The following is a 57,671-nucleotide window of genomic DNA, read 5'->3' as shown; positions in this document are numbered from 1 at the left end:
CTCTCGGGCGTGTCGAGCTACAAGGCGCAGTTCCTTTCCGCCTTGTTGCCGAGCGGGCTTTATGACGTGACGAGCAGGCTGCCGGTGCCGAGCACGCTCGAAGGCGATGTGGCGGTCTACGGCGGCGCGCAGATCACGGCGGATTCGGGCGGCATGGTCGTGCTGGCCGGCCCGACGGTGGTGAACGCCGGCGTCATCAATGCATCCGATGGCCAGGTCAGCCTCCAGGGCGGCCGGCTGATCGGCGCCACCACTTCGACCGGCGCTGCGGGATCGGCCGATCAGAACGTGCGCGGGCTGATTTTCTCCACCCAGACCCCTTCCGCCCCCTCGGCGCCGAGCGACTCGCAGCCCGATCAGGGCAGCGTGGTCAATTTCGGCCTGATTTCATCGCGGCGCGGCTATCTCTCGCTCGGCGCCGGGGTGTTCGGCACAGTCGAGAACACGGGCCTGCTCAGCGCAACGACCAGCGTCTCGCGCAATGGCAAGATCGCGCTGATCGCGGGGTCGGTCACCCTGACGGGTTCGGACGACCTCAACCACGCGAGCGGCATAACGATCACTCCGGACGACAACGGGGAGACGATTCCGCAAGGCAGCCCGGGCAGCCCGCCCAACTTCAAGACCTCGCAGCTGACGGTCGGGGCGTCGATCTCGAGCTACCTCGCAGCCGATGGATCGGGCGACGTAGCCCTGCTGCCCTCGATCTTCCACATGGAACGCAATGCCTTCGTCTTCGCGCCCGGTGCGAAGGTGGTCATCGGGCACGATGCGGCGCTGGGCAATTTCGCGATCAATTCCGCGGTGCGCGCTTCGGTCACGATCGACGAAGGCGCGATCATCGACGTTTCCGGCCTCAAGGATGTTTCTGTAGACGCCTCGCGCAATGCGGTGACGATCAACCCGGCCAAGCGTAACGAACTGCGCGACACGCCGAACTACCGCGAACTTTCCGCAGACGGCCGCTTCACGCTCAATGGCGAGAAGCTGGTGGTCGATCCGCGCATTTCCGGCGTCCGGAGCGACGGCGTTGCCTGGGTTGGCTCGCCGCTGCTCGAAGCGGCTTCGGCAACCAGCCAGATCCCGGTCACGGCCGCGGAACTGCTGACCAAGGGCGGCACCATCAGCATCGATATCGGTGCGGTAACGGCCTCCAACAACCTCGACGCCAGCACGCTCGGTGCGATCAATATCGCGCGCGGCGCGCTCTTTGACATCTCCGGCGGCTGGACGAGCTACAAGGCGGGGTTCCTCGCCACGACCCGGCTGATCACCAGCGACGGGCGTATCGTCGCCATTGCCGATGCGGACCCCAACGATTCCTACGTCGGCGTGGCGGACGGGTTCACCGTCAGCCAGCCGCGAACCGGCACCACCGACTCATTCGGCAGCGCGGTGATCGCAGGCGGCCGGTTCGAGGCCGCTTACGATGAGGGCCGCGACGCTGGCGCGCTGATGGTCGTGGGCAGCCAGATTGCCTTTGACGGCACAGTCAAGGGCGATGCCTTTGCCGGGGCCAACCAGATCGCCGCGGCGACCGAGCCGACCGGAACCTCGTCCATCGACGGCGATCCGCGCAAATTGCAAAAGGGCGCGGCGCAGTTGCCTGCGGGCGGCCTTTTCCGCATCGGCGCGTTCAGTGGCAGCTCGGATATCGGACTCGGGCAGGATATCGCGGTCAATCGGGGCGGCCTTGGCGGCGGCATAGCGACGCTTGCGCTCGATGCCGACATGCTGCGCGGGGCAGGTCTTTCCGCGCTGATGCTTCAGACGAGCGGACGGGTTTCGCTTGATGCGACCCTGCGCGGTGATGCTGCCCTGACGCTGGTCGATGGCGGTATTCTTGCAATCGACGCGGGCCGCTCGATCACGCTTGATGGCGATGTGCGGATCGCGGGCGGGCGGATCGCCGCGCGCACTTATGCCCTCTCCTCGGTGTTTGCCGCCGGCATCGGCACCGTGGGCAACCCCTTCCGCAGCGATGACGATATCTCGCTCATCTATGCGAGCGCCGATGATGCGCAGCGGCTGTTCGACCTTACCGTCACCGGCAAGCTTTCGACAGCCGGGCGGTGGGTCAACGACTTCGCCCAGAAGAACGCGCCGCTTGGCGCGGCATGGATCAACGGCGGCTCGATCAGCCTCACGGTCGCACCGCGCGTTTTCGTACCTGTAGGTGCGAGCGCGAGCGCGGCGACCCGCGCGGTCGATCTTTCGGGCAGCCTGACCATTGCCGGATCGGCCCTGCTTGATGTGAGCGCGGGCGGCTACGTTTCGGCGCAGCGCCGGTTCAGGCTCGATGCGGCGGGCGGCGATATCACCCTGCGCAACGAGACGACGTACGCCTCGGTCGTGCCGATCCTCGCCGATCCGGCAGACAGCGCCGGCGGCGTGGTGCAGGGCCAGGGCGTTTCCTTCACGCCGCTCGATGCGACACCATCGACGGTTGGCGTGACCCCGGCGCTGGTGCCCGCCGAGCAGCGCAGCGTGGTGTCGTTCTCGGCCTCGTCGCTGCGCGGCTTCGGGTTCTCGGGCGGCGGGGCGTTCAACCTCATCTCGCCCGATGTGGTCTTCGGGACTGCCAGCGGAAGCGCCACGGCCACCCGCATCGGTCTCGATTTCCTGCAGCAGACCGGGTTCGGCACGCTTGGCGTCACCACTTATCATTCGCGGCTGGTATCGAACCTGTTCGACAACGGCAGCACCGGCCTATCCGCCTTCTTCGACACGACCAGCCTCACGATCGGGAAGGGCGAGACACTCGACCTGACGCAAGTGACGCTGCCGACCGTGCTCGAAAGCAATGCGCAGCAGCGGCTGCTGACGCTGGCCAGCGGCGGGGACTTGTTCTCGGTGTTGCAGCCGGTGGTTCCGGTGGATGCCTGGTATCGCAAGGCCGCCAACCTCAAGCTAGGCGGGCTGATCGAGCTCGACGTGCTCGAAGGCGGCAGCATTACCGGCGCGGTCAAGGCGAGCATTGTTACGCCCAAGTTGTTCAATGCAGGCTCGATCGTGCTGCACGGCGGCTCGATCACGCAGGAGGCCAGGCTGCCCTCCGCGCTCGATGCGAGCGGCATCGGTCTGGTTGACAAGGCGCAAGGCGGCAGCGGGTTCGATGCGGTGTTCGGCGCGGCAGACGCGCAGGGCCGCTATCGCCTCGATGCGCTCAATACCGCCGGCCTCACCAACGCCGATGGTTCGGTGCAAACCAACAACCAGATCTTCACGACCCCGGGCGCCGAGCATTTCCTCTACTTCGTCGGCAAGCTGGGGGCGAGCGAGGGCGTGGAGCTGGGCAATGGCAGCGTTACCGACCTCTCTGGTGCGGTGCTGTACGATCCGACCGCGCCTCTGCGCAGCGACGGCAGCCAGTACCGCTTCGGCAAGCTCTTCGCGGGCGGTTCGCTGACCACGGCTGCCGCCTACCGGCCGCAGACCGACACCAGCTACGCCTTGTTCGAGAACCCGGCCTACGGCTTCCCGGCCTATCCCGATCCGACCAGCGCTTCGCCAAACCCGCCGCCGCAGCTGGCGAACGTTGCTGCGCGCACCCTTGTTGCGCGGCCGGGTGCCATGCTCGATATCAGCGGGATTTCGGCAACGCTCGATGTTGCCGTGAGCGCCATCGATTATGCCCCGTCGCTGCAGTGGAGCAACGGCGGCACTCTCGCGCTGCGCGGGGGCGGATCGCTCTCTGGCGCGATCGTGCGCGCAAATGGCGGCACCGCGCAGGCCACCGGCGGAACGCTGGCATGGCTGCGTCCCGTGATCCAGGCCGCCGACGACGGGCGAGGCCTTGCCAATGTCGCCTTTGCCGATGGCATCGAGCGCGCCGGGTTCTCCAGCCTGATCGCCTATGGCGGGCTGACGCTCGATGGCAAGTTCACGCTTTCGCTCGGCAAGTCGCTGCTGGTGCAGTCTGCGCCGCGCCTTAACGAGGATGCCGTGGGCACGAACGCCGCCGTCGCGATTTCGGCGACACGCGGGACCGACGCCACCATTTCTGCGCCCTACATCGCGTTTGCCAGCCGCAGCGGGGCCGTACAGGCCTCCACCGCCGCGACCGGGGACGGCAAGGTGCGGTTCTCCGCCGGGGCATCGGGCATCGATGTCCTCGGCAGTGTACTGTTCGGGCCTTCTATCGCTTCCACCCGGCTCGACAGTGTGGGCGATGTCCGGCTCATCGGTGTCGACGACCGCAACGACCGGACCCAGCTGCCGGTGCTCAATGGCAGCGTGGTATCGGCGGGAGACCTGACGTTCGATGCGGCGCGCGTCTATACCGCGACGGGCGCGGGCAATCTGCAGCGCATCCTCGAAGGCGAAGCGGCCGGCACATCGACCGCCAAGCTGACCCCTTATCTGATCTCGGCGCTGGGTTCGTCCTCGATCACCTTCCTTGGCGATCATATCAACAAGCAGACGCCGCTTTCGGCGGGATCCTATCTCAGGATCACCGCGAACAAGGTGTTTCAGGACGGCTTTCTTGCCGCGCCGCTCGGGCGGATCGAATTTGGCACCTCCGCGGCACCGATCGACACGCTGGTGTTTGGCGCAGGCAGCATCACGACCGTTTCGGCGGGCGGACAGAAGATCCCCTACGGCACCACGACCGACCTCAAGGAATACTTCTTCACCGCGGGCAGTTCGTCGCCGATCACCGTGACGCCTTCGGGCGAATTGCGGCTGACCGGCAATGCGATCACGGTGCAGGCGGGCGGCCTCGTCGACGGATCGGGCGGCGGCGACATCTTCGCCTACGAATTCGTCTCGGGCACGGGCGGCTCACGCGATGTACTGAGCCGGTTCAATACCGATGCGTTCAGCTCGAACGACTACGACACCGCGACCGGCACCGGTTACCAATATGCCGACCACCGCCAGGTCTATGCTCTCGTGCCCGCCGATACGGCGGCGAAGATCGCGTTCTACGATCCGATCTATTCTGCGGACTATGTCGGCGGCTCCTCGCCGACCAATCTCTATGGTTCGGACGCGGGCCTCGCGGTGACGCTCGATGGCGGAAGCGGCATCGCTGCGGGCCAGTACGTGCTGATGCCCGCACACTACGCGCTGCTGCCGGGGGCCTACCGCATCGTCGAAAACACCGACACCTCTGCGCCAGCGGCCGGCGCCTCGCAAGTGCTGCGCGATGGCAGCATCGTCATGGGCGGCACCTACTCGACCGCCGGGACCGCGCTTGCGGAATCGGCGCGCCGGTCGTTCACCATCATGTCGCACGATACGGTGCTGACCTATTCGCGCATCGAGACGACCAGCGGCAGCACATCGATTTCCGATGCGGCGAATTCCGCCGGCAAGGCCGCCCCGCGCCTCGCGCTCGATGCTGCGCGCGTGGTGCTGGCGCCGCTTTCGTCGCTCAAGGTCGAAGGCACCTTCAACATGGCGCCGGGCACCAAGGGCCGCGGCGCCGAAGTCGACATTCTCGGCCGCGATATCATCATCAATCATTCGGGCGAGGGCGACGCGGGCTCGCTGGTGCTGAGCGACACCACGCTTGCCAAGCTCAATGCGGCGAGCCTGCTGATCGGCGCGACCCGGCAGGACAATACCGACGATACCACCACGCTCAATGTCTTCGCCAACCGGATCACCGTGGGCGCGAGCACCCGGCTAACCGTGCCCGAAGTGATCTTCGCGGTAGGCGGGCGGGGCGCGCGGCTGACGTTCGCCGACGGCGCGAAGATTACCGCGACGGGCACTTTGTCCGATACCCGCGCAGGCGATTACCTGATCAATTCCGGCACGGCGGTCGATCCCACTTACGATCAGACCGGGATCGGATCGATCCTGCGCCTTTCCGGCGGGCCCGAGCGCCTTGTCGCGCGGGTTGGCACCGTTGCAGCCGCCAACACCAACCGCCTGGCCACGCTCGACATCGGCGCAGCGTCGCTGACCGGTGCATCGCTGCTGATGGAGACGAGCCGCAATCTCACGGTGGATGATGGCGCGCAGCTTGAGGCTTCCCGCATTGCGCTGGTCGGCGATGCGCTGAGCTTCGGCACGGCGGGCGGGATCGGCGCGAAGCTCGAGGCCAAGCTGGCCGCCGCTGATTCGCTCACCTTGCGCTCATCGGCGCCGATCGCGTTTCTCCCGGGCAGCCGGCATGTTTTCCGCAGCCTGACGCTGGACACGCCCGCTGTCGCGCTGGCAGGCTACACCGGGGGCAGGGATACGCTGACGCTTGTCAGTGACAGCCTGCGGCTGACGAACTCTTCGGGCAAAGCGGCGACCTGCTCCACCATTTCGGGCGCGCTCTGCGGTTCGACGGGCAATGTCCTCACCATCGAGACCGGCACGCTGACGCTCGGTTCGGGCACGCTGCGGCCCTACAGCTTCGATGGCGGGCTGAATCTTACCGCCTCCAAGGGCATCTACTATTCCGGCAAGGGCAAGCTCGATCTCGGCAGTGCGTCGCTCACGCTGGTGACGCCGTTCATTGTCGACCGCGCCGCCGTGGTCGACCTGACCAAGGCTTCGGCCGCGGCGAGCGACACGGTCACGCCCGCGGGCAACTACACGATCCCGGTCACGCCCGACTATACCTTCGCGACGACCGGCGCGGTCGGCATTTCCGCGCCGGTGCCGGCTGCGGGAGCGGCTGTGCCCACGGCCACCGGCATCCGCGCACCGGGCGCTCATCTGACGTTCGGCGGCGCTGGCAGCCCGGTGGACAGCCTGACCGTCGATGGCACGCAGATCGCGGCCACGGCCGGTGTCATCGATGCGCAGACAAAGGGCGCGATCACGCTGTCAGGCTCGGCCTCGCTGGCAACGGTCGGGTTCAGCCGGACTTATGGCGACAGCACCACCACGACGACGGTTTCGGCGGGCGGAGGCACGGTCAATCTCGTTTCGCTGGGCGGCGGCATCGTGCTGGGCTCCGCTGCGTCGATCAGCATCGACAACGGCATCGGCAATGCCGGACGCCTGAACCTGCTTGCCAGCAACGGCGCAATCGCGTTCGGCGCCACGCTCAATCCGGGCGTGACGGGCAGCCGCCTTGCCTCGCTGACGTTCGACGCCGGCCAATCGGCGTTCGACCTCGACGGATTTGCCCAGCGCTACGGCACCCTGTTCGGCGGCGATATCGCCATCCGTGCGGGCAAGGGCGACATGACGCTGGCGGGCGGGCACCGCCTCAAGGCTGGTTCGATCTCGCTGACGGCCGATGGCGGCAGCATCGTGATCGGCGGAACGCTCGATACCTCGGGGGCAGATCTTTCCAAGCTGACCGCAGTCCAGGCGGCACAGGCCCGCGTGAACGGCGGCGACATCGCGCTCTGGGGCATGGCCGGGGTGACGCTCCAGACCGGGGCGCTGCTTGATACGCACAGCTCGGGCTATGCCGATACCGACAGCCGGCAGGCCAGCGCGGGTGACGTTACCATCGGCATCGGCAACACCGGCGGGGCGATCACCATCGCCGACGGCGCGAAGCTGGATCTTTCGGCGACCCGCACCGTGGCGGCAAATGCTGATGGCCGGACCGGAAACCGGCTGCTGCCGCGGACGGTCAAGGATCCCAGCACACTCGTCAGCACCACCGTCTATGATTTCGTTGCGGCAGATACCGGCGGCAACCTCACGCTGCGCGCACCGGTGTTCGGCGCCAATGACGACAAGATCGACTTGCGCCTGCACGGCCTCGTCAGCGGTGCGCAATCGGTCTCTGTCGAGGGCTACAAGACCTATAACCTCGACGAGATCGGCACCTCGGGGCTCTACAGCGGCGTCATCGCGACGCCCAATGCGGTGTTCCTCGACACCACGCCGGATGGCAACAACATCCTCTCCGATGTGTTCAAGGGCGCTGACGGCACGGCCTCGATCCCCTGGTTCATCCAGCATTTCGGGGTGAGTGCGGTCGACGGCAGCAGCCTTGCGGGCATGCGCCTGCGCCCCGGCGTGGACCTCGTTTCCGCGACCGACATTGCGCTGACGACCAACTGGAACCTTGCGGCTGGCACCGTCAACGTGGCCAAGGCCATAGCCGACGGGCTGATGACCGAAATCCCCGAACTGGGCCCGGGGCCGGGCAACAAGCCCTACTACGCGGTTGTCGCCGGGCAGGAAGGCAATCTGCTCGAGAACTATACCGCGTTCCTCTACCGCGTCGGCGCCAAGGCGAGCGGCGAGGCCGGGGTGATTTCGCTGCGCGCGGGCGGCGGCCTCGATATCGCGGCAAGCATCAGCGACGGCTTCTTCACATTTGCCGACAAGTCCGACCCCACGTGGATCAACTACCAGCTCGGCGGCGGAGACCGGACCTACAATCCGGCGCTGCTGCTTTCATGCGGGACCACGCTCGATTGCAAGTCGCTGGCCAATTTCACCGACGTTTCGGGCGGAAACACCGCGGCAAACGCTGACAACACGCTCGTCGTCGCCCTGGCGAAGTTCTATCAGGGCGCGCAGCAGGGCGATGTCGGCGTCGCGGCGCCTTATATCGGGCGCAACAACGACGTTACTGCGACGGGCTATGCGATCGATCCGAATACGGGCGAGCTTTCGGGCGACGCCCTCGGCTTTGCGCAGCTTTTCCCGCTGCTCTCGGATGGCTCGGCGATCCGTTCCACCAGCCTGCGCTTTGCCGCGGGTGCCGGGACTTCGGTCTCGGCCAATCCGCTTCATGTCGACCACGCGACCAACGCCAACATCATCGTCGAGGGCGAGAAGAGCTACGCGCTGACCGCCACGCAGGGCAGCGCCCGCATCGGCACCGGCGTGAACCTCACGCTTGCTGTCCCGACCAGCGCGGTCGGTGCGGGGCCTGTCTTCACGCTCGACAATCTCCTCGGCCAAGGCGGCACCGGCAGCGCTGCGGCGGCAGGGCTTGCCAGCGATACCTACACGACGATGACCTGGGGCACCGGCGCGGTTGGCGCAGCATCAGAACTGCGCAGCGCGGCACAGGCCTATTTCGGCAGCAGCAACGCTACCTTTGTGCGCAACAGCGCGGGCGTCATCACCGGGGTGGCCGCGCCGCTTGGCGCCATGCTCGGCTTCCTGAACCAGTCGCAGGGCCTGATCCTCGAAGGGATCAAGGCCGGCACGGGTGGCTATCCCACTGGCACGCTCAAGGCGCCGACGGTCGGGAATTACGGCTCGCAAGTGGCCTATACGCACAGCCTCGTGCGCACCGGCGATGGCAGCATCGATCTTGCCGCATCGGGCAACATCGATCTGCGCGGCGGGGCCGATGCGATCTATCGCACGGAAAAGGGCGTCACGTCCTCCGTCTCCCGTTCGACCAATGCGCAAGTTGGCGGGACGGCGATCTACACCGCAGGGCACCGCGTCGCAGCCTCGGCGCTGCTCGCCAATGTCATTGGCACCAATGCGCTGATGCGCGCGCCGGTGGCCAGTCCTTACCAGTCGATCGCGGCGCAGGACGGCGGCTTCATCCCGTCGCCGAAGGGCTTCGATGAGCAGGCCGCCGTGTTCGCGACTGGCGGCGGCCGGGTCACGCTTGATGCCGGCGGCAGCATTCTCGGGCGGCGAGACGTCTGGTCCGAGACGTTCCTCGGTTCGGGCGCTTCGCTCGGCAACAACCTCGTGTCGAGCTTCGACGTGACCCAGATCGGCGACAGTTCGCAGCGCTGGCGGCCCGGCGTGGTCGGCCAGGACACCGAAATCGCCATTGCGCCCAAGTATTTCACCAGCGGCGTGGGCGCGCTTGCGGGCGGGGACGTCACCTTGCGCGCAGGCGCCGATGTTTCGGATCTGACCGTTGCACTCGATTCGGCGGTCACCACCGCAACGGCGAGCACTGCGAGCGGCACTTCGACGGCACTCGTGCAGGTCAATCTCGGCAGCGGCGACCTTGACGCAACGATCGGCGGGAACCTCGCTGCCGGTCAGATCGACGTCGCGACTGGCCGCGCGACGATCTCGGTGGGCGGCAGCGTTACGGCCTTTGGCGAGGAGCGCATTTCGTCAACCAGCGACGATGCGCAATACCTGCGCCTGCGCACCAGTGGCAGCGCCGTCACGCTTAGCGCGCTGGGTGACATCGCGTTGGCCGGGGTTTCCGCGCTGGGCGCCTGGCGCGACGGGAACGCCCGGGGCAAGTACGATGCGGCAGGTTTCTTCACGCCCGAGGCCGCGTTCAGCGCGGTGGCAACGGGGAGCCTGCGCTATATCGGCAACCGCGTCGATCAGACCGTGCCTTTCCAGATCGGCGCAGGCAATGCCGGCATCTTCGCCGGCCACGTGCTGACGCCGCATCTGTCGCTCGCCGCGCTGGAAGGCGATCTCACGATGCCGGCGCTGCCGTTGCTGCTCTACCCGGCGCCGACGAGCAATCTGCAGCTGTTCAGCGCGGGCAACCTGTCCTCGCTCGTCATCGCCATGAGTGACAGCGATCCGTCGCTGCTCCCCGGCGCATTCTCCGCTGCGGAGATCAACCTCGATTCGCTGACGGCATCGGGTTCGGGCAACGTCACCGCGCTGGCAGGGCTTGGCTTCGGCCTCCCGGGTGTCGACATCACGACCAGCGACACACTGCTGCGGCTCTATCACAACGAGGCGAGCACGCATGCCGGCGACCACACGGCGGCCGAGATCTACGCCGGCGGCGATATTGCCAACTCGGTGATCAACCTTGCCAAGCAGGCGCGGATCACCGCTGGGCGCGATATCGTGAACCTCTACTTCACCGGCCAGAATACCTCCGCCGCCGATACCACCACGATCACTGCCGGACGCGATATCCTCGGTACGACGACATCGTCTGCCTCAGCGAACCTGCCCTACATCGTCAGCAGCAACTTCCTGCTGGGCGGGCCGGGTACGTTCCAGGTCCAGGCCGGGCGTGACATCGGGCCGTTCATCAACTCGGCAACAATCGACAACATCAGCTATGCGGGCGGCATCCAGACCGTCGGCAACGATGCCAACCCGTGGCTGGCCCCGGTCGGCGCGGATCTTTCCGTGCTGTTCGGCGTCGGCAAGGGCATCAACTACGACGGCCTGACCACTACCTACCTCAACCCCGCCAATGCCGCGAAGCTCGATGGCGCGCTGTTCGTGCAAGTGACGGACGAGCTGGGCAACGATCGGCCGGACTGGACTAAGCCGATCTATGCCCCGATCCTTGCGACCTGGCTCAGAAGCCATGCGCCGGATGCCTTCGCGGCGATCTTCGGCTCGACGTCCTATCCCGATACCACCGACGGCAATGCCGCGCTGGCGGCCGCTGCCTATGGCCGGATGACGGACCTCTATACCGCGTTCCAGGGGCTCGATCCGCTGCTTCAGCACGGCTTCCTCGTGAAGGAGCTGTTCTACAACGAACTCCAGCGGACCCCTTCGATCCGCGCCTATCGGGCCATCGACACGCTGTTCCCCGCCGCCTGGGGCTACACAGACAACCTCGCCCAGTTCACCACCGATCAGGCGACGGTGAACGCCGATCATCCGCTTGGTCAGCCGGTGCGCAAGCTTGCCGACGGCCAGCCGGTCAAGGCAAACCAAATCGTCACCGGCAGCATCGATCTCCGGCTTGCGACGCTCGAAACCACGCGCGGCGGTGACATCACGATCCTTGGGCCGGGCGGCAACTTCATCGGCGGTTCGGTCGTGCGTACGTCTGAACAGGCGGCGCGGCGCGTCAGCCGCTTCGGCGTCGGTCCGACCTCGAGCCTCGCCTACGGGCAGATCAACAACACCAACGTGCGCGCGATCGACAGCATCCCGATCGGCTACGAAGGCGTGCTGAGCCTGCGCGGCGGCAAGATCTACAGTTTCACGGACGGCAGTTTCCTGGTGAACCAGAGCCGCGTGTTCTCGGTTGGCGGCGGCAACATCGTGATGTTCTCGTCCAACGGCGATCTCAATGCGGGCCAAGGGCCGCGGAGCGCGTCCAACTTCCCGCCTGTCACCGTGCGCTTCAACCTCGACGGCTATGCCGAGGTCGATAGCGCGGGTTCGGTATCGGGCGCGGGTATCGGCGCATTCAAGCCTACCCCCGATTCGCCGGCCTCGTCGGTCAGCCTGATCGCGCCGGTCGGCACCGTTGACGCGGGTGACGCGGGCGTTCGTGCTTCGGGCGACGTTGTCGTCATCGCGGCGCGCGTTGCCAACGCCGATGCGATCAGTTCGTCGAGCGGTTCGATCTCGGGCGTACCCGCCTCCGCGCCGGCAGCGGTGGCAACGCCGGCAGGCGCCAACGCCGCAGCCACTGCGCAATCGAACGGACAGAACGGCAATGGCAATGCCGACAAGCGCTCGATCATTACCGTCGAAGTGCGCGGCTTTGCCGGGTCCGACCCGTGCGATGATCCGAACGATCCGAACTGCAAGACGAACTGACCGAGATTGACACATTCGATGACGAAAAAACCCCGGCTGTCATCGAAACACCGCCAATTCGACACAAATGTGCAACGCGTGCCGCATACTGCCGAACGGGGTTGAGGGGGCATATTGACCGCACATCGGCGTGGGGACGCCGGCGGTTGTTTCGCGCCTGAAACTGCGAACGAACACCTTCACCAGTTTGGCCGTGCGGGCGGCACATCGCGATTTTCGCGAGACGCTGCCGTGCGCGCTACGAAGTGCGAGAGAGGCCTTGTCAGCACGGCGCAGCACTACCAGCAAGGGCACGGCGCGGCGCAAGGCGAAAGCAGGCGCGGCGATCAACGATGTCGAACGCCTGCTGTGCTCCGCGTCGCCCGAGGGGCGGCTCGATGCCTTGCTGCCGCGCGCCGGCAAGGCCTGGGCGATGGAGTTGCCCGGGCTCGGGATGTTCGGGGAGTGGCCGGAAGGTACGCGGCCGACACGCATCTGCATTGCGACCGAGCAGGTCATGGGCCCGGTGCGCAACGGCGGCATCGGCAACACCTACGGCGCCCTTGCGATCATGCTGGCGGAAGCCGGGTTCGATACGACCGTGCTCTACTTGCGCGGCACCAAGGTCGAGACCGATACGATCGAGCACTGGATCGACCATTACGCAAAGCTCGGCGTCAAGCTGGTGCCATGCCCCGATTATGCGGCGGCGGACGGCTTTGCATCCAATGCCGATCGCTGGCTGCGCGTGCCCTACAACATGATGCGCCATCTGATCGAGCATCCGATGGATGTCGTGCATGTCTCGGAATGGCGGGGCGCGGGCTACCTTTCGCTGCTCGCCAAGCGGCAGGGCCTGGCGTTCAAGGACACGCTGTTCCTGGTCAAGACGTCGTCGCCGTGGATGTGGAACCGCCTCTATGGCTCGCACACGCTTGAGCGCGCGGACGATCTCGTGAAGATCCATGCCGAACGGCGCAGCGTTGAAATGGGCGATGTGGTGATTGGCGGAAGCCTCCACCTGCTGCGCTGGATGACGAGCCAGGGCTATGCCCTGCCCGAAGGGCGCTGCTTCGTGCAGCCCAACGTCGCCACTTTCGCCAAGCTTGAGACGCTGATGCACCGCCGCGCCTTGCCGCGCGGGCAGCGTACGCCGATCGACGAACTCGTGTTCTTCGGCAGGCTTGAGGCGCGCAAGGGCCTCTTCATCTTCTGCCAGGCGATCCGGCGGCTGATCCGCAAGGGCGTGGCGCTGCCGAAGCGGATCACGTTCATGGGCAAGCCGGGCGGCCGGATGCCCTCACATCCCGATCACGATACCGACGATTTCATTCGCGAAGTTTCGCGGAGCTGGCCGGTCGAAGTCCAGATCCTCACGGATTTTCAGCAGTACGATGCGGTCAAGTATCTGCTGGATGGCGCGCGGCTGGCGGTCATGCCTTCGATTATCGAAAACAGCTCGATGGCGGTCTACGAAGCGGCGATCTGCGGAATTCCCTGCGTCGCGACCGATGTTGGCGGCAATTCCGAACTTATCGCGGCCGGGGACCACGAGGCGGTGCTGTGCAAGCCGCACCCGGTCGCGCTCGGCGACAAGCTGGAAGAAGTGCTGCGCCTTGGCGGCATGGTGCCGCGCCCCAGTTTTGACAACCATGCCAATCTCGATGTGTGGCGCCGCTTTCACCGCCAGCTGGGTGGCCCGCTGCGCGAAGAACTGCTCGATAAGGCGCGGGGCAGCAGCGAGCCCGCCTTTGCGTCCACGGCAGCAGTCGGGATTTACTACACGGGCGATCTCGCCGCTTTAGAAGAGACGCTCGCGAGCCTCGCGCAACAAGATGGCACGCTGGCCGAAGTGCTTGTTGCGGTCGATGCCGAAGAGGCCGGGGCGCGCGATGCCGTTTGTGACGCGCTTTCGCGGCATGCTTTCGCGCACCGGGTGGTGGATGCCTTCGATCTGGATGCGGGTGCGGCTTTCAACAAGCTCGCGGGAGAGACCCAGGCGGCGCGGATGCTGTTTATGTGGGAAGGCGCATGGCTCGCACCCGGTGCGCTGGCGACGCTGGTCCGCTGCGCTGAGAACGCGCAGGCGCACGTGCTGACCTACCTCTACCGTGAGCGCTCCGAGACCGGCGGAGACAAGCCAGGAAAGCTGCGCGCGACCGTGATCAGCGGACCGACCGACAGCTTTCTGTGGAACGATCTCGTCGAACTGCCGCTGATGGTGGACCGCGCCGCCTTCCTCGATCTGGGCGGGTTCACCACCGATTACCGCGTGCTCGGCCACGAAAGCGAACTGATCGCCCGCGCGCAGCTTGCCGGCCTTGTCTGCCAGACAGTCATGGCCGAGCTCGGCACTATCCAGCCGCGCTCGCCGGCGTGGATGCAGCAGCGCGGCTATGATCTCTCGGCCAGCAGTTTCCGTCTGATCCGCCCCATGCTTGCGGCCACGCCGCTCGGCATGCGCGATCTGCTGCTGCTCTCGCGCGGGATGCACCTGCGCGCGGCAGCGGGTGAAGCCAAGGCGCGGGGCGGCGATGCCGGGGGGCCGGAAAACGTGCTGATCCGCATGATGGCCGGGCTCGCCCGCAATAGCGTGCGCCGCGTGAAGCCGGTGCAGCAGGACAGCAACAAGGATGGGGTATCGCTACCGTCAGGGGGAACGATGCCGAATGCAAAACCTGACCTTCGCGACAGGGTATGATGGGGCGGTCGATGAGCAAGAAGATACTGGTTACGGGCGGCTGCGGCTTCGTGGGTGCCAACCTTGTGCCCCGGCTCGAAAAGGCCGGACACTGGGTGCGTGTGCTCGATTCCGAGGCGCTCGGGCGGCGCGAATATCTCGGCAGCTTCGAGGGTGAATTCCTGCGCGGCGATATCCGCGACAGCGATGCGCTGGACACCGCGCTGCAGGGCATCGACGCGGTGATCCACCTTGCGGCCGATACGCGGGTGATCGATTCGATCGAGGATCCGCTGCACAACTTCGACGTCAACGTGGTCGGCTCGTTCCGCCTGCTGCAGGCCATGCGCGCGCGGGGCGTGCCGCGGCTGATCAATGCCTCGACCGGCGGCGCGATCATCGGCGACGTACCGCCGCCGGTGCACGAAGGCCTCCTGCCCCGGCCGCTCGCGCCCTATGGCGCTTCGAAGATGGCGGTCGAGGGGTATCTTTCGGCGTGGAGCGGCAGCTACGGGCTGCGCTCGCTCTCGCTGCGGTTCGCCAATGTCTATGGTCCGCGCTCGTTCCACAAGGGGAGCGTCATCGCGAGCTTCTTCAAGCAGATCCTGCGCGGCAAGCCGCTGGTCGTCTATGGCGATGGATCGCAGGTGCGGGACTTCATCTTCGTCGGAGATCTGTGCGATGGCATCATTCGCTCGCTGGATTGCGATGTCTCGACCGTGATCCAGCTGGGTTCGGGCGTGCCGGTTTCGATTAACCATCTGATTGACCTGATTCGGGACGTTGTCGATCCGCTGCCGGTGCGGGTGGAGTATCGCGACGCACGGCGCGGCGAGATCGTCGAGACCTGGTGCGACATCTCTCGGGCCCGCGGAATGCTGGGATTTGAGCCGTCTACCCCGCTTCACGAAGGCCTGAAGAAGACATGGGCATGGTTTCGGCGCAGGAACAAGCGAGCTATTGACCGACTGCTGGTCGCCAGCAGCGATGTAGCAACCCTGTCACAATGGCAGCCTATGGATTTTGCAAGGGGCGAAGAATCAGTAATCGATACTGATTTATCCATTTGAATATATTGGGTAAATTACGCAGTTGATTCTGATCATACTACAGTTCGCACGAGATCGATTGCAAGACTAACTCGATGGTATTCGTGCCGTGGAGTGTCTGGTTACTGTAATCCGGCGTCCAGCATGGACTGTCGGTCCGAAGTTTTGCGCCTTTTTGGGGGTAGTTAGAAATGCTTCTTTTCATTGACGATACCCGCACGCTCAAGCTCGTGCGCCAGCCCGACAATGGACCGCGTGAGGTTCTGGGCAAGGTGAAGAAGCATGATCTGCAGCTTCCCGAGGAAATTCTTGTCCAGCTCGATACCGGTGAGATCGAGGAAGTAGAAGCGGTGTTCGATCTGATGACCGAAGGCGAAGCACACCGCATGCGCGCCGCCGCCGCTGCCTTCCCCACCACCGTGCGTGAAGTGCTTGCCTACTATAAGGACGGTGCTTCGCCAGTTGAACAACGCTGGATCCTTGGTGCGCTGCTCGAAGGTCTCCGCGTCGTTCGCCGCCACGACCGGCAGGCCCTGGCCTGAAGTCAGGTTCGGCGGCGGCAGACCTATGCCCGCCGCTTCCTCCTCAATGGGGTGGCATCATGGAAACAGTCATCATTCTCGGCGGTGACGGCTTTTGCGGCTGGCCTACGGCGCTGCATCTGTCGCACATCGGCTACAACGTCATCATCGTCGACAACTTGTCGCGCCGGAAGATCGACATTGATCTGGGTGCCGATTCGCTCACGCCCATCCGTCCGATCGACGTGCGGATCGAGGCTTGGCGCGAAGTCAGCGGCCGCACCATCCGCTTCGAGCGGCTGACGGTCGGGCAGGACTATGACGCGCTGGTCGATCTTATCCGCCGCGAACGCCCGAAGGCCATCGTACACTTTGCCGAGCAGCGCGCCGCGCCCTATTCGATGAAGGGTTCGGCCGAGCGTCGCTACACCGTGCGCAACAATCTCAACGGCACGCATGATGTGCTCTCGGCAATCGTCGAGACCGGGCTCGATGTCCACCTCGTCCACCTCGGCACGATGGGGGTCTATGGCTACGGCACGGCGGGGATGACCATTCCGGAAGGCTATCTGCCCGTGCGGGTGGACACGCCGGCGGGTGAGCAGCAGATCGAGGTGCTCTACCCGGCGCATCCGGGCAGCGTGTACCACATGACCAAAGCGCAGGACGCGCTCTTCTTCTGGTACTACAACCGCAACTACCAGACCCGGATCACTGACCTGCACCAGGGTATTGTCTGGGGCACGCAGACCGCCGAGACTTCGGCCGATCCGCGCCTGATCAACCGTTTCGATTATGACGGCGATTACGGCACGGTGCTTAACCGCTTCCTCATGCAGGCGGCAGTCGATTATCCGCTCACCGTGCATGGCACCGGCGGGCAGACCCGCGCCTTCATCCATATCCGTGACAGCGTGCGCTGCATCGAGCTCGCCATCGCCAATCCGCCGGCCAAGGGCGAGCGCGTGGCGATCATGAACCAGATGACCGAAACGCACCGCTTGATCGACCTTGCCCGGATGATTTCGGACATGACCGGGGTTGGTTACCAGCACGTTCCGAACCCGCGCGTGGAAGCGAGCGAGAACGAGCTGAATGTGTGCAATGCCTCGTTCCTGAAGCTCGGCCTCAAGCCGACGCATCTGCGCGAGGGTCTTGCCGCAGAGGTCTCCGAGATCGCGCGCCGCTTTGCCGACCGCTGTGACCGGAGCAAGATTCCGTGCCACTCGCATTGGTCGACCGAGCGGTCTGAGCAACGCCCGGGGCCGACGCTGATGCTGGTGAACCGGAAGGACGACCTGCACTTGCCGATTGCCATGTAGGCCGGCTGCCGGGGGCACGACGCGACAATGCTGGGGGATTTCGAGACAATGGTTGGTGAACGCGAAGGCACGCCGCAGGCGGGGCCGGCGGCTGAAGGTGAAACTGCGCCGGAGAACACCGTAACCGGGGGCGATCTCGCTGCCCGGCTGCCGCGTGGCCGCACCGCTGTCCGCAGCGGAGAGGCTCCGCCGCCGCTGCGTTCGGCGCGCGAGTTCTGGAGTGCGGAAGCCACCCAGGCCGATCCCGCCGTGCTGCCGCCCGGCACCGAAGAGGTGCCCGACAAGGGTGTGTTCTTCACGCGGCCTGCCGTGATGAGCGGCATTCCCGCCGCCGAGGGCGGGGCGGGCGATCAGCAGATCGCGCTGCCGCGCCGCCGCACGCGCAAGTCGCTGGGCCGGCGCATCTGGTTTGGCGCGTCCTTCATCGCGCCGGTGGTGCTCGGTGCGATCTACCTCTTCCTGCTCGCGCCCGATCAGTACACGACCGAGTTTCGTTTCAGCGTGCGCGTGCCTGTGGGCCAGCCGGGGTCGATGGCCTCTGGCGGCGCTTCGCTTTCGGCGCTGTTCGGCGGCAACCCGACGCCCGGCACCGACCTGCTCGATAACTTCACCGTCGCCGATTATGTGCGCAGCCAGCAGGCTGCGGTCGACCTCGACAAGAAGGTCAACTTGAAGGTGATGTACAACAAGCCGTCCGATCCCTTCTCGCGGGTGGGTGATGGCGCCTCGGCCGAACGGCTCGCGCGGTATTGGAAGAACATGGTCTTCTCCGATTACGACGTGACCACCGGTCTCGCCGTGGTCCGCGTGAAGGCCTATTCCGCGCAGGACAGCTACGCGATCGCCAACACCTTGCTGCAGCAGTCGAACGATCTGGTGAACCAGATTGGCCAGCAGTCGCAGCAGGATACCGTCCGTTTCGCGCAGCAGCAGGTGCGCCGGGCGAGCCAGCAGGTGACCGATCTGCGCCGCCAGATTGCGGCCCTTTCGGCCCAGCGCAAGGGTATCGACTCCCCCTCCAGCGGCGTGTTCCGTGCCAACGGTGATCTGTCCACCAACACCCGCACCAATATCGCGCAGATCCAGGCGCAAATTCAGGTGCTGATGGCGCAGCTGCACAATCCCGATGCGCCGCAGATCCGCCTGCTGCGCGAACAGCTTGCCGCCAACGAGCGCGCGCTCGCGGCTTCGGTTGACGTGGTTAATTCCGAGCAATCGAACCAGTATGCCGATCTCGTAGGCCAGCTTCAGGCTTCGCTTACCGTGCTGTCCAACGCGCAGGCGGCGCTCAGCAATTCGCAGGCGATGGCCGATGCGCAGCGTGTCTACCTGACGACCTACGTGAAGCCCCGCGTGGGTGAGAGCCCGAGCGGTCCTGATCGCCTTGCCGAACTGATGCTGTTGGCGGTGATCGCCGCGATGGTCTGGATGATCGGCCTGCTCGTGAGCAATTCGGTCATGGAGCATGGCCGGTGACGTCGACTTCGTCTGGTTCAGTGGCCGGCCAACCGGGTTCCGAGGGCGCACTGTCGCCCTGGAATTCGGTGCGGGTGGCGCTGCGCAGCCAGATCAATGTCTTTACCGCGCTGCTCTACCGCGAGGCGGAAACGCGCCACGGCCAGAGCTTCGCGCTCGGCTATGCGGCGGCGGGCGTCGAGCCGCTGGTGATCGTCGCGACCATCGGCGTGCTGTTCTCCGCGCTCAGCCGCACGCCGCCTTATGGGCACAGCCTGCTGCTGTTCCTCGGCACTGGCGTGTTCCCGATCTACCTGTTCATCCACACCTCGCTGCGTATCCGCCAGCCGCTCAACACGTTGGCGCACCGCAACCGCTTCCCGATCGAGCGTCCGCTCGATCACCTTATGGTCCATGCTGTGCTGCATGTCGTGAGCAGCGCGGCGGTCGCGGCGCTGTTCTTCCTCGGCCTCTACTGGTTCGGCGGGGTGGAAGCGGCGATCCCGTATGACCCGTTGACGGCGGTTACGGCCCTGTCGACGCTGTTCCTGCTCGGTCTCGCCACCGGTATCTTCAATGCCGTGATCGCGCGGGTGGTGCCGGTGTGGGACATCGTGTGGCCGGCAATCGCGCGCGCCTCGCTGCACTTTTCCGGGCCCTACTTCGTTGCCGCTTACCTGACGCCTTCGCACCGTTTCTATTTCGGGCTCAACCCGGTGATGCACGGCGTGAACTGGTTCCGGCATGCATTCTATCCGTTCTATCCCCAGGCCCTGACAGACCATTTCTATGTGCTGATGGTCTCGCTGGTGCTGTTCACACTCGGCCTGCTGCTCGAGACGGGAACGCGCCGCTATCTTGAAGAGAAGGAATGACCCGATGATCCGCGTCGACGGACTGAGCCACGCCTACGCCAAGGGCCGGCCGATCTTTTCGGAGCTGGACCTCGTTATCCCGACGAACCGGCGCGTCGCCATCCTTGGCGGCACTGGCAGCGGCAAGACCACGCTGCTCAATCTGCTGGCCGGCATCGAAGCGCCGCAGAGCGGGCGCATCGAGCGCCACGCGCACCTGTCCTTCCCGGGCGGTTTCCAGCGCGGCTTCCGCCAGACCAGCACTATGCGCCAGAACGCGATGTTCGCCGCGCGCATCTACGGCGCCGATCCGGACGAGGTGGTGGAGTTTCTGAGCGACGTCTGCCTGATGCAGGATGAGCTCGAATTTCCCTTGCGCGAGCTTTCGGTGCAGACGCGCATCGCGTTCAGCTACCTGCTGACCTACACGCTGCCGTTCGATTGCTACCTGTTCGACAACGTGATCGGTCCGCCGCAGCCTGAAGTGCGCGAGCTCTGCGCGCGGCTCTATGCGGCGCGTGCAGCCGAAGCGGGCACGATCCTCGCCACGCGCCAGCCGCGCCTGGCAGAGCTCTATTGCGATTGCGGGATCGTGCTGGGGCAGGGCGGCGCCCGCTTCTTCGATACCATCGCCGATGCGCTGGCCGCCTTCGACGGCAGCGCGCAGCCGGCGGCAGCGCCAGCCGCTTCGACAGCACCTGTCGCCGATCCGATCGACGAGGCTGCTGCCCAGCCCGCAGTGCTCACCGAAGGTGCAACTTCGGCGTGAAGCGCAGGGCCGCCCGATCCTGGAGCGTATGCGCGGCACTTGCAGCACTTCTATGCTGCGAGCCTGCCGCTGCTGCGCGCCGCGGGGAGGGCGCACAATGCTTTGCTGCGACGGATCCGGCGGGCCTGCCGTTCCGGGTGTTTCAGCAGGCGCCCCCGCCGCAGCGCGGTGGTGCGGGCTATGACCACTATCCGCTGACCGATGCCGCCACGATGCAGCTGGGCAAGCTTGCCACAGCGAAGCGCGGCGTGGGGTTATGGTACTTCCAGTGGGGCAACCGCTCGACGGCGCCGCTCTATAACCGCGCCGGGGTCCTGCTGCCGCGCAAGCCGAACTTCCAGCCCGCTTCGGGTGCGCTGCGCCGCCAGCGGACCCCTTTCACCACCGTCGAGCGCGCCAATGCCTGCACGCTGGCGCAGACAGCCCGGCTGCTCGGCATCGATGCAAAGGGCGCAGCCATCGCGCGCGAGGCGGGGATCACGCTCGCCGCTGAGCGCGAGCGGCCCGATGTCGGCGCAGTTGGTCCGGCGGACCTGTGCGTGCTCGCGGCCAGCCGCTTGCCCCGCAGCGCTACCGGCATCTTTCTCGATTACGAGGTGGGCGACGGCCGCACGCCGGAACAATCGCTCGCGTTTTTGCGGCGCTTTGCCGAACTGGTGCGGGGCGCAGGCCGCAAGGCCGGGGTGATGATCAACCCGCTCGATGCGCCGAGTCAGGCGTGGACCGGGATCACCGGGCCGGTCGCGCGCGAACTGGTCTCGCAGTTCGATTACACCACGATCTGGCTTTGGGCCCGCAACGCACAGGGCGATCTTCCGGCGAGTTATGCCCGGCAGATGGAACTGCTGCGCCAGGGCGGCAAGATCGACGGGAAGCGGGTGCTGGCGCTGTTTGATCTCGCTGGAACGACCGAGGCCGATGCGCGCTTCGTCCACGAGGCGATCCGCCGCGATGGCCTTGCCGGTGCGATGTTGTGGCGCAACCGGGCAGTGCAGGGCGGGCCCTGCGACAGTCCGGTCAATCGCAAGACCGCCCTGCTGGTGTTCGGCCGGCTGTTTGGCGCTGAACCGGCGCGCCGGTCCGAAAAGTTGATGTAGGAGAGCGAGATGCCGCTGCTGGTCCTTTCCGGCGATCAAGCGATGGTCAATGTCAAAGCCAATTCGGCTTCGTCATGGCCGCAACGCGGAGAACTGGGCAATCGCCTCGAACCACTCGCGCGCCCGGGTTTCCGGCCGTCGTTCCGCTTTTCCGCGGGCGAGCGGATCTTCACGATCGGCTCGTGCTTTGCGCGCAACATCGAAAAGGTGCTCGAGAGCCAGGGTTTCCTTATCCCGACGCGTGACATCATCCGGGCCGATCCGGAATTCGGGCGGATCGGGCACAATATCCTCAACAACTATGGCGCGCCTGCGATTCTCAACGAAATCCGCTGGGCGCTCGATCCGGTGCACAGCTTCTCCGAAGAGCAGGCGTTCTTCGAGATCTATGATGACAAGTTCATCGACGTCCACCTGAACCACGCGCTCAAGCCGGCGCCGATCGAGGTGGTGCGCGCGCGTCGCCGTGCCATCCTCAATGCCTATCAGGCCCTGCGCGATTGCCGGGTGGTGATCATCACGCTGGGCCTCGCCGAATGCTGGTTCGATCAGCAGACCGGCATTTACCTCAACACCGCACCGCGCCGTTCGATGATCCGCTCGTTCCCGGAGCGCTTCCAGCTCCACGTGCTGAGCCATGACGAAGTGCAGTCCGCGATGCGCGAGACGCTGGCGCTGATCCGCCAACATGGCCATCCCGATGTGCGGGTGATCCTTACGGTCTCACCGGTCCCGCTCGGCGCGACGTTCCGTGAGGACGACGTGATGGTCGCCAACGCCTATTCCAAGGCGGTGCTGCGCACAGTGGCCGAGGCGATCACGCTGACGCACGACTTCGTCGATTACTATCCGAGCTACGAGAGCGTAACCCTGTCCGAACGCCAGCATGCGCTGGAACCGGATCAGGTCCACCCGACCAAGGCCGTGATCGAGCTCAACACGAGCCGCATGGTGCGCAGCTATGTCGGCGCCGAAACGCTGGACGTCGAGGCCATCCGCGAATCGATCGTCGAGAACCCGCAGGCAGTCATCGCCACGCTGGGCGAACGGCTCGACCTTATTGAACAGAACCCCGATCTTGCGGTGGCGCTGTTCACTGCGGCGGCCAAGCTCAACCGCATGGACCTGCTCGCCAAGACGCTGCCGTTCGTGCGCGGCCAGATCCCGGGCGACGAGATCACGCTGGCGCGCGCGCGGATTGCGATGGCGGCGGGCAATGCCAAGCGTGCGCTGCTGCTGCTCGAGCGTGAGCCGCAGCGGCGTGCGGTGAAGAACACCTACTGGTCGATGCGGCTTGATGCGCTGATCGCGGCGGATGACCTTGAAGGCGCGCGCAAGGCGGCGCGGGCGTGGTCTGAATTCAGCGTGCGCACGCCCGAACCCTATCGGCGGCTGGCGCTGGCCTGCGCTTCGCATGGCCTGAATGACGAGGCCGAAACCTTGTTCCAGATGGCGCTCTCATTGGCCGACGACGAGCCGCGCACCCTGCTCGACTATGCCGAGATCCTGCGCACACAGGATCGGCACGAGGAGGCGGAAAGCATTCTCGCCCGGGTCGAACCGGGCAATCCGGCGCAGACCGAGCGCCTGCAGAACCTCAGGCTGTGGAAGAAGCGCGCCGCTGCCCCGGCGGTCGGAGCCGCGCCGGCAGCAGGGGTAAGGCGCCTGCCGCTTCGCGCTGTGCCTCCGTCGGACGGCACGCCCGGCCCGCACGGCAAGTTGCAGCGCGCATGAACCGGCTCCGTAGCCCGTTGCGCCGCTCGAGTTTCGCCAAGGCCCCGCCTCTGCGCGCTGGGGTTACCTGCACATGTCCTGCACACATCGAGGTCAACCGTGAACAAGATTGAACCTGCCGCCCACCGCACGTCGCTGCTGCGCGGCTCGCTGATCGAGATCCCCTCTGAGCGGCTACCGCTGGCGATGGGCCGTGGAGGCCTTGCGCTGCGGATGGCCGCGGTTGCAGGCCTGGCCCTGTCGCTTGGAGCCTGCGCCACGATGCCGGCCCAAGGCCCCTCGGCACAGGCCATCTCCAAGGAATCGATCGACAACGCGCCGCCATTCCTGATGGTCCCGGTCGATCGCATCGTGCTGACCGCGCTCACGGGCAAGACCGGTGACGACCTATCGCCGCTGACCAGCGCGGAAGCGCCGCCGCAGGGCACGATCCACATCGGCGATACGGTGTCGGTCACGCTGTGGGAGTTTGGCAGCGGCCTGCTTGGGCCGATGCCCAGCGGCCAGGTTCCCGTGGGCCTCAGCGGTGCGCAATCGGCAACCGTTCCCAACCAGACTGTCGACCAGTCCGGCACGATCATTATCCCCTTCGTCGGCGAGGTCAAAGCCGCCGGCCGCACCCCGCGCCAGGTTCAGGCAGATATCGTGAAGGCCCTGCGCGGCAAGGCCAACGAAACACAGGCGCTGGTCCAGGTCGTGCAGACCGTGGACAACGCCGTCACCGTGACCGGCGACGTATCCAAGCCGGGCCGCTTTCCGCTGGCGCTCAGCGGCACGCGCCTGCTGGATGCTGTCGCCACCGCGGGCGGTACCACCGGCAAGGCGCGCGAGATGCTCGTCCAGCTGACGCGCGGCGGGCAGGTGCGTTCGCTGCGCATGTCCGCGGTGCTGCGCGATCCGACCCAGAACATCTTCCTCAAGCCCGGCGATCTCGTGACGCTCGATCACGAACCGCAGAGCGTGGTTGTCCTTGGTGCGACCAACAAGCAGAGCGAAGTGTTCTTCGGCAAAGCCCGCCTGACGCTTGCTGAAGCCATCGGCAACGGCGGCGGCCTCATCGACAAGCAGGCTGATCCTGCCGGCGTCTATGTGCTGCGCTATGAGCAGACCGATGTCGCCAAGCGCCTGCGCACCGAGGCGTTGCCGGACTACCTCACGCTCGGCGATACCGTGCCGGTGGTCTACCACGTGAACTTCAAGTCGGCCGAGGGGATGCTGCTGGCGCAGTCCTTCCAGATGCGCGATCAGGATCTGGTCTACGTCTCGACCTCGGATTCGGTGCAGGTTGGCAAGCTGGCCACCCTGATCAATTCGGTCACCCAGATCTTCAAGCGCAATACCTACAGCGCGTTCAGCTACTGACGATAGCGGGTCTCAGGCCACCGATCCTGGCTGAGCTCAGGTGATCGTGGCGGAGAGCGCTTCAGCCAGCGCCTCCGCCACAACCGCGTTCAGGCGCCGAAGCCGCCGTCGATGGTCTGGAGCGATCCGGTGATCATCGCGCCGTGGGGGCCGGCGAGATAGGCGGACAGTTCGGCAATCTCGTCCGGGCGGGCGTGGCGCTTGATCGCCATGAAGCTGTGCATCATGGCAGCCATGGGCCCATCGGCCGGGTTCATCTCGCTGTCGGTCGGTCCGGGCTGGATGCTGTTCACGGTGATGCCGCGATCCCCGAAATCGCGGGTGAGGCCGCGCACCATGCCCTGCACGGCGGACTTGGTCATCGCATAGGCCGCACCGCCCGCGAAAGGCATGCGATCACCGTTGACCGAGCCGATCACGATGATGCGCCCGTTGTCGTTCATGCGACGCGCGGCTTCCACGGCGGCGTGATAGGGCGCGCGGATGTTGACGTCGATCATGTGGTCCACGGCATCGGGATCGAGCGTCAGCGGATCGCCCATCACCAGCGTGCCGGCATTGATCACCAGCACATCGAGCGGCCCGCGGCTGGCAATCGTGGCGGCCAGCGCATCGCGGTCGGCGCTGTTGGCCTGAATCGCTTCCGAGCCGGTTTCGGCAGCGAGCGCTTCGGCTGCATCGCGCGATCCGGCATAAGTGAAGGCGGTGGCGGCACCGTCGGCGGCGAAGCGGCGCACGATCGCGGCGCCGATGCCCCGGCTCCCGCCGAGGATGAGGACGTTCTTTGCGGCAAGGTCAGTCATGGTCAGTTTCCTTATCTTGGGGGGTCCGTTCTGGCATTGGCCGAAAATGCGGTCTGCCCGGGCCCCTCTGCTGGACCTGAAGATGCCGATAATGCATCGTTCGCACTAGCCGCCCGATCCGGGTTCTTGCTGACGGAATAGCCGAACGATGATGAAGCTCGATGGCTTGGCCGCGTTCGTCACCACCGCCGATGCCGGCTCGATCAGCGCGGCGGCGCGGCGGCTGGGCCTCGCCAAGTCGGTGGTCAGCGAGCGGCTGGCCGAGCTTGAGCGCACGCTGGGGGCGACACTGATCCAGCGCTCGACGCGCCGCCTCACATTGACCAACAGCGGCGAGACGTTTCTGCCCCGCGCGCAGCGAATCCTGCGAGAGATGGAGGCCGCCGCTTCGGAGCTCGATGCGAGCAGTGGCAAGCTCGCCGGGCCGCTGCGCCTTTCGGCGCCGGTCGGCTTCGGGACCCTGCACCTGGGCCCGGCGCTCGCCCGGTTCCTCACGGACCATCCAGAAATCGAACTCTCGCTCGAACTGGACGATGCCTTCGTCGATGCGGCCACGGGCGGGTTCGATGCGGTGCTGCGCCATGGCGCTATCGGCGATGGGCGGCTCATCGCACGGCGGCTTGCCGCAAGCCGCCGCCTTTTGGTCGCCGCACCCGATTATCTGGCAGCGCACGGCGTGCCGCGGAGTCTCACCGATCTCGAGGCGCATCGCGGCATTCTCTATGCAAACCGCACCGGTGACTGGCGCTTTGCGACGGGGCAGGGCTGGACGGTGGTCCGCCCGCGGCCGGCGCTCAGGGTCAACAACGGGCTGGTGATGCGCGATGCGGCGCTGGCCGGTCTGGGCCTGGCGCTGCTCCCCACGTTCTTCGTGCATGAGGACGTCCGGCGCGGTGCGCTGGTGGAAGTGAACCCCGGCTGGCCTGCGGAAGGAGCCGAGCTGTTCCTCACCTATCCGCGCGATCACGGTGCCTCGGCCAAGATCCGCGCGCTCGGTGATTGCTTGCGCCGTACCTTCGGCGATCCGCCCTACTGGGAAGCGTTCTGAGCGTCTGATCGCGCTCCATTGCCTTCCCCACCTTTGCGAAGGTGGCGAGGGGTTTGAGAGGGGCACAAAAAAAGCCCCTCCGGTGAGGGAGGGGCTTCGAGGCATTGGTTATTCTTACCGGGTGATCAATGTCCGGCCTGCGCCGCCAGCGCTGCCAGCAGCAGCAGGGCGACGATGTTGGTGATCTTGATCATCGGGTTCACGGCCGGGCCCGCGGTATCCTTGTAGGGATCGCCTACCGTGTCACCGGTGACGGCGGCCTTGTGGGCTTCGCTGCCCTTGCCGCCGTGGTTGCCGTCTTCGATGTACTTCTTGGCGTTGTCCCATGCGCCGCCGCCCGAGGTCATCGAGATGGCGACGAACAGGCCCGAGACGATCACGCCGAGGAGCAGCGCGCCGAGGGCGGCGAAGCCGTTTTCCTGGCCCCCGACGGCGGAGATCACGAAGTACACCACGATCGGTGCAAGCACCGGCAGCAGCGACGGGATGATCATTTCCTTGATCGCGGCCTTGGTCACGAGATCGACGGTCCGCGCGTAATCAGGCTTCACTTCGTAGGTCATGATGCCCGGGTTTTCGCGGAACTGGTCGCGCACGTCCTTCACCACGTCACCCGCGGCGCGGCCCACCGCGGTCATGCCCATGGCTCCGAAGAGGTAGGGCAGGAGCGCGCCGAGCAGGAGGCCGACGATGACGTAGGGGTTTTCAAGGCTGAACGAGACGTTGAGGCCCGGGAAGAACTCCCGCAGGTCGGTCGTGTAGGCGGCGAAGAGCACCAGCGCGGCTAGGCCGGCCGAACCGATCGCGTAGCCCTTGGTGACGGCCTTGGTGGTGTTGCCCACCGCGTCGAGCGCGTCGGTCTTCTCGCGGACCGAATCATCGAGGCCGGCCATTTCGGCAATGCCGCCGGCGTTGTCGGTGACAGGGCCATAAGCGTCGAGCGCGACGACCATGCCGGCCAGCGCCAGCATTGCGGTGGCGGCATAGGCAATGCCCATGAGCCCGGCGAGCTTGAAGGCGATGATGATACCCGCGCAGATCACCAGCGTGGGCAGTGCAGTCGATTCAAGGCTGATGGCGAGGCCCTGGATCACGTTGGTGCCGTGGCCGGTTTCCGAAGCCTTGGCGATCGAGCGGACCGGGCGGTAGTTCGTGCCGGTGTAGTACTCGGTGATCCAGATGATCAGGCCGGTGATGACGAGGCCGACAAGCGCGCAATAGAACAGGATGCGGCCCGTGTAGGCTTCCCCGCCAATGTGCGCTTCCATATCGCCGCCGAGGCTGTGGGCGATGGCCCACCAGATCGCGGGGACGGAGAGGACGGCAGTGACAAGGAAGCCCTTGTACATCGCGCCCATGATGTTCGTGCCGCCTCCCAGGCGCACGAAGTAGGTGCCGATGATCGAGGTGACGATGCAGACGCCGCCGATAAGCAGCGGCATGGCCATCAGATCGAGCAGGTTGGGCGCGCCCTTGAGAAGCAGCGCAGTGAGCACCATCGTGGCGCCGACGGTGACGACATAAGTCTCGAACAAGTCGGCGGCCATGCCGGCGCAGTCACCCACGTTGTCGCCCACGTTGTCGGCGATCACGGCGGGGTTGCGTGGGTCATCTTCCGGGATTCCGGCCTCGACCTTGCCGACGAGGTCGGCGCCGACGTCAGCAGCCTTGGTGAAGATGCCGCCGCCCAGGCGCGCGAAGATCGAGATCAGCGAGGCGCCGAAGGCCAGCGCGGTAAGCGCCTGAACCACGGTGCGATCGCCGCTGCCGACGGTGTAGCCGGCAGGGCCGGTGAGGTACCAGAAGAACACCGCGATCGCGAGGAGCGCGAGGCCCGCCACGAGCATGCCGGTGATCGCGCCCGCGTTGAACGCAAGCGTCAGGCCCTGTTGCAGGCCCTTCTGCGCGGCGGCTGCGGTGCGCACGTTGGCGCGGACCGAGATGTTCATGCCGATGAAGCCGGCAACGCCGGAAAGGACGGCGCCGATCACGAAGCCGGCAGCCGAAATCGGCCCCAGCGCGACAGCGACGATCACGGCGACGACTACGCCGACAATGGCGATCGTGGTGTATTGCCGGCGGAGGTAGGCTTGGGCGCCTTCCTGGATTGCGGCGGCGATTTCCTGCATTTTGGCATTGCCGGCATCAGCGCCGAGCACCTGGCGGCTGGTGATGAAGCCATAGACGATGGCTAGCAGCCCCAATGCAATTGCGGTTACGGTTAAACTCACTTCAGACACCCCCTTATTCTGTCACCGGCCTGTTTCGGCCGGTACCCGTCGTTCGCGGGTCGGGGGCGGAGGCTAGTGCATAAATTTCACGCCGCAAGCCTTTACGTATGAATTTTCAGCGATGTTCGTAGCCGAGTGGGCCTTCGGGCGGAGTATCGCCGAGGAGCAGAGGCGCAGTGCCGCGCGGCAGGACGGTGCCGATGCGGTGTGCCGGGCAGGGCGGTGCGGTGCCGGAGGGAAGGGTAAACAGCAGCTCGTAATCATCGCCCCAGGCGAGCGCTTCGCGGGCGCGCTCGGCCGGCAGCTCGGCGGGAAGGGGGATCGCGGCTGGATCAAGCGCGAAACTCGCCGCGCTGGCCTCTGCCATGCGCCTCGCATCGAGGAGCAGGCCATCCGAGACGTCCATCATCGCGGTCACCAGCGGTGCCAGCGCGCGGCCCTCGGCGAGCCGGGGAACGGGGCGGCGGTACGCGGATGTGTCGGCAGAAGTGTTACCGGCAGAGAGCGCTTCGAAGCCCAGCATCGCCCTGCCGACGGGTCCGGTGATCCAGATATCGTCGCCCGCCCGCGCGCCGCTGCGCGAGGGGACGGGGCGGCAAGTGGCGCGGCCCAGCGCGGTGAGGCCAAGGGACTGCGGGCCGGGTGCGCGGACCGTATCCCCGCCCAGCAGGGGCACGCCGAAATGGGCGAGCGCTTCGCCGAGGCCTTCGATGAAACGGGCGTGGTCGCCCGCGAGAGTATAGCCGAGCAGAACGCCGACAGGTTCGGCGCCCTTGCTCGCAAGGTCCGAGAGATTGGTGGCGAGGAGCTTCCACGCGACGTCTGCCGGGTCTTGCGCCGGGAGCCAGTGGACGCCTTCGACCATCATGTCGTGGGTGAGGATCAGCGTCTCGCCGCCCACCTCCAGCACCGCGCAATCATCGGCAAGGCCGCGCGCCGCCGGGTGCGTTGCCAGCGCCTGCAGGGCGGTGATGAAGGCGGATTCGGGGGTCATGGGATTACGCCTGCCAGACCCCGCCCCGTCCCCATCCTCGTCATTGCGAGCGCAGTGAAGCAATCCAGAGCGTCACGCATGGCGGCTCTGGATTGCTTCGTCGCTGCGCTCCTCGCAATGACGAAGCTCGGGGGAGTAGGGTGGGGTCGCACCCCGCCTCAGTCCCCGGTAAACACCGGCGCGCGCTTTTCGAGGATCGCGTTGACGGCTTCCTTGTGGTCCGCCGTCTCATGCACGATCGCCTGGAACGCGGCCGAAAGCTCGAGCACGTCGCCCGCGCGGCCGTGCTGGGCCTCGCGCAGCAGGCGCTTGGTCAGGCGCAGCGCGCGGGGGCTGTTGGCGGCGATTTCCTCGGCGAGGGCCACGGCCTTGTCCAGCAACTGGTCCGCCGGGACGACATCGCCGACAAGGCCGATGCCTTGCGCATAAGTCGCATCGAACGTGCGGCCCGTGAGGAAGAGTTCCGCCGCCTTCGAATAGCCCACGATCTTCTGCAGCGTCCACGCGCCGCCATCGCCGGGGATGATGCCGACCTTGATGAAGCTGGCGGCCATCTTCGCCGTGTCCGCCGCAATGCGCAGATCGCACACGCAGGCCAGATCAAGGCCGAGGCCGATGGCATGGCCGTTGATCGCGGCGATCATCGGCACTTCGCAATCGAGCATCGCACGCGTCGCGCGCTGCACGCCGCGGCGGTAGTTCGCGGCAGTCGAATCGGGCTGGTCGAGCGGGCCGATGCCCTTGCGGTCGCGGATGCCCTTGATGTTGCCGCCGGTGCAGAACGCGCGGCCCGCACCGGTCAGCACGATCGCGCTGACCGAACGGTCGTTCGCGAGGCGGAAGAAGGTGTCGACGATGTTGTCGCAATCTTCCAGCGTGCCGATCGCATTCATCGATTCGGCGCGGTCCATGGTGAGGATGGCGACGCGCCCGCGGCGCTCTTCGTGCAGGAATGGGGTCATGACAGCGGCTCTCCCGATTTGCCCCTCTGGGCGGTTCCACTAGCAATCTTGCGATTGCGATGGCCTCGCCGCTGCCATAGGGATGCCGCCGATGCAAATATTCCCGCTCCATCCGTTCCTCCCCGAGGGGGACATTCCCGCCCTGCGCCAACAGGTCCGTGATCTCGTGGCGCAGCATGAAGCCCGCTGGCCGATCGAGCTGCGCGCCAATTGCTGGTTCAGCTTCGACGAGGAATTCTCGAAGGCGCTGGGCAAGGCCGGCCTGCTCGGCATGACCTGGCCCAAGCAGTATGGCGGGCACGAGCGCACGCTGCTCGAACGTTATGTCGTGCTGGAAGAGCTGCTGGCGGCGGGCGCGCCGGCGGGGCTGCACTGGATTGCTGACCGGCAGACGGGCCCGCTCCTGCTGCGCTACGGCACCGAAGCGCAGCGCGAGAAGTACCTGCCCGGCATGGCGCGCGGCGAAATCTACGCCTGCATCGGCCTCTCCGAACCCGGCTCGGGATCGGACCTCGCCAGCGTGCGCACCTCGGCGAAGAAGACCAACGAGGGCTGGCGCATCAACGGCCAGAAAGTGTGGACCAGCGGCGCGCACAAGAGCCACGCGGCGCTTACGCTGGTGCGCACCGAGGAAGGCAGCGAGCGCCACACCGGCCTGTCGCAGATGATGATCGACCTCGATACGCCGGGGATCACCATCCGCCCGATCATCGACATGACGGGCACGCACCATTTCAACGAGATCTGGTTCGAAGACGTTCTCCTGCCGCACGATGCGCTGGTGGGCGTCGAAGGCAATGGCTGGAAGCAGGTTGTTGCAGAGCTCGCGCTCGAGCGTTCGGGGCCGGAGCGCTATCTCTCCAGCCACATGCTGCTCGTCGCGTTGATCGACGCCATGGGGCCCGAACCCGATGCGCCGACCGCGCAGCTGATCGGGCGGCTCACGGCCGAAATGTGGACGCTGCGGCAGATGTCGATGTCGACCATCGCCAAGCTGGCGGCGGGCGAGGACCCGGTGGTCGAAGCGGCGATCGTCAAGGATCTGGGCAATGCCTATGAACAGGCCCTGCCCCGCGCGGTGCAGGCGGCGGTGAACGCGGATCTGGCGGGCAAGAGCGACCTTTCGCGCCTGCTCTCGTGGATCCTCGTCGCCAGCCCGAGCTTCTCGCTGCGCGGCGGCACGCCAGAAGTGCTGCGCGGGATCATTGCTAAAGGTTTGGGCCTCCGGTGACTCCGTCCCCCTATCCCCCAACCCCGTCCACCCTGAGCTTGTCGAAGGGCCGTCCTTTTCTTGAGATCGAGCACTGCGCCGCAAGGCAAAAGCAGTCCTTCGACAAGCTCAGGACAGACGGGATGGGTTTGAGCCCCTATTTTTCAGGACGAAGCCAATGAGCGACAATCGCACTTTGCTCACCGATATGGCCGCTGGCCTGTTCGCCGATCTTGCAGGCAAGACCTTTGCCGAAGCCTGGCCGCAAGTGGCCGAGGCCGGGTTCTCTACGCTGCTGGTGCCCGAGGATGCGGGCGGCTTTGGCGGGGACTGGGGCGATGTCCTGGCCGTGCTGCGCCTGGCCGGCCTCAACGCGCTGGCCGCGCCGCTGGCCGAGCCGGTGATCGCGCATTACCTGCTCGCGAAGGCAGGGATTAACGCGCCGGAGGGCCTGATTTCCATCGCCGCACCCGGAGCCCGCGTGCCCTATGGCCGCCATGCTGCGGCAGTGGTGCAGGTGGAGGGCGGCACGCTCTCGCTCTACCACGCCGATGCCTGCACGTTTGACGAAGGGCTTTCGCTTGCGGGTGAGCCTTGGGACGCCGTGAGCTTCACCGGCGCGGCGGCGGAGGCGGCTGCTTGCGACGTCGATCTGCTGGCGCTCGGCGCCTTCGCCCGCGTGGCGCAGGCGTCTGGCGCGCTGGAGGCGGCGTTTACGCTCGCCATCGATCACGTGAACACGCGCGTGCAGTTTGGCCGGGCGCTTGCGAAGTTCCAGGCGGTGCAGCAGGCGATGGCCGAGTTCTCCGAGGAAGCGGCGGCGGTCGATGCCTCAGCCGCAGCTTGCGCGGCTGCGCTGGATTACGGGCACGCGAGCTTCGAGATCGCGGCGGCCAAGCTGCGCATGGGGATCGCTGTGGACCGCGCCGTGCCCATCGCGCACCGCATGCACGGCGCAATCGGCTTCACCATCGAATACGCGCTCAACCACCTGACTCGCCGCCTGATGGGCTGGCGCAGCGAATTCGGCGGCGATGCCTTCTGGGCCGAACGGCTGGGCAAGCGCGTGGCTGGCCTCGGCGGCCACGGCCTGTGGCGCGAAATGGCGGCGCGGACGGACCGGTTGGTAGGGTGAAGGGGTCGTCCCTCAGATGGAGCGCAGAATGTCCTGCGCCGCGCCAACCTTCCTGTCGGTCTCGATCCGTTCGGAGTAGCGGTCGACGAGCTGAGCAGCATGCGGGCGCAGCAGAACGGTAAAGCGCACCAGTTCCTCCACCACATCGACAATGCGGTCGTAATAGGCCGAAGGCTTCATGCGGCCGGTTTCGTCGAACTCTTCATAGGCCTTGGCGACGCTCGACTGGTTGGGGATCGTGAACATGCGCATCCACCGCCCGAGCAGACGCAGCGTGTTGACCGAGTTGAACGATTGCGAGCCGGCACTGACTTGCATGACGGCAAGGGTGCGACCTTGCGTGGGGCGCAGGCCCTTGTAAGCGAGCGGGAGATGATCGATCTGGGTCTTCATGATCCCGGTGATCTGCCCGTGCCGCTCCGGGCTGCACCAGACCTGCCCTTCCGACCATAATGAATGCTCGCGCAGTTCATGAACCGCGGGATGATCGTCTGCCGCGATCTGGTCGGGCAGCGGCAGATCGGAGGGATCGAAGATCCGCGTCTCGCAGCCCAACAGCTGGAGCAGCCGTGCCGCTTCCTCGACGACGAGGCGCGAGTAGGAGCGTTCGCGCAGCGAACCATAGAGCAGCAGGATACGCGGAGGTGGATCTGCCGGACCGAGGCCAAACGCGGGCTGGCGGTGGAGGTAGTCCGGCTTCAGCGCGGGCAAATGCTGTGGATCAATGAGGGGACGCAGCCGGGTATGGGTGGATGTCATGCCGCGTCCTCTCCCGCAAAGATGGCCTGCCCGGCCAGCAGCGCCGCGCCAGCGCCGATCAGCTGGGCTGCTACGAAGGCGGGGACATCGGCGGGCGCAATCCCGGCAAAGGTATCAGTAAGCGCGCGCGCCAGCGTGATCGCCGGGTTGGCGAAGCTGGTCGATGAAGTGAACCAGTAAGCCGCGACGATATAGAGCGCGACGGCGGCGGGCACGCCCTGCGGGCGGTGGCGGAGTGTGCCGAGGATCACGAAGACAAGGCCGAAGGTCGCAATGAACTCACCCGCCCACTGACCGGGGCCGGTGCGCACTTTGGTCGAGAGCTCGAATATGGGGTGGGCGAACATGAGATGTGCGGCCCAGACACCGGGGATCCCGCCGAGAAGCTGGCCGGCGATCAGTCGCAGCGCAGTGCCCGTGGAGAGGTCTCCGCGCAGGCGGAACACCAGAGTCACCGCCGGATTGAAGTGCGCCCCCGAAAGCGGGCCGAGCATGCCGATCAGCACGAACAGCATGGCCCCGGTGGCGATCGTGTTGCCCAGCAGAGCCACTGCCACGTTTCCGCCGGCCAGCTGTTCGGCCATGATGCCCGAGCCGATCACGGTGCAGAACAGGAAGAAGCTGCCGATCGCCTCGGCCCAGAAATCGCGGTTCATACCGCGCCGTCCATGCGGCCGATCACGGACAGCAGATCCTGCAACTTGCCGGGCTCCATGGTCTCGAACGGCGAAGCCAGCAGGGCGCGCACCCGAACGTTGAGTGCCTGCCAGGTTGCCTCGAAGGCAGCATCGACCGCCTCGTCACCGCCCTCGACATCGGCAGGATCGGGCAGGCCCCAGTGGCCCTTGATCGGGGCGCCGATGAACACGGGGCAGGCCTCCTGCGCGGCATTGTCGCAGACGGTGATCGCAATATCGATCCGGGGCGCGCCCGGAGCAGTGAATTCGTTCCAGCTCTTCGAGCGGAAAGGTGCGGTGTCGATCCCGCGGCGTGCCAGCAGGCGCAAGGCGCCGGGGTGCGGCACGCCCTTGGGTTTGCTGCCGGCGCTGTAGGCACGCAGGCGGCCTTCACCCAGCTTGGCCAGAATGGCCTCGCCAAGGATCGAGCGGGCCGAGTTGCCGGTGCACAGCACCAGCACGCCGGGCAGTTGGTCGGTCATGAGTGTTCCCCCTGGAAGTTACGTGCAATCGCACATCAGCGCGATGTCCCTGAGCGGTGCGCAGATTTCGGTAGAGCCGCCGCAGCAGTCCTCCATCAGGAACTGGAGCAATCCGGTCATGTGCGCATAGCGCACCGAATAAATGACCGATTTGCCAGCCCGCCGGCTCTCGATCAGCCCGGCATGGGTGAGAATGGCGAGGCTGCTGGACAGCGTGTTCGGCGGCACTTCGAGGCGGCGGGCCAGATCGCCAGCGGCGATCCCTTGCGAGCCCGCACGCACGAGCAGGCGAAAGGCCTTGAGCCGCCCTTCATGCGCAAGAGCCGAGAGGCCGGAGACGGCGTCTTTCATTTCCATGATTCGACGATATTGGAAATGATGAGGCCCGTAAAGTACCTTGGCGCGGATCGCTCAAGCAGATGCCGTGGCCCCCCGGCTGCGCAAAACAGGCGGTGCTGGTGCCATCCCTTGACCCCACACCTCGCACACCTTAATCGTTCAATTAAACGAACGTATACGGGAGTCGATTGCCATGGCTGTAGCCTATATCGTTGATGCTGTGCGGACCGCCGGCGGGCGCCGGAACGGGCGGCTTGCAGGAGTGCACCCGGTCGATCTTTCGGCGGCGACGCTGGATGCCATCATCCAGCGGACGGGGATCGATGGCGCGGCGGTCGAAGACGTGATCATGGGCTGCGTCTCGCAGGGCGGGCAGCAGGCGGGGCAGGTCGGGCGCAATGCCGTGCTCGCCGCGCGGCTCCTGCCGGATTCGGTTCCGGCCGTCACCATCGACCGCCAGTGCGGCTCCTCGCAGCAGGCGATCCAGTTTGCCGCGCAGGCGGTGATGTCGGGCACGCAGGACATCGTGATCGCGGCGGGTGTGGAAAGCATGACCCGCGTGCCGATGGGCTCGACCGCGATCTTTCACATGAAAGAGGGGCTGGGCAACTACAAGTCGCCGCGCCTCGAAGAAAAGTATCCGGGCATCATGTTCTCGCAGTTCATGGGCGCGGAAATGATCGTGAAGAAGCATGGCTTCACCAAGGATCAGCTCGATCAGTTCGCGCTCTCCAGCCACCTCAAGGCGATTGCCGCGACAAACGCGAACGCGTTTGGCGGTGAGATCGTGCCGATTGCCATCGAGACGCCGGACGGCCCGGCAATGCACACGGTGGACGAGGGCATCCGCTTTGACGCGAGCCTTGAATCGATCGCTGGCGTCAAGCTGCTCTCGCCCGATGGCTCGCTGACGGCGGCAAGCGCCAGCCAGATCTGCGACGGCGCAAGCGCGGCACTGATCGTTTCGGAAGCGGCGCTCAAGGCCCATGGGCTCACCCCGCTGGCGCGCATCCACAACCTCACGGTGACGGCGGGCGATCCGGTGATCATGCTGGAAGAGCCGCTCTTCGCCACCGACCGCGCGCTGCAGCGGGCTGGCATGAAGATCGGCGATATCGACCTCTATGAAGTGAACGAGGCCTTCGCCTCCGTCCCGATGGCCTGGCTGAAGCACACCGGCGCGGACCCGGAGAAGCTCAACGTCAACGGCGGCGCGATTGCGCTGGGCCATCCGCTCGGCGCTTCGGGCACCAAGCTGATGTCCACGCTGCTCCATGCGCTCAAGGCACGCGGGCTGCGCTATGGCCTGCAAACGATGTGCGAAGGCGGCGGCGTCGCCAACGTGACGATTGTCGAGATGATGTGATCACTTGGGGTGTGGTTGAAGGCCCACCTCAACCTCTGCCTCCTTCGACATGCTCAGGATGAGCGGGAGGGGCTTCAGTTTGATTTCAGGAGAAAATTGCCATGAAGCTTGATAGTTCCGTTTCCGCCGTCGTCACCGGTGGCGCCTCAGGCCTTGGTGCCGCCACCGCGCGGGCGCTTGCCGCGAAGGGCGTGAAGGTCGCGATCTTCGATCTGCAGAAGGAAAAGGGCGAGGCACTTGCGGCCGAGCTCGGCGGCGTGTTCTGCGAAGTGAACGTGACCTCGGACGAGAGCGTGGACGCCGGCTTTGCCAAGGCGCGCGCGGCGATTGGGCAGGAGCGCATTCTCGTGAACTGCGCGGGCACCGGCAACGCGATCAAGACCGCCAGCCGCAGCAAGGAAGACGGCTCGATCAAGCACTTCCCGCTCGAAGCGTTCAACTGGCTGATCCAGATCAACCTCGTCGGCACGTTCCGCTGCATCGCCAAGTCGGCTGCGGGCATGATGACGCTCGACCCGGTGGACGAGTTCGGTGAGCGCGGCGCGATCGTGAACACCGCCTCGGTCGCGGCCGAGGACGGGCAGATCGGGCAGGCGGCGTACTCCGCCTCGAAGGGCGGCGTTGTCGGCATGACGCTCCCCATCGCACGCGACCTGATGAGCGAAGGCATCCGCGTCAACACGATCCTGCCGGGCATCTTCGACACCCCGCTGCTGGCCGGCGCGCCGCAGAACGTGCGCGATGCGCTTTCGGCTTCGGTGCCGTTCCCCAAGCGCCTCGGCGTTCCGGCGGAATATGCGCAGCTTGCGCTGACCATGATCGAATGCGGCTATTTCAACGGCGAGGACGTGCGCCTCGACGGCGCGATCCGCATGGCGCCGCGCTGATAATAAACAGGGACAGTCCCCATTTTTGGGGGCTGTCCCTGTTTTTGGGAGAGAGCCGAAAATGGCCGAATATTCGCAGATCCTGCTCGATGTGGCCGATGGCGTCGCGACGCTGACGCTCAACCGTCCGCACAAGATGAACGCCTATACGCGCACGATGATGTCCGAGATCATCGACGCGTTCGACCGGACCGACGCTGATGACAGCGTGCGGGCGGTGATTGTGACGGGGGCGGGCGACCGTGCGTTTTGCGCAGGAGCGGACCTTACACCGGACGACGGCGCGCGGCCATTCTCCGATCCGACCGAGGTGCCTTTGACAGACCCCAAAGTGCGCGATGGCGGCGGTTTCTGCACGCTGCGCATCTTCAATTCGCAAAAGCCGGTGATCGGCGCGATCAACGGCGCAGCAGTGGGCATCGGCGCCACGATGCAGCTGCCGATGGATTTCCGCCTCGCCAGCACATCGGCGCGCTTCGGCTTTGTTTTCGCGCGGCGCGGGATCGTGCCCGAGGCGGCCTCGAGCTGGTTCCTCCCGCGCATCGTAGGCATGAGCCAGGCGCTCGAATGGTGCATGACGGGCCGCGTGTTCGGCGCCGAGGAAGCGCTTGCAGGCGGCCTTGTGCGCTCGCTTCATGCGCCCGAGGACCTGCTGCCCGCCGCGCACGCACTGGCGCGCGAGATTGCCGACAACACCAGCGCGGTTTCGGTCGCCATGACGCGCGCGATGCTCTGGCGCAATTCCGCCACGCCGCACCCGATGTATGCCCACCGCGTCGACAGCCGCGCGATCTACCAGCTCTCGCGCGGGGCCGATGCGAAAGAAGGTGTGGCCAGTTTCCTCGAAAAGCGGGCACCGGCCTACCCGGGCCGCGTTTCTTCGGATATGCCCGGATTTTACCCGTGGTGGGAAGAACCAGGCTGGGAATGAAAGAGCAGAAGATCGTGGCGACTTTGGGGGAAGCCGGCGGCGAACAGCCGGGCGCAAGAGAGCTGCTGCTGGAGACCGCCTCGCAGATCATGCGCGAGGGCGATCAGGTCGATATCTCGCTGTCCGAGCTCTCGCTGCGCTCGGGGCTCAATTCCGCGCTGGTGAAATACTACTTCGGCAACAAGGCGGGGATGCTCGGCGAATTGCTCGACCGCGACATGGTGGCGATCATCAAGTCGGTCGAGGCGCTGCTGGCCAAGGACAGCATGAGCCCGGAAGCCAAGCTGCGGATGCACATTGCGCGCTGCGTCGATACCTATTTTGCGTTTCCCTACCTCAACCGCCTCCTCATGCGGCTGGTGCGCGACAGCGATCCGGCCGAGGCGAAGCGGATTGCCGACAAGTATCTCGCGCCGCTCAACAAGGCCTATGACCGGCTCATCAGCGAGGGCGTGAAGGCAGGCGTGTTTCGCCCGATCGATCCGCAGCTGTTCTACTTTACCGTGACCGGCGCGGCGGACCGGTTTTTCTCGGCGCGGCTGGTGCTGCGGCACTGCTTCGATCAGGACACACTGACCGAGGAACTGCGCGACCGTTACCGTGAACATACCGTCGATTTCATCATGGCGGGCATTCTCGCGCGGTGAGGGGTGGATGCGCTTTTGCTTGCGCGGCGCGGCGGCAGGCCTAGAACCAAGGGATGGCTGACACTCAGACCAGGTTGTCCGACTTCATCCCCTATCGCCTCGCGATCACGTCGAACGCGGTCAGCAGCCTGATTTCGGGCGAATATCACAGCGAATTCGGCCTCAAGATCCCCGAATGGCGGATCATGGCCGTGCTCGGCGATGCCGGCCCGCTGACGCAGCGGGATCTTGTGCGCGCGACACTGATGGACAAGGTAGCAGTCAACCGCGCCTGCAAGATGCTGGGCGAGCGCGGCCTTGTCGCGCGTAGCCCGAACGAAGCGGACGGCCGTTCGCACCACTTGTGGCTGACCGACGAAGGCCGCGCGATGTATGACCGGATCTGGCCCAACGCGCTGTCGACCTATGAAAAGATCTTTGCTGCGCTTTCGCCGACTGAAACGGCGAAGCTGAGAGCGCTGCTCGACAAACTGTTCAACGCGGTGCGCACCATCGAAGGGGAAAGCCCATGAAACTGGCAAGCTTGCCGCAGCGGCGGGATGGTCGTCTGATCGTCGTTTCGGATGATCTGGCCTGGTATGCCGATGCCGATCACATCGTGCCGACCATGCAGGGGCTGCTCGACGAATGGGACCGCTTTGCGCCCTATCTCGAAGCGCTGGCGATCGAGCTGGAGCACGGGGCGATCCCGCGCAAGCGCTTCCATGAGCGCGAGGCGGCGGCCCCGCTGCCGCGCGCGTTCCAGTGGGCCGATGGCAGCGCCTACGTCAATCACGTCGAACTGGTGCGCAAGGCGCGCGGGGCGGAGCTTCCGGCAAGCTTCTGGACCGATCCGCTGATGTATCAGGGCGGCAGCGACGATTTGCGCGGGCCCCGCGATCCTCTGACCCTGCACGATGAAGCCTGGGGCGGCGACCTCGAAGCCGAAGTGGTGGTGGTGACTGGGGATGTGCCGCAGGGCGTCTCGCCTGCGGGGGCGCTCGATCACGTCCGACTTGTCGGCCTTGTCAACGACGTATCGCTTCGCGGCCTCATTCCCGATGAACTCGCCAAGGGTTTCGGCTTCGTGCAATCGAAGCCTGCCAGCCACTTCTCGCCAGTGTTTGTAACGCCCGCGCGCCTTGGGGGGGCCTGGTCGGGCGGCAAGCTGCATCTGCCGCTGCATGTCGACCTCAATGGCCATCCCTTGGGCCGGCTCGAGGCGGGTGAGGAGATGACATTCGATTTCGGCACGCTGATCGCGCATCTGGCGAAGACGCGGAAGATCGGGGCAGGTTCGATCATCGGGTCGGGCACGGTCTCCAACCGCGATCCCGATGGCTCACCGGGGCGGCCCGTGGCTGAAGGCGGACGCGGCTATGCCTGCATCGCCGAACAGCGCATGGTCGAGACGATCCGCCACGGCGCGCCGACGACGCCGTTCCTGCGTCATGGTGATACGGTGCGGATCGAAGCCAAGGATGCCAAGGGCCACACCGTGTTCGGCGCGATCGAGCAGCAGGTGGTGCGGGGGTAGGGAAGGAAGTTACCCCTCCGACCTGCCTTTGGCAGGCCACCTCCCCATTTGTCCCTTCGGGAAAAATGGGGAGGACAAGGACACAAGGTTGCACCTTCTCTCCTCCCTATTTTTCCCGAAGGGACAAATGGGGAGGTGGCAGCCTGCAGGGCTGACGGAGGGGTTCTCTCTTACGTCTTCCGGTTGAGGAAGTTGTCGCTGATCGAGCAGGCGGCGGGGCCAAGGATCACGATGAACAGCGTCGGCAGGATGAACAGGATCAGCGGGATCGTCATGATCGCCGGGAGCCGCGCTGCCTTTTCTTCGGCGCGCATCATGCGTTCGTTGCGGAATTCGGCCGAGAGCACGCGTAGTGCTGATGCGAGCGGCGTACCGTAGCGCTCGGTCTGGATCATCGTCGTCACCACGCCCTTCACAGACTCGAGATTGACCCGGTAGGCGAGGTTTTCGAACGCCATGCGCCGTTCGGTCAGGAAGGAGAGCTCGATCGCGGTGAGCGCAAACTCATCGCCGAGTTCGGGATAGGCGCGGCCCAGTTCGCGTGCGACGCGGCCGAAGGCGGCGTCCACGGTCAGGCCCGCTTCGGCGCAGATCACCAGCAGATCGAGCGCATCGGGCAGACCCTTGCGGATCTCCTTGGTGCGCTTGTTGATGAGGTTCTTGATCCAGATGTCGGCGCCCTTGTAGCCGAATATCACCGCGCCCGCGAACAGGCCGAACTTCTTGTAGGCCGGCCAGAGCGGGAAATAGTTCACCCCGTAGATCAGCACGCCGAACAGGATGCCCAGCACGATCGGACCGATCATCCGGCCAAGCACGACCGCAACCGCCCATTCCTTCTTGCGGATGCCGGCCTGCGCCAGCCGCTGCTGGATGTCTTTCAGCTGGCTGTCCTGGAGCACTTTCAGCGATTCGAGGAACGACTTGATGTTGTCGGTCGTCTCGTTGCGGCGGACGATGCTCTGGCGCTTCTTGGCGTTGACCGTGACAATGCCGGCCTTGAGCTGATCGCGCCGGTCATTGAGCGCCTTGACGCGCTTGGCCATCGGATCGCGCACCGTGATCGCGGCATAGATCGCCAGCAGCATCGCCGCGGCGGCGATGCCCACGAGGATCGAGCCGACGTAGATGACATCGACGCCGAGGAGGGTGGGGCCATGCGGGGGAGGGTTGACTGCCATGATGGGTCTCAGATCTCGAAGTTGACCATCTGCGCCATGATCCAGGCGCCGAGGCTGAGCCAGACAAGGCCGCCGAGGCCGGCGATGATGAGTCGCTCGTCAACGAAGAATTGCCCGAGGTAACGCGGATTGATCGAGTAGATCAGCGCGAACACGATGAACGGCAGCGAGCCGACGATATAGGCCGAGGCCTTGGATTCAGAGCTCATCGCCGCGATCTTGAGCTTCATCTGCGCGCGCTTGCGCAGCACGTCGGCGAGGTTCGCCAGCGTTTCGGCAAGGTTGCCGCCGGTTTCGCGCTGGATCGCCAGCGTGATGCAGAAGAAGCTGAATTCAGCCATGTCGAGCCGGTTCGCAGTGTCCTGGAGTGCATCCTCCATCGTGCGGCCGACCTTCATGCGATCGGTGACGAGCTTGAATTCCTCGCCCACGGGGCCGGGCAGTTCGCTGGCAACGACGCTGAGGGTCTCGGTGATCGGCAGGCCAGAACGCAGGCCGCGCACGAGCAGTTCGAGCGCATCGGGGAACTTGGCGACGAAGTTCTTCTTGCGCTTGTTGATCGCGCGGCCAACCATCCAGTGCGGAACGCCCGCACCCACCGCCACGCCCGCGCCAAGGCCCAGTAGCAGCGCGCCCGACTTGATGAAGACGAGCAGCGCCACGCCGACCGCGATCCCCATCGAGACGTAGACATACTGCGAAAGAGTCCAGCCCTTGCCGGTCTTGTGCAGGCGCAGCGCCAGCGCTTCGATGCGCGATCCGGAGCCCGCCTTGCGATAAGTCGTCGGCTTGCGGTTCGCGACGGCCTTGCGGTACTGCGCCTCGACTTTGTCCAGCGCGCTTTCCGAGTGGCGGAAACGCACGGTCTGCAGGCGGCGCGAGGCTTCGCGGCTCGCCGAAGGACCGCTGAGCGCAAGGAACATCAGAGCCAGAACCAGCGCAGCGCCGACGCCTAGGATCACGAGTTGCATCATGTTCATGGCCGTGTCCTGCCAGTTCTCTCAGTGCGTGCGGGGCCGGCGCGCTGGTCCCTTGCAGGGCCATTGCGCCGGCTGCGGATCATGCGGGGGTTCCGGCCTTGGACTTGCCGGAGCTCAGGATCTTCTTGAAATCGAACTTGCCGAGTAGCGAGGTCTTGGCACCCGGAGCGCCGCCGTTCTTGTCGGCGCCCTTGTCCGCAGCCTTGGCCTTGCCTTTGCCCTTGACCTCGACCACCTCGCCATCGCTTCCCGTGGCGATGATCGCGGTGCCCAGATCGCGCATCGCGGCACCCGCCTTGCTGGCGCGGTTGGCGGCGACGAAAGTCTGGCCGAGCTTGGCCGCATTGGCAGCGGCCTTGATATCGTAGGGCACGACATAGTTGATCTTGCGCTCGATCGAAGCTTCGAAGTCCGAACGGCTGATCTCGCCCACGCCGGAGTGGACCTTGTTGGCCACCACGATCGTTTCGGCATGCTTGGCGTTGGTCTTGAGCCACGAAAGCAGGCGGATCGCATCGCGCGCACCGGCAAGGGTGAGCTCGGTGACCACGACGACCACGTTCACATCCGCCAGCAGGTGCGGGAAGTTGATCAGCATGTTGCGCGGCAGATCGATCATCGTCATTTCGAACGCGTGGCGGAATTCCTCCTCCAGCTGAACGAACGCGCTGCCGTCGGTCATCAGCGGTGAGCTGATCGGGGCTTCGGCCGAAAGGATCGCCAGGTTGTCGTTGGCGCGGATCATCGCGCGTTCGATGAACAGGCCGTCGATGCGGCTCGGATTGTCGATCGCGTCGGTCAGGCCGCGGCCGGGTTCGAGATCGAGCGTCAGCGCGCCGGTGCCGAAATGCACGTCGAGATCGAGCAGCGCGGTCGGCATGCGGTGATCGCTGCTGAACAGCCAAGCCAGCGAAGTCGCCACAGTCGAGGCACCGACGCCGCCGCGCGTGCCGACCACCGCGGTCGAAACGTGGCGCTTGGCGGTCGCGCCGTCAGCCGACTTGGGCGAGGCGAAGATCGCCTGCGCCTGAACCAGCGCATCGCGTACCTGGCCCGGCGTCAGCGGCTTCAGGAGATAGTCCTGAATGCCCGAGGCGAGCAGGTCGCGGTAGAGGCGCACGTCGTTGACCTGACCGACCGCGATCACCACGGTGCCGGGCTCGCAGACTTCGGCCAGCGCGTTGATGTCGCTCAGCGGGTCGCCGCTTTCGGACAGGTCGACCATGAGGATGGCCGGGCTCGCTGCGATCGAGAGCGACTGGATCGCATTGCGCAGGCCGCCCTTGTTGCACTTTTCCGGCTGCCAGCCCATGTCGACCGAGACCGGACGCAGCACGTCGAGCGCCGCATCGTCGCACATGAAGGCCGCGAACATGTCGCGATTGCCGGTTTTCCAGGTCGCACTCATCGCTCAGTTACCCCCAACGGACTTGCTGGAAACGGACTTCAGGCCCCCGGCACCGGTCGGTGCCTGCTCGCGGTAGGAGTTGATGGCCTTGGTGTTGCTCTGGACCAGCGTTGTGCTGGCACCCTTGGCGCCGTGCACGAGGTCTTCCTTGTTGGCGACCATCGCGGCCATGTTGCTGTTCACCGCGCAGCCGTAGTTGGGCGAGGTGGCATTGTTGGTGCGATTGTCGATCTTGTCGGACCAGTCCGGGCAGCCGGGCACGCTGGCCTCGGTGCGCGAGACGACGATCCGCGCGGTGCCGGGGCCGATCGGGCCTTCCGTCACCGGGGCGACATCGGAGAGGAGAATGCCGAAGCGGCCGGCCACCTGCTCCACGGACGTGCGGGTCTGGTCGGAATCGACCGGATCATCGACCGAAATGCGGTCCCCGTAGCCAAGGTCGAGCGCATCGAGCCAGCCGGCAAGGCGGCGCTGTTCGGAGACGGCGAGGCCGCCGCCCGGCAGCGTCGAGACATCGAACACGAAGCTGGTGCGCTGGACGACCGGCTGGCGCACGCTTTCAAGGCCGCGGTTCATGTCGGCCGAAGGGGCGTTGCACGCCGCAAGCGGCAGGCTCAGCATGCCAGCGAGGAGAAGGACCCTGCCGGCGCCCCCGGTGGGACGAGCGATGCGCGGCAGGCGAAAGGACACGGAGCGAATGGACATGGTGTAGCCCTTTCTCACTGGATGCTGAAGCCGGGCGCAGCATCAGCGCTGGCCTGACGATTGCGGGCGGGACGCGGCGCCTTTTGCGACGCAGCGGCCGGTGCGGCGGGCGCTGTGACAGCGTCGGGCAGCGGCGCATCGAGCGCGCCGACCTTCGGGCCGTTGGACTGCACCGTGCCGGACTTCTCCTTCGGCTTGGGGCGGTCACCGCCGGTGTCGCCATCGGCTTCGATGTGGCCGAGGATCTGTTGCAGCGCGGTGGCCGACTTGTAGCCATCGGTGGGCAGCTTGATCTCGCTCGAATCGACCGGGTTCACGAGGTAGGGCGTGACGATGATCACCAGCTCGGTCTCGCCCTTGCGGAACGAAGTCGAGCGGAACAGCGAGCCCAGGATCGGGATATCGCCGGCACCGGGCATCTTGGTGATCGTGTCCTGCGCGCCGTTGCGCAGCAGGCCCGCGATCATGAAGCTCTGGCCCGAACCCAGCTCGATCGTCGTCTCTGCGCTGCGTACGGTGAGCGCGGAAACGGTGAAGTTGTTGCTGATGATCGCGCCGTCGGACGAAAGTTCGGACACTTCCGGCTTCACCCGCAGCGAGATGCGCCCGTTGGCGAGCACGGTTGGGGTGTAGGCAAGGCTGATGCCGTACTTCTTGAACTCGATGGCCGTGTTGCCGAGGCCGGTCGAAACCGGGATCGGGTATTCGCCGCCCGCGAGGAAGTTGGCGGTTTCGCCCGAAAGCGCGGTGAGGTTTGGTTCAGCGAGGCTGGTGACGAGGCCGATGGTCTCACCCAGATCCAGCGCGGAAAGCACGTTGAGCCCGAACAGCTTGCCCATCACGGCAAGAGTCGACTGGCCCTGCAGCGGCGTGATGTTGGTGCCGGGCTTCTCGATGAACTTGCCCGGATTATTCAGATCCGGGATTTGCCCCGTCACGGAATTTCCGATGCCGAGCGGCAGCTGCGGATTGGTGGTGAACGTCGAGCCGGCGGAACGACCGGTGTTCACACCGAACTTGGTGATATTGCCGTTGCCGTCGATCGTGGTGATGTTCGTGCCGATCTGGCGCACCAGCGAGCGGTTCACTTCGGCGAACTTCACATGGAGGTTCACCTGCAGCGGCGTCGCCATCTTGAGGCGGCTGATCACGTTGGTCTTCTCGTCGACGAAGGCCTTGACCAGGCGCTCGGCTTCGGCGGCATCCTCGGGCGCGGCAATCGTGCCGGTGAGCAGCACGGTGTTGTTCATCGTCGAGGTAACAATATGCGCCTCGGGCATGGCGAGCTTGAGCATCTGGTCGATGCTGTCGATGTTGGTGCCGACGCGGACGTTGGCCGACCACACCACATCGCCCGCCGAGTTGCTGGCATAAACGGTGGTTTCGCCGCCCGCCTTGCCGAACACGTAGAGCTGGTTGGTCGACTTCACCTGCACATCGGCGATGGCGTCGTTGGCGACGAAGACGTCGGTCATCTTGCCAGGCAGCGTGACGAGCTGGCCGCGACCGATCGAGATCGCGATGCTACGCGCCGGGCTGGTCACCGTCTGGGCCAGGGCCGGCGCGGGGGCCGTAGCGAGCGCCAGCGGCACGGCCAGAGCGGCCATGGATGCGGCAAGCGAGAGCAGCTTGGTTGCGATAGGGGCCTTCATGATCTTGCCTTTCGCGGGCGCAGTTTGGGCCTTGAGGGAAGCGAGGGTGTTCATTTCAGTGGCTCCCTACGCTGACTTCCTGGGTGTCCTTGCCGCGAGTGACGCGGACAACCGGGCCGGGGGCGAACAGCGAGCGTCCCGCAGGGGTGAGCATCGGTCCTGGCGTTGCCGCTCTCGGGACCATCGAAGAGATCGCCTTGGCCATGGCAGCAGCCGCGGCGGCCGGATCGGTCGGGCCAGCGTTCTTGGGCTGGAAGCGCGAGACATCGCCGCCGGTCACGTAGCTGTTGCCACCGCTTTCGATGGGTTTGCCCATGGCCTGCTTGATGATCTTCTCTTCATCGGCCTTGCTGGTGCCGGCGGGGATCTTCACCTGACCCATGGCAATCGCCTGGTCGAGTTCGCTCGAGTTGTCGGCCAGCGAGCGCAGCGAGAGGCTCAGCGTACCGATGGTCTGCGCCACCGCGATCTTTTCGGCGATCTTGGGCGTGGCTTCCACGGTCACGGTACTGAACGTCTTCACGCGGGTCTTGCCCTCGACCTGCTCCTGCTCGGTCGACTGATCGGTGGCGAGCACGCGCAGGTTCTTCATGATGGTCTCGGCCGCCTTGAGCGGTTGCGCCGCGCCCTTCACCGTCTGGGTGAGCACGAGATCGATGTGGTCACCGGGGAAGACAAAGCCCGCGACGGCGGTGCGTGCGCTCACCGGAATGGTGACAGCGCGCATGCCCGGCCCGAGCGCGGCGGCAAGGAAGCCGCGGTCGCCGGGGGAGACAAGGCTGCCCTGCGTCACCGGTTCGCCTGCCGTGATCGGATGGCGCACAACGGTGCCGAGCAGCTTCGACATGTCGGTCTTGTCTTCGGTGAAGTAGACGTCCTGGACGAGGTCCTTCGGCCAGGGCTGATAGCCCATGGCGTCAGCCGTGATGATCGTTCCGGCCGGAAGCGCACGGTTGGCGACAAGCACCTTCGCACCCATCTGTACCTTCGCGGCGGCCGCTGCCTGCGGCGAACCAGCGCCCGCAAACAGGCTCCTGGCAGCAAAGGCCGTGCCGATCGCCACGATCAGCGCCCCTACCAGCAGCAACAGCTTCTTCCTGTCCATGGCTTCAATCCTGCCGTTTGATCCGCCCGCATCCTTCGGGCAAAATGGTTAAGATAGCGTCAGCCCGCCGAAACGGTGTGAATCGCGGTCCAATCAGTCGTCGTGATGATCCAGAGTCCGGCCGTCGCGATGGCGATGCCGTAGGGAATCTTGAGCTTGTCCTTCTGGCGCCGCGTGATGTGCCACATGCCCATCGTGATGGTCAGCACGCCGCCCGCGAGCGCCATGATGACCAGCAGCTTGAGGAACAGCAGCGCCGGCATCCACAGCGCGAGAGCCGAGAGGAGCTTGACGTCACCGCCGCCCATCGCCTTCAGTGCGAAGAGCCCGGCGAGGACGAGGAACGTGACCAAGGCGAGCCCCAGCTGCAGCGCGACACCCGGCCACAGAGCGAGGCCCGATGCCCACCAGAACAGCGGAGCACCCGCGGCAACGGCGGCATTCAGCCAGTTGTCGATCTGGCGGCGGCGGATATCGGTGAAGGCGGCAACCAGCAGCGCGATTGCCAAGGCCCCGACCAGTCCGTAAACGATGTGAGTTCCCTGCATGGGGGTCTCTTACGGGACAATCACTTACCAAACGGTAACCAAACAGGCGCCGCATTTCCGCGTACTTGTGGATGCTGCCAAGGCATTGTGACGGGAGTGCTGGCGTGAGCACAAGGTTGGACGATTCTTGCGAAGCCAGGCGCGCCATCCCCGCCCTTGCGCGGGAATGGCGGTGGGCCTTGCCCGATGGCCACGAGATCCGTCGCATCAGCCTTGATCCGCCTGCCGGCACAGCGCCGCGCGGGTCGATCCTGTTCATGCCGGGGCGTGCCGATTTCTACGAGAAGTATCTGGAAACGCTTGAAGAATGGGCTTGCGCCGGCTGGCATGTAAGTGCGGCTGACTGGCGCGGTCAGGGGGCCTCCGGGCGCATGACGGCGAACCCTCTGGTGGGGCATATCGAGGACTTCTCGATCTGGATTTCGGACCTTGGCGCGCTGTGGCGCGACTGGGTGCGCACGGCCCCCGGACCCCATGTTCTGGCCGGTCATTCGATGGGCGGACACCTGGTTTTACGCGCTGTAGCAGAAGGTGCAGCAAGCCCCGATGCGGTCGTTTTGAGTGCACCGATGCTAGGATTTGTGACATCAATCCCTCAGTTTGTTCAGCATATTTATGGAAAAATCATGTGCGGCATCGGCGATCCGCAGCGCATGGCATGGAAGACAAGCGAGAAGCCCGGCGCGCCGAGCGATGATCGCATGAGCCTGCTGACCCACGATGCGGACCGCTATGCCGACGAGCTGTGGTGGCGCGCGGCGCGGCCCGAACTGGAGATCGGCCCAGCCAGCTGGCGCTGGGTCGAGCGGGCGGCGGCCTCGATCGAGGAGCTGCGCGCACCGGGCGTGCTCGAAGCGGTCATGGCGCCGGTGCTGGTGCTGGCGGCCATGCGCGATGCGCTGGTTTCGTGGCCTGCGATCGACGAAGCCTCGGCGCGCCTGCCGCGCGGCGAGCTGGTGGCATGGGGCCGCGAGGCACGGCACGAATTGCTGCGCGAGGCGGATCCTGTGCGCGGTCAGGTCATGGCCGCGATTGCCAGCTTCCTCGATCGTGCAGTCCCTGCCAGAGCAGCGTGAAGCCATGACACCTGAGCATTTCGATATCGCCATCGTCGGCGCCGGTATGGCCGGCTCCAGCCTCGCCGCCGAATGTGCCCCGCACGCGCGCGTGCTGCTGATCGAGGCGGAGGATACCCCCGGCTACCACACCACCGGCCGTTCCGCCGCGTTCTGGCACGAGACCATCGGTGGGCCGCAGATCTATCCGCTTACGGCGGCGTCTGGCCCGTGGCTGGCCGAACACGGCTTCCTCAGCCCCCGCGGGGGCCTTCACATCGGGCGCGAGGATCACCGCAGCACGGCGGAAGCCTTCGTCGCCGAGTTCGCCGCGGCGGGCGCGCGGATCGAACTGATCGGGCGTGAGCGCCTTGAAGACATCGTGCCGGGGCTGCGGCCGAACTGGATTCTCGGCGCTTGGGAGCCGGAATGCGCCGATATCGATGTCGCCGCGATGCACCAGCACTACCTCGCCGCCGCGCGCAAGACGGGCACCGTCCTGCGGGTGCGCGCTCGGCTTGATGGGGCGGAGCGCGAAGGCGGGGCCTGGCGGCTTGCGTGGAGCGGTGCAGCCGGGCCGGGTGAGGCGCGCGCCGGGCTGCTCGTCAATGCGGCGGGCGCGTGGGCCGATACCGTCGCGGAGCTTGCCGGCGCCGCGCCGCTCGGCGTCCAGCCGCTGCGCCGCTCGATGGTGCAATTGCGCGTCGATCCGCTGCCGCCTGAGGCGCTGCCGCTGACGCTCAGTTTCGATGAGGACTTCTATTTCCGCCCGCAAGGCGGCCGCCTTTGGCTTTCCCCGCATGACGAAACGCCCGATGTGGCGCGCGATGCCGCGCCCGAGGAACTCGATATCGCGCTGGCGATCGACCGGATGGAACAGGCGGTGGACTGGAAGGTGCTGGGACTGGAACGGCGCTGGGCAGGCCTCAGAAGCTTCGCGCCGGACCGGCTGCCGGTGTTCGGCTTCGACCCGGCGCGGGAGGGCTTGTTCTGGTTTGCCGGGCAGGGCGGCTTCGGCATCCAGACCGCCCCGGCCGCAGCGCGTCTCGGTGCGCAGCTGCTGCTCGGCCTTCCGCGCGATGCGATGACCGGGGCCATCGACGCTGCGTGTTATTCCCCGGCCCGGTTTGCCTCATAGCGATACATTTGGGACTCCCCCCGCGCCCGCCGCGTGCTAGACCGCTGTGGGGTCCGTAAATTTACCTAGGGAGTTAAGGATATGGCGCACCGTTTCGAGATTCGGAAGAACAAGGCCGGCGAGTTTGTCGCCTACTTCTGCTATAACGATGAAACGATTTTCTGGACCGAAGGCTACAAGGCGAAGGCCAGCGCGAAGAATGCCATTGACTCGGTGCTGAAGAACGGCCCGGGCGCCGAAGTGGTCGATACCACGACCGACTGACCGCCTTCAGGCTGCGATGGCCGCATCGCTGGCGAGCTTGTCCACCCGCTCGTTTTCCGGGTGGCCATCGTGGCCCTTCACCCAGACCCATTCGATCTTGTGCGGGCGCGCTGCAGCGATCAGCGCGCGCCACAGATCCTCGTTCTTGACCGGCTTGTTGTCGGCCGTCTTCCAGCCCTTCTTCTGCCAGCCGAACACCCATTTGGTGATCCCGTCGAGGACATAGCGGCTGTCGGTATGGAGCGTGACCTGGCAGGGCTGCTTGAGCGCCTCGAGCCCCCTGATTGCGCCCATCAGCTCCATGCGGTTGTTGGTCGTCTCGCGCTCGCTGCCGGAAAGTTCCTTTTCCACCTCGCCCATGCGCAGCAGCGCGCCCCAGCCGCCTTTGCCGGGATTGCCCTTGCAGGCCCCGTCGGTGAAAATCGCGACGTGCTTCACGCAAAAACTCCCGGATTGGCCTTGTAGAAGCCCAGCCGCCGGGCCGGGCCCATCGGGTCCTTGGGCGTGACCAGCGCATCGGCGGGCGTATTGAGCCAGTCCCACGCGCGGCTCATTGCAAAGCGCATCGCCGCGCCTTGCCCCAGCAGCGGCAGCGCCGCGCGCTCTTCCGCGCCGAGTGGGCGAACGCTTTCATAGCCTCCAATCAGCGCCTCGGAGACGTCGGCGCGAAAGGCGTCATCCTTGTCGAAGCACCACGCGACATGGGTGACGGCCAGATCGTAGGCGAGGATATCGTTGCAGGCGAAGTAGAAGTCGATGAGGCCGGTTACCTTGTCGCCCAGCATGAGCACGTTGTCCGGGAAGAGATCCGCGTGGATCACGCCGGAGGGCAGGCCCGCGGGCCAGGCCCCGGCAAGGCGCGGCAGTTCGTGCGCGACGATGTCCGCGAGATCCGGATTGATCCGCGCGAGGCCGTCTGGCCCGCAGGCGCCGGCCAGCCGCTGCCATTCCACAACCCCCATGCCATTCGCACGGCTGCCCGGAAAATCGGCCGCCGCAAGATGCAGCCGCGCAAGTTCGGCGCCCACTGCGCGCGCCTGCCCCGCAGTCGGTGTGCTGACCGAAACGCCCGGAAGATACTCGATCAGCGCCAGCGCCTTGTCCTCACCGGCAGGCCCGGGCCGCGTGACGTAGAGCTGGCCTTCGCGGTCGTGGATCGTGCGCGGCACCGGGCACCCCCGCGCGGCAAGGTGATCGAGCAGCGAGAGGAAATAGGGCAGGTCCGCCAGTTCGATGCGGAACTCGTACATGGTGAGGATGAAGCGCGCGCCCGCTCTGTCATGGCCAGTGGTTTCGAGCAGCCAGTTGCTGTTGGAGACCCCTTCGGCAATGCCCTTCGCCGAAACCAGCGTGCCGACATCGAAACGAGCGATCAGCGCGGCCATCTCCTCCGCGCCGAGGTGTGTGTAGACTGCCATGGCGTTCTGCTTCAGTCGGTGAGCTGGCGGGGCAGCTTGAACACCATCTTCTCGACCGTGGTGGTCACGGTTTCCTCCTCGACCACGCGCCATTCACGCAGCCTGTCGACCACTTCGCGCACCAGCAGTTCCGGCGCTGAAGCCCCGGCGGTGAGGCCGAGAGTCTTGACCTCGGCAAGCCAGGCCGGATCGATCTCGCTCCCGCGCTGGATCAGGCGGGCAGGCGTGCCCTCGCGCTCGGCCACTTCGACGAGGCGGAGCGAGTTGGAGCTGTTGGGCGCGCCGATCACCAGCAGCAGATCGCAGCGCTCCGCAATCGCCTTGACCGCGGCTTGCCGGTTGGATGTGGCGTAGCAGATATCCTCGGCGCGCGGCCCGCTGATTTCCGGGAAGCGTGCGCGCAGCGCCGCCACGATCTCGCGCGTGTCGTCCACCGAAAGCGTCGTCTGGGTAAGGAACGCGAGCGGCGTGCTCTCCGGAAAATCAAGCGCCGCCACGTCCTCCAGCGTCTCGACCAGCGTGATCGAACCTTCCGCCACCTGGCCCATCGTGCCGATCACTTCGGGGTGGCCCTTGTGCCCCACGAACAGGATATGCCGTCCGGCTTCGGCATGCCGTTCGGCCTGTCGGTGGACCTTGCTGACGAGCGGGCAGGTTGCGTCGAGCCATTCGAGCCCGCGCTGCGTTGCGGTGGCGGGGATATCCTTGGGCACGCCGTGCGCGGAAAAGACCACGGGCTTGCCATCGGGCACTTCGTCCAGTTCCTCGACGAAAATCGCGCCCTTGTCCTTGAGCCCGTCCACCACGAAGCGGTTGTGGACGATTTCGTGGCGCACGTAGACCGGTTCACCGAATTGGCCGAGCGCACGCTCGACGATCTCGATGGCGCGGTCCACCCCGGCGCAGAATCCGCGCGGCGCGGCGATGAGCAGCTTGAGCGGGACAAGCGCGGCCTTCGATTCCTGCGGCAAGGCGGCGGGCGATTGGGTCGTGGTGGTGGTCATCGGCGCCAACCTTAGCAGGGGGGCAGTCGCCCGGCAAACCCGCTGCGAGGGGCATGCACCATTGCACGGCGTTCAGGCATGCGGCATTGCGCCGCGGGGATGCGGTGGCTAGAGGAAGCGCGGTGCCTCTGATCGGGGCGCTCACCAAGGATGCCTGAATGACCCTGCCCGCCTTCCGCCCGTCTGTCCTCCGGCGCTTTGCCCCGCTTGCCGCGCTGGCCCTCGTCGGCACGCTCGGCGCCTGCAAGGGCGGCGGCGGCGAACTGGTGGTGGATGACAGTGTGGGCGTCACCGCGCTGCGCAGCCCATGCCCGCTGGTCGAGATTCCGGACATGACCGGCGACATCACGCTGTTCTCCGCGCCCGGCCGCACCGATGCCGGCGCAATCGACCTGACGGCGTCGATCACCAATCTGCGCAGCACCTGCGATGATGCAAAGGGCCAGACCGTTCTGCGCACCGACGCGACTTTCGATGTCTACGCCCGCCGCACCGATACGCACGGCGCGCGCCGGGTGGTGCTGCCGTATTTCTCGGCCGTGATGCGCGGCGGCAATGTCGTGATCTCCAAGCGCCTTGGTTCGGTGACGATCGATTTCGCTGACGGGCAGGAACGCGCGCAGGCGCAGGGCCGTGCCGGCTCGACGATCGACCGCAGCGAGGCCACGCTGCCCGATAGCGTGCGCAGGCTGCTCAACAAGAAGCGCCGGGCGGGCCAGGCCGATGCGGCCACCGATCCCCTCGCGCTGCCTGAAGTGCGCGCGGCGCTGGCCAAGGCGAGCTTCGAGCTGGTCGTCGGCTTCCAGCTGACGGATGCACAGCTCTCCTACAACGCCCGTCGCTAGGCATTCCCTCCGGCGCGCGCTTGGGCTAACGGCGCGCTCATGACCGAGACTGCAACCGCACCCGCCGCTCTTCCCCTGTTTGCCGATTTTGCCGGTGTGATCGACCGCGCGCTCGACGCGCTCGTCGCCGCAGGCAGGCTGCCTCAGGGCCTTGCGCGAAGCGGGGTGACCTGCGAGCCGCCGCGCGAGGCGAGCCATGGCGATATCTCGACCAACGCCGCGATGGTCCTGGCCAAGCCCGCCGGCACCAACCCGCGCGCGCTCGCCGCGCTGCTGGTAGATGAACTGACGCGCGAGCCGCGCGTCGCCTCCGCCGAGATCGCCGGGCCGGGCTTCATCAATCTGCGCCTCGCCGATAGCGCCTGGCTGGCCGAGCTGGCGCTGATCGCGGCGAAGGCCGGCGACTATGGTCGCTCCGTGATGGGCGGGGGCAGCATGGTCAATGTCGAGTATGTCTCGGCCAACCCCACCGGGCCGATGCACATGGGCCACTGCCGCGGCGCGGTGGTTGGCGATGCGCTGGCCAGCCTGCTCGAATTTGCGGGCCACCGGGTGACGCGCGAATACTACGTCAACGATGCGGGCGCGCAGGTCGATGTGCTCGCGCGGTCAGTCCACTTGCGGTACCGCGAAGCGCTCGGCGAAGATGTTGGCGCTGTGCCCGAAGGCCTCTATCCGGGCGACTACCTCGTGCCGGTCGGGCAGGCGCTCGCCGCCGAATTTGGCGATGCCTATGCCAAGGCGCCCGAAGCCGAATGGCTCGTGCCCTTCCGCACTCGCGCCGTCGCGGCGATGATGGACATGATCCGCGACGATCTGGCGACGCTCGGCATCCACCACGATCTGTTTTCGTCCGAAGCGGCACTGCAGGCCTCGGGCAAAGTCGATGCCGCCGAGGCGTGGCTGCGCGCGCACGATCTGGTCTATGATGGCGAGCTCGAGGCGCCCAAGGGCAAGCTGCCGGACGATTGGGAACCGGTGGCGCTGCCGCTGTTCCGCTCGACCAGGTTCGGCGACGATCAGGACCGCCCGATCAAGAAGTCGAACGGTTCGTGGACCTATTTCGGCGCTGACCTCGCCTACCACTTCCAGAAGGCGCAGACCGCCGACGCGCTCGTCGATATCTGGGGCGCGGACCATGCCGGTACGGTCAAGCGGATCAGGGCCGCGGTCGCCGCGCTCACCAGTGCCGATGGCGCAAGCCCCAAGCCCTTCGAGATCAAGCTGGTCCAGATGGTCCAGCTGATGAAGGGCGGCCAGCCGTTCAAGATGTCGAAGCGCGCGGGCAATTTCGTCACGCTCGCCGATGTCGTCGATATGGTCGGCAAGGATGTGGTGCGTTTCACCATGCTCACCCGCAAGCCCGATGCGCAGATGGACTTCGATTTCGACAAGGTGGTCGAAGCCTCGAAGGACAATCCGGTGTTCTATGTCCAGTATGCCCATGCGCGCATCCACTCCACCTTGCGCAAGGCGGCGGCCGAAGCCATTGCGCCCGCGCCGGAACATGTCGCGCTGCTGGGCGTGGAGGAGCTTGGCCTCGTCAAGCTCGCCGCGCAGTTCCCGCGCGTGGTCGAAAGCGCTGCCGCCGCGCGCGAGCCGCACCGGGTGGCGTTTTTCCTTTATGACCTCGCCGCCGGCTTCCATGCTTACTGGAACGTCGGGAATGACCGGCCGGACAAGCGCTTCATTGTGGCACAGGATGCCGCGCTCACGTCGGCACGACTATTCCTCGCCTCACAAATCGGGCAAGTGGTGAAGAACGGATTGGCCTTGTTGGGCGTAGAGGCCGCCGAGGAGCTTTGAGGCAATGGTTATCAGCGGGATCGGCGAAGACGACGAAAACGGCGGCCATGATGGCAACTGGGGGGCACAGGCGCACGAAGCTGCAGCAGGCGTGATCGCTGCGGCGGACGATCGCCTCGCGCTCGGTGACGAGGAACGCCTGCCCTGGCTCGAAAGCGCCGACGATGTCGATTTCGACGAACCGGGGTCTGACAACAGCCGGATGATCGGCTTTGGCGTGCTGGCGGTCCTGCTGCTCGCGGCGCTGCTCGGCGGGATCTACTGGATCTCGCACCGGGGCGGATCGAGCGCTGCCGCCGATGGCAGCCTGATCGCGGCGAACAAGGAACCCTACAAGATCGCGCCCAAGGATCCCGGCGGAAAGACCTTCCAGGGCACCGGTGATGCCAGCTTCAAGGTGAGCGAGGGCCAGAAGCCCGTTGCCAACCTTGCCGGCAGCGCCGCCCCGGCAACAACCCCCGCCGCAGCGCCCAAGCCATCCGCAGCGGCCCCCGCGCCCGCACCGGCCGGGGCGACTTCGGGCGTTGGCGTGCAGGTCGGCGCGTTCTCGACGAGCGCGTCTGCCGAAGCGGCGTGGACCAAGCTGGTCACCGCGCACGAAGCGCTTTCGGGCCTGTCGCACCGCGTGATCGAGGGCAAGGCCGATATGGCGACCGTGTTCCGCCTTCAGGCTGTGGTGGGCGATTTCGCCGCCGCCAACGCTCTCTGCACCAAGCTGCAGGCCGGCGGGCTCAAGTGCCAGGTGAAGCGCTGATTTCATCGAACCACACGCGAATGCGCGGCACGGCTTGCAGCGCCGTGCCGACGTGGTCGTAAGGCCCTTGCGGCATCAACTTGATATTGCCGCCCAGCTTTGCCGAGACTGCGGCAAACTGCTTTGAATCCTGCGGTGAAACGTCGGTGTCCCTGTCGCCGTAATAGAGCCGCAGCGGTGCCTTGGGCGCCCAGCGGAAGGCCTCGTTCGCGGCTAGGCCATCGGTAAACCAGTTGGACTGGTGTGCCTCGATCGCGGCCATGGCTTCGGGCCGGAACAGATCGCGCGGATCGGCCGGCAGCGCGGCGTCGATCGCATCGACTTTGTGGTTGCCGTCAAACAGGCCGGGCAAGATCCCCGCATAGCGATCCGCAATCACCGCGGCGAGCGGCTGGTGATACTGCGCGGCATAGGAGGCCGCGATATAGGCGAGATAGAGCGAATGCTTGTGCACGAAGGCATAGGGAACGCTCACCCCGGCAAGATCGAACGCGCCCGAAATCGCGGCAGCTGCCTTCACCGTCACGCCGGGAATGGGGCGCGCCTCCAGATCGCGCTGGACGATCGCGGTGGCATGGCCCCCTTGCGAAAAGCCGGTCAGGTAGAGATCGGGAGAGAAGGGCAGATGCATCGCCCCCGACACTTGCCGCGCGGCGATCACCA

At 65.9% G+C, this 57,671-nt stretch carries 45 protein-coding genes (2 of these 45 running past the window's edge); 26 read left to right on the top strand and 19 right to left on the bottom strand.

The window, feature by feature from the left end:
• The 11 genes from ACO056_RS16930 to ACO056_RS16880 form a co-directional block, all read left to right on the top strand.
• A protein-coding gene (locus tag ACO056_RS16930; protein WP_421848891.1) for a filamentous haemagglutinin family protein crosses the window boundary here: on the top strand, positions 1 to 12,336 show its 3' portion. Its footprint begins 894 nt before the window's first position; only the last 12,336 of its 13,230 coding nucleotides appear in the window; its start codon lies off the left edge, out of view; it ends in the stop codon at positions 12,334 to 12,336.
• 259 nt (positions 12,337 to 12,595) lie between these two features.
• Positions 12,596 to 15,016: a glycosyltransferase gene (locus ACO056_RS16925; protein WP_421848888.1), complete on the top strand. Its 2,421-nt coding sequence runs from the start codon at positions 12,596 to 12,598 to the stop codon at positions 15,014 to 15,016.
• Between the two features lie 11 nt (positions 15,017 to 15,027).
• A complete protein-coding gene (locus ACO056_RS16920) occupies positions 15,028 to 16,065 on the top strand; it encodes an NAD-dependent epimerase/dehydratase family protein (RefSeq protein ID WP_421848885.1) in 1,038 nt (345 codons plus the stop codon).
• 170 nt (positions 16,066 to 16,235) lie between these two features.
• Positions 16,236 to 16,586 carry a hypothetical protein gene (locus ACO056_RS16915; protein WP_421848882.1) on the top strand — a complete coding sequence of 117 codons (351 nt, stop codon included), beginning with the start codon at positions 16,236 to 16,238 and terminating at the stop codon, positions 16,584 to 16,586.
• Between the two features lie 59 nt (positions 16,587 to 16,645).
• Positions 16,646 to 17,887 carry an NAD-dependent epimerase/dehydratase family protein gene (locus ACO056_RS16910; RefSeq protein WP_421848879.1) on the top strand — a complete coding sequence of 414 codons (1,242 nt, stop codon included), beginning with the start codon at positions 16,646 to 16,648 and terminating at the stop codon, positions 17,885 to 17,887.
• 48 nt (positions 17,888 to 17,935) lie between these two features.
• Entirely contained in the window at positions 17,936 to 19,363 is a 1,428-nt protein-coding gene (locus tag ACO056_RS16905; RefSeq protein ID WP_421848876.1) for a hypothetical protein, read from the top strand.
• Entirely contained in the window at positions 19,360 to 20,217 is an 858-nt protein-coding gene (locus ACO056_RS16900) for an ABC transporter permease (protein WP_421848872.1), read from the top strand. Before ACO056_RS16905 ends, ACO056_RS16900 begins: the two co-directional genes overlap by 4 nt.
• A gap of 4 nt (positions 20,218 to 20,221) precedes the next feature.
• Entirely contained in the window at positions 20,222 to 20,965 is a 744-nt protein-coding gene (locus ACO056_RS16895; RefSeq protein ID WP_421848869.1) for an ATP-binding cassette domain-containing protein, read from the top strand.
• 137 nt (positions 20,966 to 21,102) lie between these two features.
• On the top strand, positions 21,103 to 22,062 hold the full coding sequence (locus ACO056_RS16890; RefSeq protein WP_421848865.1) for a hypothetical protein: 960 nt from the start codon (positions 21,103 to 21,105) through the stop codon (positions 22,060 to 22,062).
• Positions 22,063 to 22,071: 9 nt separating this feature from the next.
• Positions 22,072 to 23,796 (top strand): GSCFA domain-containing protein, encoded by a 1,725-nt coding sequence (locus tag ACO056_RS16885; protein WP_421848862.1) that lies wholly within the window; start codon positions 22,072 to 22,074, stop codon positions 23,794 to 23,796.
• Positions 23,797 to 23,895: 99 nt separating this feature from the next.
• Positions 23,896 to 25,158: a polysaccharide biosynthesis/export family protein gene (locus ACO056_RS16880; RefSeq protein ID WP_421848859.1), complete on the top strand. Its 1,263-nt coding sequence runs from the start codon at positions 23,896 to 23,898 to the stop codon at positions 25,156 to 25,158.
• 89 nt (positions 25,159 to 25,247) lie between these two features.
• Here the strand turns inward: ACO056_RS16880 and bdcA are convergent, their stop codons facing one another.
• On the bottom strand, positions 25,248 to 25,961 hold the full coding sequence (gene bdcA, locus ACO056_RS16875; RefSeq protein WP_421848856.1) for an SDR family oxidoreductase: 714 nt from the start codon (positions 25,959 to 25,961) through the stop codon (positions 25,248 to 25,250).
• Positions 25,962 to 26,109: 148 nt separating this feature from the next.
• On the opposite strand from bdcA, the gene ACO056_RS16870 reads away from it, so the two are divergent.
• Positions 26,110 to 27,009 carry a LysR family transcriptional regulator gene (locus ACO056_RS16870; RefSeq protein ID WP_421848853.1) on the top strand — a complete coding sequence of 300 codons (900 nt, stop codon included), beginning with the start codon at positions 26,110 to 26,112 and terminating at the stop codon, positions 27,007 to 27,009.
• A 125-nt stretch (positions 27,010 to 27,134) separates the two neighbouring features.
• Here ACO056_RS16870 and ACO056_RS16865 read toward each other — a convergent pair whose 3' ends face one another.
• The 3 genes from ACO056_RS16865 to ACO056_RS16855 all read right to left on the bottom strand — a co-directional run bounded on the left by ACO056_RS16865 (position 27,135) and on the right by ACO056_RS16855 (position 31,196).
• Positions 27,135 to 29,240 carry a sodium-translocating pyrophosphatase gene (locus ACO056_RS16865; protein ID WP_421848850.1) on the bottom strand — a complete coding sequence of 702 codons (2,106 nt, stop codon included), beginning with the start codon at positions 29,238 to 29,240 and terminating at the stop codon, positions 27,135 to 27,137.
• Positions 29,241 to 29,355: 115 nt separating this feature from the next.
• On the bottom strand, positions 29,356 to 30,234 hold the full coding sequence (gene thiL / locus ACO056_RS16860) for a thiamine-phosphate kinase (RefSeq protein ID WP_421848847.1): 879 nt from the start codon (positions 30,232 to 30,234) through the stop codon (positions 29,356 to 29,358).
• 158 nt (positions 30,235 to 30,392) lie between these two features.
• On the bottom strand, positions 30,393 to 31,196 hold the full coding sequence (locus ACO056_RS16855; protein ID WP_421848844.1) for a crotonase/enoyl-CoA hydratase family protein: 804 nt from the start codon (positions 31,194 to 31,196) through the stop codon (positions 30,393 to 30,395).
• 91 nt (positions 31,197 to 31,287) lie between these two features.
• On the opposite strand from ACO056_RS16855, the gene ACO056_RS16850 reads away from it, so the two are divergent.
• Complete coding sequence (locus ACO056_RS16850) at positions 31,288 to 32,427, top strand: acyl-CoA dehydrogenase family protein (RefSeq protein ID WP_421848841.1); 1,140 nt, start codon at positions 31,288 to 31,290, stop codon at positions 32,425 to 32,427.
• A 157-nt stretch (positions 32,428 to 32,584) separates the two neighbouring features.
• Complete coding sequence (locus ACO056_RS16845) at positions 32,585 to 33,541, top strand: acyl-CoA dehydrogenase family protein (protein WP_421848838.1); 957 nt, start codon at positions 32,585 to 32,587, stop codon at positions 33,539 to 33,541.
• 12 nt (positions 33,542 to 33,553) lie between these two features.
• Here the strand turns inward: ACO056_RS16845 and arsH are convergent, their stop codons facing one another.
• Genes arsH through ACO056_RS16825 form a run of 4 tightly spaced genes read right to left on the bottom strand, consistent with a single transcriptional unit; the run spans position 33,554 to position 35,810 of the window.
• Complete coding sequence (gene arsH, locus ACO056_RS16840) at positions 33,554 to 34,300, bottom strand: arsenical resistance protein ArsH (RefSeq protein WP_421848835.1); 747 nt, start codon at positions 34,298 to 34,300, stop codon at positions 33,554 to 33,556.
• On the bottom strand, positions 34,297 to 34,956 hold the full coding sequence (locus ACO056_RS16835; protein WP_421848832.1) for an aquaporin: 660 nt from the start codon (positions 34,954 to 34,956) through the stop codon (positions 34,297 to 34,299). Before ACO056_RS16835 ends, arsH begins: the two co-directional genes overlap by 4 nt.
• A complete protein-coding gene (locus ACO056_RS16830; RefSeq protein WP_421848828.1) occupies positions 34,953 to 35,459 on the bottom strand; it encodes an arsenate reductase ArsC in 507 nt (168 codons plus the stop codon). The genes ACO056_RS16835 and ACO056_RS16830 overlap by 4 nt, the downstream gene beginning before the upstream one ends.
• An 18-nt stretch (positions 35,460 to 35,477) precedes the next feature.
• Positions 35,478 to 35,810, bottom strand: coding sequence for an ArsR/SmtB family transcription factor (locus tag ACO056_RS16825; protein WP_421848824.1), 333 nt, complete (start codon positions 35,808 to 35,810; stop codon positions 35,478 to 35,480).
• A gap of 181 nt (positions 35,811 to 35,991) precedes the next feature.
• Between ACO056_RS16825 and ACO056_RS16820 the strand changes: the two genes are divergently transcribed.
• The 6 genes from ACO056_RS16820 (at position 35,992) to ACO056_RS16795 (ending at position 41,145) form a co-directional block, all read left to right on the top strand.
• Entirely contained in the window at positions 35,992 to 37,164 is a 1,173-nt protein-coding gene (locus tag ACO056_RS16820; RefSeq protein WP_421848821.1) for an acetyl-CoA C-acetyltransferase, read from the top strand.
• Positions 37,165 to 37,265: 101 nt separating this feature from the next.
• A complete protein-coding gene (locus tag ACO056_RS16815) occupies positions 37,266 to 38,051 on the top strand; it encodes an SDR family NAD(P)-dependent oxidoreductase (RefSeq protein WP_421848818.1) in 786 nt (261 codons plus the stop codon).
• A gap of 61 nt (positions 38,052 to 38,112) precedes the next feature.
• Positions 38,113 to 38,982 carry a crotonase/enoyl-CoA hydratase family protein gene (locus tag ACO056_RS16810; protein ID WP_421848814.1) on the top strand — a complete coding sequence of 290 codons (870 nt, stop codon included), beginning with the start codon at positions 38,113 to 38,115 and terminating at the stop codon, positions 38,980 to 38,982.
• The gene (locus tag ACO056_RS16805) at positions 38,979 to 39,629 is read left to right on the top strand and encodes a TetR family transcriptional regulator (protein WP_421848811.1); all 651 of its coding nucleotides are present in this window, start codon (positions 38,979 to 38,981) and stop codon (positions 39,627 to 39,629) included. The genes ACO056_RS16810 and ACO056_RS16805 overlap by 4 nt, the downstream gene beginning before the upstream one ends.
• Before the next feature lie 53 nt (positions 39,630 to 39,682).
• Complete coding sequence (locus ACO056_RS16800) at positions 39,683 to 40,141, top strand: MarR family winged helix-turn-helix transcriptional regulator (protein ID WP_421848808.1); 459 nt, start codon at positions 39,683 to 39,685, stop codon at positions 40,139 to 40,141.
• Entirely contained in the window at positions 40,138 to 41,145 is a 1,008-nt protein-coding gene (locus ACO056_RS16795) for a fumarylacetoacetate hydrolase family protein (RefSeq protein WP_421848805.1), read from the top strand. The genes ACO056_RS16800 and ACO056_RS16795 overlap by 4 nt, the downstream gene beginning before the upstream one ends.
• 170 nt (positions 41,146 to 41,315) lie before the next feature.
• Here the strand turns inward: ACO056_RS16795 and ACO056_RS16790 are convergent, their stop codons facing one another.
• The 7 genes from ACO056_RS16790 to ACO056_RS16760 form a co-directional block, all read right to left on the bottom strand.
• Positions 41,316 to 42,326 carry a type II secretion system F family protein gene (locus tag ACO056_RS16790; RefSeq protein WP_421848802.1) on the bottom strand — a complete coding sequence of 337 codons (1,011 nt, stop codon included), beginning with the start codon at positions 42,324 to 42,326 and terminating at the stop codon, positions 41,316 to 41,318.
• Positions 42,327 to 42,334: 8 nt separating this feature from the next.
• On the bottom strand, positions 42,335 to 43,306 hold the full coding sequence (locus tag ACO056_RS16785; protein WP_421848799.1) for a type II secretion system F family protein: 972 nt from the start codon (positions 43,304 to 43,306) through the stop codon (positions 42,335 to 42,337).
• Positions 43,307 to 43,385: 79 nt separating this feature from the next.
• On the bottom strand, positions 43,386 to 44,714 hold the full coding sequence (locus ACO056_RS16780) for a pilus assembly protein CpaE (protein WP_421848796.1): 1,329 nt from the start codon (positions 44,712 to 44,714) through the stop codon (positions 43,386 to 43,388).
• 3 nt (positions 44,715 to 44,717) lie between these two features.
• Positions 44,718 to 45,419, bottom strand: coding sequence for a CpaD family pilus assembly protein (locus ACO056_RS16775; RefSeq protein WP_421848793.1), 702 nt, complete (start codon positions 45,417 to 45,419; stop codon positions 44,718 to 44,720).
• 14 nt (positions 45,420 to 45,433) lie between these two features.
• On the bottom strand, positions 45,434 to 47,071 hold the full coding sequence (locus ACO056_RS16770; protein WP_421848790.1) for a type II and III secretion system protein family protein: 1,638 nt from the start codon (positions 47,069 to 47,071) through the stop codon (positions 45,434 to 45,436).
• A 55-nt stretch (positions 47,072 to 47,126) separates the two neighbouring features.
• The gene (gene cpaB, locus ACO056_RS16765) at positions 47,127 to 48,176 is read right to left on the bottom strand and encodes a Flp pilus assembly protein CpaB (protein ID WP_421848788.1); all 1,050 of its coding nucleotides are present in this window, start codon (positions 48,174 to 48,176) and stop codon (positions 47,127 to 47,129) included.
• A 59-nt stretch (positions 48,177 to 48,235) separates the two neighbouring features.
• A complete protein-coding gene (locus ACO056_RS16760; RefSeq protein WP_421848785.1) occupies positions 48,236 to 48,724 on the bottom strand; it encodes an A24 family peptidase in 489 nt (162 codons plus the stop codon).
• Between the two features lie 104 nt (positions 48,725 to 48,828).
• Between ACO056_RS16760 and ACO056_RS16755 the strand changes: the two genes are divergently transcribed.
• From ACO056_RS16755 to ACO056_RS16745, 3 genes are all read left to right on the top strand, one after another.
• The gene (locus ACO056_RS16755) at positions 48,829 to 49,800 is read left to right on the top strand and encodes an alpha/beta hydrolase (RefSeq protein ID WP_421848782.1); all 972 of its coding nucleotides are present in this window, start codon (positions 48,829 to 48,831) and stop codon (positions 49,798 to 49,800) included.
• Positions 49,801 to 49,804: 4 nt separating this feature from the next.
• The gene (locus ACO056_RS16750; protein ID WP_421848778.1) at positions 49,805 to 50,917 is read left to right on the top strand and encodes an NAD(P)/FAD-dependent oxidoreductase; all 1,113 of its coding nucleotides are present in this window, start codon (positions 49,805 to 49,807) and stop codon (positions 50,915 to 50,917) included.
• An 81-nt stretch (positions 50,918 to 50,998) separates the two neighbouring features.
• Positions 50,999 to 51,181 carry a YegP family protein gene (locus ACO056_RS16745; protein WP_421848775.1) on the top strand — a complete coding sequence of 61 codons (183 nt, stop codon included), beginning with the start codon at positions 50,999 to 51,001 and terminating at the stop codon, positions 51,179 to 51,181.
• A gap of 6 nt (positions 51,182 to 51,187) precedes the next feature.
• Here ACO056_RS16745 and rnhA read toward each other — a convergent pair whose 3' ends face one another.
• Genes rnhA through ispH form a run of 3 tightly spaced genes read right to left on the bottom strand, consistent with a single transcriptional unit; the run spans position 51,188 to position 53,603 of the window.
• A complete protein-coding gene (gene rnhA, locus ACO056_RS16740) occupies positions 51,188 to 51,619 on the bottom strand; it encodes a ribonuclease HI (RefSeq protein WP_421848773.1) in 432 nt (143 codons plus the stop codon).
• Entirely contained in the window at positions 51,616 to 52,599 is a 984-nt protein-coding gene (gene thrB, locus ACO056_RS16735; protein ID WP_421848770.1) for a homoserine kinase, read from the bottom strand. Before thrB ends, rnhA begins: the two co-directional genes overlap by 4 nt.
• Positions 52,600 to 52,610: 11 nt before the next feature.
• Positions 52,611 to 53,603 carry a 4-hydroxy-3-methylbut-2-enyl diphosphate reductase gene (gene ispH / locus ACO056_RS16730; RefSeq protein WP_421848767.1) on the bottom strand — a complete coding sequence of 331 codons (993 nt, stop codon included), beginning with the start codon at positions 53,601 to 53,603 and terminating at the stop codon, positions 52,611 to 52,613.
• 158 nt (positions 53,604 to 53,761) lie between these two features.
• On the opposite strand from ispH, the gene ACO056_RS16725 reads away from it, so the two are divergent.
• The 3 genes from ACO056_RS16725 to ACO056_RS16715 are packed head-to-tail and all read left to right on the top strand — an operon-like array spanning position 53,762 to position 57,008.
• Positions 53,762 to 54,448 (top strand): hypothetical protein, encoded by a 687-nt coding sequence (locus ACO056_RS16725; protein WP_421848763.1) that lies wholly within the window; start codon positions 53,762 to 53,764, stop codon positions 54,446 to 54,448.
• Positions 54,449 to 54,487: 39 nt separating this feature from the next.
• Positions 54,488 to 56,254: an arginine--tRNA ligase gene (argS, locus tag ACO056_RS16720; RefSeq protein WP_421848760.1), complete on the top strand. Its 1,767-nt coding sequence runs from the start codon at positions 54,488 to 54,490 to the stop codon at positions 56,252 to 56,254.
• A 4-nt stretch (positions 56,255 to 56,258) separates the two neighbouring features.
• Positions 56,259 to 57,008 (top strand): SPOR domain-containing protein, encoded by a 750-nt coding sequence (locus tag ACO056_RS16715; protein ID WP_421848757.1) that lies wholly within the window; start codon positions 56,259 to 56,261, stop codon positions 57,006 to 57,008.
• Here ACO056_RS16715 and ACO056_RS16710 read toward each other — a convergent pair.
• On the bottom strand, positions 56,986 to 57,671 hold the 3' portion of the coding sequence (locus ACO056_RS16710) for a hypothetical protein (RefSeq protein ID WP_421848755.1). Its footprint extends 538 nt past the window's final position; the window shows 686 of its 1,224 coding nt (coding positions 539-1,224); its start codon lies off the right edge, out of view — the gene reads right to left on this strand; it ends in the stop codon at positions 56,986 to 56,988. The two genes, ACO056_RS16715 and ACO056_RS16710, sit on opposite strands and share 23 nt — an antisense overlap.

Source organism: Novosphingobium sp. (assembly GCF_965228995.1).
In the GTDB taxonomy this organism is placed as follows: Bacteria; Pseudomonadota; Alphaproteobacteria; order Sphingomonadales; family Sphingomonadaceae; genus Novosphingobium.
Note: the sequence above shows the minus strand (reverse complement) of the source record. Positions and strands in the feature narration are given on the sequence as shown.

Excerpts from the sequence above, each read along its gene's own strand:
- ACO056_RS16920 (WP_421848885.1), top strand. The coding sequence starts at position 15,028 with ATGAGCAAGAAGATACTGGTTACGGGCGGCTGCGGCTTCGTGGGTGCC.
- ACO056_RS16915 (WP_421848882.1), top strand. The coding sequence starts at position 16,236 with ATGCTTCTTTTCATTGACGATACCCGCACGCTCAAGCTCGTGCGCCAG.
- ACO056_RS16910 (WP_421848879.1), top strand. The coding sequence starts at position 16,646 with ATGGAAACAGTCATCATTCTCGGCGGTGACGGCTTTTGCGGCTGGCCT.
- ACO056_RS16905 (WP_421848876.1), top strand. The coding sequence starts at position 17,936 with ATGGTTGGTGAACGCGAAGGCACGCCGCAGGCGGGGCCGGCGGCTGAA.
- ACO056_RS16895 (WP_421848869.1), top strand. The coding sequence starts at position 20,222 with ATGATCCGCGTCGACGGACTGAGCCACGCCTACGCCAAGGGCCGGCCG.
- ACO056_RS16885 (WP_421848862.1), top strand. The coding sequence starts at position 22,072 with ATGCCGCTGCTGGTCCTTTCCGGCGATCAAGCGATGGTCAATGTCAAA.
- bdcA (WP_421848856.1), bottom strand. The coding sequence starts at position 25,961 with ATGACTGACCTTGCCGCAAAGAACGTCCTCATCCTCGGCGGGAGCCGG.
- ACO056_RS16870 (WP_421848853.1), top strand. The coding sequence starts at position 26,110 with ATGATGAAGCTCGATGGCTTGGCCGCGTTCGTCACCACCGCCGATGCC.
- thiL (WP_421848847.1), bottom strand. The coding sequence starts at position 30,234 with ATGACCCCCGAATCCGCCTTCATCACCGCCCTGCAGGCGCTGGCAACG.
- ACO056_RS16855 (WP_421848844.1), bottom strand. The coding sequence starts at position 31,196 with ATGACCCCATTCCTGCACGAAGAGCGCCGCGGGCGCGTCGCCATCCTC.
- ACO056_RS16850 (WP_421848841.1), top strand. The coding sequence starts at position 31,288 with ATGCAAATATTCCCGCTCCATCCGTTCCTCCCCGAGGGGGACATTCCC.
- ACO056_RS16845 (WP_421848838.1), top strand. The coding sequence starts at position 32,585 with ATGAGCGACAATCGCACTTTGCTCACCGATATGGCCGCTGGCCTGTTC.
- arsH (WP_421848835.1), bottom strand. The coding sequence starts at position 34,300 with ATGACATCCACCCATACCCGGCTGCGTCCCCTCATTGATCCACAGCAT.
- ACO056_RS16835 (WP_421848832.1), bottom strand. The coding sequence starts at position 34,956 with ATGAACCGCGATTTCTGGGCCGAGGCGATCGGCAGCTTCTTCCTGTTC.
- ACO056_RS16830 (WP_421848828.1), bottom strand. The coding sequence starts at position 35,459 with ATGACCGACCAACTGCCCGGCGTGCTGGTGCTGTGCACCGGCAACTCG.
- ACO056_RS16825 (WP_421848824.1), bottom strand. The coding sequence starts at position 35,810 with ATGAAAGACGCCGTCTCCGGCCTCTCGGCTCTTGCGCATGAAGGGCGG.
- ACO056_RS16820 (WP_421848821.1), top strand. The coding sequence starts at position 35,992 with ATGGCTGTAGCCTATATCGTTGATGCTGTGCGGACCGCCGGCGGGCGC.
- ACO056_RS16815 (WP_421848818.1), top strand. The coding sequence starts at position 37,266 with ATGAAGCTTGATAGTTCCGTTTCCGCCGTCGTCACCGGTGGCGCCTCA.
- ACO056_RS16810 (WP_421848814.1), top strand. The coding sequence starts at position 38,113 with ATGGCCGAATATTCGCAGATCCTGCTCGATGTGGCCGATGGCGTCGCG.
- ACO056_RS16805 (WP_421848811.1), top strand. The coding sequence starts at position 38,979 with ATGAAAGAGCAGAAGATCGTGGCGACTTTGGGGGAAGCCGGCGGCGAA.
- ACO056_RS16800 (WP_421848808.1), top strand. The coding sequence starts at position 39,683 with ATGGCTGACACTCAGACCAGGTTGTCCGACTTCATCCCCTATCGCCTC.
- ACO056_RS16795 (WP_421848805.1), top strand. The coding sequence starts at position 40,138 with ATGAAACTGGCAAGCTTGCCGCAGCGGCGGGATGGTCGTCTGATCGTC.
- ACO056_RS16790 (WP_421848802.1), bottom strand. The coding sequence starts at position 42,326 with ATGGCAGTCAACCCTCCCCCGCATGGCCCCACCCTCCTCGGCGTCGAT.
- ACO056_RS16785 (WP_421848799.1), bottom strand. The coding sequence starts at position 43,306 with ATGAACATGATGCAACTCGTGATCCTAGGCGTCGGCGCTGCGCTGGTT.
- ACO056_RS16780 (WP_421848796.1), bottom strand. The coding sequence starts at position 44,714 with ATGAGTGCGACCTGGAAAACCGGCAATCGCGACATGTTCGCGGCCTTC.
- ACO056_RS16775 (WP_421848793.1), bottom strand. The coding sequence starts at position 45,419 with ATGTCCATTCGCTCCGTGTCCTTTCGCCTGCCGCGCATCGCTCGTCCC.
- ACO056_RS16770 (WP_421848790.1), bottom strand. The coding sequence starts at position 47,071 with ATGAAGGCCCCTATCGCAACCAAGCTGCTCTCGCTTGCCGCATCCATG.
- cpaB (WP_421848788.1), bottom strand. The coding sequence starts at position 48,176 with ATGGACAGGAAGAAGCTGTTGCTGCTGGTAGGGGCGCTGATCGTGGCG.
- ACO056_RS16760 (WP_421848785.1), bottom strand. The coding sequence starts at position 48,724 with ATGCAGGGAACTCACATCGTTTACGGACTGGTCGGGGCCTTGGCAATC.
- ACO056_RS16750 (WP_421848778.1), top strand. The coding sequence starts at position 49,805 with ATGACACCTGAGCATTTCGATATCGCCATCGTCGGCGCCGGTATGGCC.
- ACO056_RS16745 (WP_421848775.1), top strand. The coding sequence starts at position 50,999 with ATGGCGCACCGTTTCGAGATTCGGAAGAACAAGGCCGGCGAGTTTGTC.
- thrB (WP_421848770.1), bottom strand. The coding sequence starts at position 52,599 with ATGGCAGTCTACACACACCTCGGCGCGGAGGAGATGGCCGCGCTGATC.
- ispH (WP_421848767.1), bottom strand. The coding sequence starts at position 53,603 with ATGACCACCACCACGACCCAATCGCCCGCCGCCTTGCCGCAGGAATCG.
- ACO056_RS16725 (WP_421848763.1), top strand. The coding sequence starts at position 53,762 with ATGACCCTGCCCGCCTTCCGCCCGTCTGTCCTCCGGCGCTTTGCCCCG.
- argS (WP_421848760.1), top strand. The coding sequence starts at position 54,488 with ATGACCGAGACTGCAACCGCACCCGCCGCTCTTCCCCTGTTTGCCGAT.
- ACO056_RS16715 (WP_421848757.1), top strand. The coding sequence starts at position 56,259 with ATGGTTATCAGCGGGATCGGCGAAGACGACGAAAACGGCGGCCATGAT.